31 protein-coding genes and 2 pseudogenes (1 of these 33 running past the window's edge) are annotated in these 57,671 nt (G+C 55.1%); 14 read left to right on the top strand and 19 right to left on the bottom strand.

Annotated features, from left to right (window positions below; translation table 11 throughout):
• The 4 genes from ftsH to GRX64_RS02520 form a co-directional block, all read right to left on the bottom strand.
• Positions 1-1,405, bottom strand: the 5' portion of a protein-coding gene (gene ftsH, locus GRX64_RS02535) for an ATP-dependent zinc metalloprotease FtsH (RefSeq protein ID WP_166263626.1). Its footprint begins 497 nt before the window's first position; the window shows 1,405 of its 1,902 coding nt (coding positions 1-1,405); it begins with the start codon at positions 1,403-1,405; its stop codon lies off the left edge, out of view.
• 280 nt (positions 1,406-1,685) lie between these two features.
• A complete protein-coding gene (mgtA, locus tag GRX64_RS02530; RefSeq protein WP_166263625.1) occupies positions 1,686-4,226 on the bottom strand; it encodes a magnesium-translocating P-type ATPase in 2,541 nt (846 codons plus the stop codon).
• Positions 4,227-4,291: 65 nt separating this feature from the next.
• Positions 4,292-5,266, bottom strand: coding sequence for a 1-phosphofructokinase family hexose kinase (locus GRX64_RS02525; RefSeq protein ID WP_282433922.1), 975 nt, complete (start codon positions 5,264-5,266; stop codon positions 4,292-4,294).
• Positions 5,267-5,323: 57 nt separating this feature from the next.
• Positions 5,324-6,340 (bottom strand): ferredoxin reductase domain-containing protein, encoded by a 1,017-nt coding sequence (locus GRX64_RS02520; protein ID WP_166263623.1) that lies wholly within the window; start codon positions 6,338-6,340, stop codon positions 5,324-5,326.
• Positions 6,341-6,900: 560 nt separating this feature from the next.
• Between GRX64_RS02520 and GRX64_RS02515 the strand changes: the two genes are divergently transcribed.
• Positions 6,901-7,524, top strand: coding sequence for an arginase family protein (locus GRX64_RS02515; RefSeq protein WP_166263622.1), 624 nt, complete (start codon positions 6,901-6,903; stop codon positions 7,522-7,524).
• Positions 7,525-7,540: 16 nt separating this feature from the next.
• Here GRX64_RS02515 and GRX64_RS02510 read toward each other — a convergent pair whose 3' ends face one another.
• Positions 7,541-8,848 carry a carboxylate--amine ligase gene (locus tag GRX64_RS02510; protein WP_166263621.1) on the bottom strand — a complete coding sequence of 436 codons (1,308 nt, stop codon included), beginning with the start codon at positions 8,846-8,848 and terminating at the stop codon, positions 7,541-7,543.
• Positions 8,849-9,507: 659 nt separating this feature from the next.
• Between GRX64_RS02510 and GRX64_RS02505 the strand changes: the two genes are divergently transcribed.
• The 3 genes from GRX64_RS02505 to GRX64_RS02495 all read left to right on the top strand — a co-directional run bounded on the left by GRX64_RS02505 (position 9,508) and on the right by GRX64_RS02495 (position 18,544).
• The gene (locus tag GRX64_RS02505; RefSeq protein WP_166263620.1) at positions 9,508-10,968 is read left to right on the top strand and encodes a malate:quinone oxidoreductase; all 1,461 of its coding nucleotides are present in this window, start codon (positions 9,508-9,510) and stop codon (positions 10,966-10,968) included.
• 40 nt (positions 10,969-11,008) lie between these two features.
• Positions 11,009-12,766, top strand: coding sequence for an isocitrate/isopropylmalate family dehydrogenase (locus GRX64_RS02500; RefSeq protein WP_166263619.1), 1,758 nt, complete (start codon positions 11,009-11,011; stop codon positions 12,764-12,766).
• 693 nt (positions 12,767-13,459) lie between these two features.
• Entirely contained in the window at positions 13,460-18,544 is a 5,085-nt protein-coding gene (locus GRX64_RS02495; RefSeq protein WP_166263618.1) for a thrombospondin type 3 repeat-containing protein, read from the top strand.
• A 194-nt stretch (positions 18,545-18,738) separates the two neighbouring features.
• On the opposite strand, the gene GRX64_RS19525 is transcribed toward GRX64_RS02495, so the two are convergent.
• The 3 genes and pseudogenes from GRX64_RS19525 to umuD form a co-directional block, all read right to left on the bottom strand.
• Entirely contained in the window at positions 18,739-18,894 is a 156-nt protein-coding gene (locus GRX64_RS19525; protein ID WP_235937501.1) for a DUF4113 domain-containing protein, read from the bottom strand.
• A 102-nt stretch (positions 18,895-18,996) separates the two neighbouring features.
• Positions 18,997-19,224, bottom strand: a pseudogene (locus tag GRX64_RS19520) (DinB/UmuC family translesion DNA polymerase); the annotation flags it as partial.
• 224 nt (positions 19,225-19,448) lie between these two features.
• Positions 19,449-20,453, bottom strand: a pseudogene (gene umuD / locus GRX64_RS19515) (translesion error-prone DNA polymerase V autoproteolytic subunit); the annotation flags it as partial.
• A gap of 243 nt (positions 20,454-20,696) precedes the next feature.
• Here umuD and GRX64_RS02480 point away from each other — a divergent pair.
• From GRX64_RS02480 to GRX64_RS02465, 4 genes are read left to right on the top strand one after another with little or no spacing between them, the layout of a single operon-like run.
• Positions 20,697-21,083, top strand: coding sequence for a DUF3775 domain-containing protein (locus tag GRX64_RS02480; protein WP_166263617.1), 387 nt, complete (start codon positions 20,697-20,699; stop codon positions 21,081-21,083).
• A 19-nt stretch (positions 21,084-21,102) separates the two neighbouring features.
• Complete coding sequence (locus tag GRX64_RS02475) at positions 21,103-22,200, top strand: CapA family protein (RefSeq protein WP_166263616.1); 1,098 nt, start codon at positions 21,103-21,105, stop codon at positions 22,198-22,200.
• A gap of 47 nt (positions 22,201-22,247) precedes the next feature.
• Positions 22,248-22,910: a dienelactone hydrolase family protein gene (locus GRX64_RS02470; RefSeq protein WP_166263615.1), complete on the top strand. Its 663-nt coding sequence runs from the start codon at positions 22,248-22,250 to the stop codon at positions 22,908-22,910.
• Between the two features lie 59 nt (positions 22,911-22,969).
• Entirely contained in the window at positions 22,970-23,962 is a 993-nt protein-coding gene (locus GRX64_RS02465; protein WP_207308708.1) for a ribose-phosphate diphosphokinase, read from the top strand.
• Here GRX64_RS02465 and GRX64_RS02460 read toward each other — a convergent pair.
• Together GRX64_RS02460 and GRX64_RS02455 are read right to left on the bottom strand one after the other, a co-directional pair.
• On the bottom strand, positions 23,922-24,935 hold the full coding sequence (locus GRX64_RS02460; RefSeq protein ID WP_166263614.1) for a hypothetical protein: 1,014 nt from the start codon (positions 24,933-24,935) through the stop codon (positions 23,922-23,924). The two genes, GRX64_RS02465 and GRX64_RS02460, sit on opposite strands and share 41 nt — an antisense overlap.
• A gap of 59 nt (positions 24,936-24,994) precedes the next feature.
• Positions 24,995-25,651 carry a phosphoribosyltransferase gene (locus GRX64_RS02455; RefSeq protein ID WP_166263613.1) on the bottom strand — a complete coding sequence of 219 codons (657 nt, stop codon included), beginning with the start codon at positions 25,649-25,651 and terminating at the stop codon, positions 24,995-24,997.
• 314 nt (positions 25,652-25,965) lie between these two features.
• Between GRX64_RS02455 and groL the strand changes: the two genes are divergently transcribed.
• Entirely contained in the window at positions 25,966-27,588 is a 1,623-nt protein-coding gene (gene groL, locus GRX64_RS02450) for a chaperonin GroEL (RefSeq protein ID WP_166263612.1), read from the top strand.
• 112 nt (positions 27,589-27,700) lie between these two features.
• Here groL and GRX64_RS02445 read toward each other — a convergent pair whose 3' ends face one another.
• The 7 genes from GRX64_RS02445 to GRX64_RS02415 are packed head-to-tail and all read right to left on the bottom strand — an operon-like array spanning position 27,701 to position 46,205.
• The gene (locus GRX64_RS02445) at positions 27,701-31,852 is read right to left on the bottom strand and encodes a hypothetical protein (protein WP_166263611.1); all 4,152 of its coding nucleotides are present in this window, start codon (positions 31,850-31,852) and stop codon (positions 27,701-27,703) included.
• A complete protein-coding gene (locus tag GRX64_RS02440) occupies positions 31,842-36,611 on the bottom strand; it encodes a hypothetical protein (RefSeq protein WP_166263610.1) in 4,770 nt (1,589 codons plus the stop codon). Before GRX64_RS02440 ends, GRX64_RS02445 begins: the two co-directional genes overlap by 11 nt.
• Before the next feature lie 7 nt (positions 36,612-36,618).
• The gene (locus GRX64_RS02435) at positions 36,619-37,458 is read right to left on the bottom strand and encodes a hypothetical protein (protein ID WP_166263609.1); all 840 of its coding nucleotides are present in this window, start codon (positions 37,456-37,458) and stop codon (positions 36,619-36,621) included.
• Between the two features lie 28 nt (positions 37,459-37,486).
• Positions 37,487-39,925 (bottom strand): hypothetical protein, encoded by a 2,439-nt coding sequence (locus GRX64_RS02430; RefSeq protein WP_166263608.1) that lies wholly within the window; start codon positions 39,923-39,925, stop codon positions 37,487-37,489.
• Complete coding sequence (locus tag GRX64_RS02425; RefSeq protein ID WP_166263607.1) at positions 39,922-43,158, bottom strand: poly-gamma-glutamate biosynthesis protein PgsC/CapC; 3,237 nt, start codon at positions 43,156-43,158, stop codon at positions 39,922-39,924. Before GRX64_RS02425 ends, GRX64_RS02430 begins: the two co-directional genes overlap by 4 nt.
• The gene (locus GRX64_RS02420; RefSeq protein ID WP_166263606.1) at positions 43,151-43,513 is read right to left on the bottom strand and encodes a response regulator; all 363 of its coding nucleotides are present in this window, start codon (positions 43,511-43,513) and stop codon (positions 43,151-43,153) included. Before GRX64_RS02420 ends, GRX64_RS02425 begins: the two co-directional genes overlap by 8 nt.
• Positions 43,514-43,520: 7 nt before the next feature.
• A complete protein-coding gene (locus tag GRX64_RS02415) occupies positions 43,521-46,205 on the bottom strand; it encodes a CHASE2 domain-containing protein (protein ID WP_166263605.1) in 2,685 nt (894 codons plus the stop codon).
• A 1,104-nt stretch (positions 46,206-47,309) separates the two neighbouring features.
• On the opposite strand from GRX64_RS02415, the gene GRX64_RS02410 reads away from it, so the two are divergent.
• The 5 genes from GRX64_RS02410 to GRX64_RS02390 all read left to right on the top strand — a co-directional run bounded on the left by GRX64_RS02410 (position 47,310) and on the right by GRX64_RS02390 (position 55,897).
• A complete protein-coding gene (locus tag GRX64_RS02410) occupies positions 47,310-49,025 on the top strand; it encodes a protein adenylyltransferase SelO (protein ID WP_166263604.1) in 1,716 nt (571 codons plus the stop codon).
• A 527-nt stretch (positions 49,026-49,552) separates the two neighbouring features.
• Positions 49,553-51,484, top strand: a complete 1,932-nt coding sequence (locus tag GRX64_RS02405; RefSeq protein ID WP_166263603.1) for an LVIVD repeat-containing protein — start codon at positions 49,553-49,555, stop codon at positions 51,482-51,484.
• A gap of 305 nt (positions 51,485-51,789) precedes the next feature.
• A complete protein-coding gene (locus tag GRX64_RS02400) occupies positions 51,790-53,196 on the top strand; it encodes an aminotransferase-like domain-containing protein (protein ID WP_166263602.1) in 1,407 nt (468 codons plus the stop codon).
• Positions 53,197-53,316: 120 nt separating this feature from the next.
• Positions 53,317-54,702, top strand: coding sequence for a cytochrome c oxidase accessory protein CcoG (gene ccoG, locus GRX64_RS02395; protein ID WP_166263601.1), 1,386 nt, complete (start codon positions 53,317-53,319; stop codon positions 54,700-54,702).
• Between the two features lie 370 nt (positions 54,703-55,072).
• Complete coding sequence (locus tag GRX64_RS02390) at positions 55,073-55,897, top strand: MipA/OmpV family protein (protein WP_166263600.1); 825 nt, start codon at positions 55,073-55,075, stop codon at positions 55,895-55,897.
• Between the two features lie 708 nt (positions 55,898-56,605).
• On the opposite strand, the gene GRX64_RS02385 is transcribed toward GRX64_RS02390, so the two are convergent.
• Together GRX64_RS02385 and GRX64_RS02380 are read right to left on the bottom strand one after the other, a co-directional pair.
• A complete protein-coding gene (locus tag GRX64_RS02385; protein ID WP_166263599.1) occupies positions 56,606-57,025 on the bottom strand; it encodes a helix-turn-helix transcriptional regulator in 420 nt (139 codons plus the stop codon).
• 70 nt (positions 57,026-57,095) lie between these two features.
• Positions 57,096-57,671: addiction module toxin RelE (locus GRX64_RS02380; protein ID WP_166263598.1), on the bottom strand; the 576-nt coding region annotated here is incomplete at its 5' end.

The following is a 57,671-nucleotide window of genomic DNA, read 5'->3' as shown; positions in this document are numbered from 1 at the left end:
TGGTCACCTTGGTGAGAGGGTCGGCTTTGGGCATGTAATAGGCCATGATCGCGTGCCCGCACTCGTGATAAGCCACTACTTCCCGTTCAGCGGGGGATAGTCGGGAGTCCCGCTCCTGTCCCAGAACGATGCGATCGTGAGCAACGTCGAAGCAATGAGCGTTGACGGAGTTGAGATTCTCCCGTGCGGCGGTGAGGGCCGCTTCGTTTACCAGGTTCTTCAGATCGGCACCGGACAAACCGATCGTGCGGCCCGCCAGCTGTGCGAGGTTGACATCGCCTGCCAGCGGCACTTTGCGGACATGTACGTTCAGAATGGCCTCGCGCGCGTCCCGGTGGGGACGGTCCAAAGTAATCGTGCGGTCAAAACGACCCGGACGGAGCAGAGCGCTGTCGAGCACATCGGGCCGGTTGGTGGCCGACAGCACCAGAACATTCTCATGGGCCTCAAAGCCATCCATCTCGGTCAGGATCTGATTCAGGGTCTGCTCCCGCTCATCGTGGCCGCCCCCCAGACCCGCTCCCCGGGATCGACCTACCGCATCCAGTTCGTCAATAAAAATCAGTGCCGGTGCTTCCTTGCGGGCCTCCAGAAAAAGGTCCCGAACCCGCGCAGCGCCGACACCGACAAACATCTCAATAAACTCCGACGCACTGATGCTGAAAAACGGGACTTCGGCTTCACCGGCAATGGCGCGGGCCAGCAAGGTTTTGCCGGTGCCGGGTGGACCCACCAATAGCACCCCTTTGGGCATCACGGCGCCCAGTGCCCGGTATTTATCCGGAGACTTGAGAAAATCGATGATTTCGGCAATATCGCGTTTGGCCGATTCGATGCCCGCGACATCTTCCAGTGTGGTAGTCGAGGTCTCTTTTCGCGCGCGCCTGGCTTTTGAGCGGCCAAAATCGAACAGGCCACCCGGGGCGATGCGTTTCTGTGCGGCGCCCCAGAACCAGAACATCAGAGCCAGTAGCAGTAGCCAGGGCAGAAAGCCTCTTATCAGCTCCTGCCACCAGGTCAGGCCCGTAGGCAATGCCCGGATAGTCACGCCGTGGTCTTCCAGCAGTGGCAGCAGAGAATCGTCGGCTATGGGTGGACGAACGGTGTGGAAGCCTTCGCTGTCCCTTTCCCCGGTGTCAGTGCGGAACGATGCCTTGCCTCGGTCGGTAAAACGACCCGTTATGTTGTCTTCTTTGAGAGTGATTTCAGCGATCTGCTCATTGACCACGGCGGATTTGAAATCCGAATACGCCAGCTCCTGCAAGTGAGGCTGTCGGTTTTCCTGCAACCAAAGCACCATCAGAAAGATGGCGGCACTGAGCCACAAAAACGAATATTGTTTTGGCACAGAGGCTTGAGGATTATCGGCTGGTGGCTGGCCCTGGTTGTTGCCGGGTGAAGTCATTTGAGTCTCCTGTCACGCGCCATTCCTGAGCAATGGGGCTCGTTCCGGTCATTTCATTTTTGACCAGTTTAAGTGGCTGCGGTTCGCTCTGCCCGCCACTTTCTCTGCCACTTGCCAGGACACTGTCTAAGAATTTCGCCTTGGTACTCGCCCTGGCAGTGGAACCGATTATTGATTGTGTCCGCTCTTTGAGTCTGCCGGACCGTCTGTTGCGCTTTTGCTCTACTCAACCGGCGCCGATCGGTTCGATTCCGGATTACGTTGATGCCAACAGCTCAATTCAAGCAAAGTAGCGTCGCTTGACGAGTTCAGTCGTGGCAATGTACCCGACGGTTATCCCCAACAACGACACCACCATGCCGAGTGGCAGTGATACAAACCCCAGCAGCCAGTTAAGTGCCGGCAGGTAAGGGACCATGAGTGCCACAATAAAAACGAGCAGGGTGGCGACAACAAGCAAGCGTGATGGACGGCTACGCCACATGGCATGGTGGGTTCGCAGTACCAGTACCACCGCCAGTTCCGTGATCAGTGAAGCTACAAACCAGGCGGTGTGAAAAGTCGCTTCTCCTGCTGTGAATACATGCAACAGGATAAAGAAGGTAATCAGGTCAAACACGGTACTGATTAGCCCGAAGGTCAGCATGTAGCGACGCAACGCCCGGACATCCCAGCGCTTCGGGTAGGCACGATCGTCAATGTCCACCTGATCCGTCGCAATGGCCAGGGACGGCAGATCGGAGAGAAAGTTGTTGAGCAGGATTTGCTTCGGTAACAATGGCAGAAACGGCAGTAGTGGCGTCATCAGGGACATGCTAACCATATTGCCGAAATTGGCACTGGTGGTGATGCCAATATACTTGAGCGTGTTCATAAAGGTACGCCGGCCTTCCATCACTCCGTCGCATAACACGTCCAGTGTCGGCTCCAGCAAAATAACACTGGCGCTCTCACGGGCCACGTCCACCGCGTCATCCACTGAGATGCCAACGTCCGCGCTGTGCAGTGCCGGAACGTCATTGATACCGTCGCCCAGATAGCCGACGGCGTGTCCGGCATGCTGTAATGCCCTGACAATGAGCTCCTTTTGTTGCGGATCGACTTCAACAAACAGATCCACATCCTCCACACACTCCCACAGCGTCTTGTCGCTCATACTCGCAAGCTCTGCGCCGGTGATCATGGCCTGTGGCGACAGTTTAAGGGATTCAGCAAGATGCGCGGTGACGAATCGGTTGTCTCCAGTGATGACCTTGATCCGGATTCCAAGGCGCGCCAGCGCCGCAATCGTATCGGCTACCCCGGCTTTGGGTGGATCGAAAAACAGAAGAAAGCCCTGCAGGGTCATTGTTTTCTCATCCTCCCAGGTGTACCCATTCCGGGCCGCGACGGAACGAGTAGCCACCGCCAGCACACGGCAGCCGTCTTTGCCTTGTGCCTCAAACCACGATGTCAAACGGGCGCGGTGTTCACTGTTGAGCGGAGTGTTAACGCCCCCGTCCGAGTGGCAGGTGCAAGCCTCGAGCACATTCGTAAAAGCGCCTTTGGTAATAATCAGATGACGCGACAGATCCGTGCTATCCGCAACGACGATGGTCAGCCGTCTACGAGAGAAATCATAAGGTATTTCGTCGACCTTCCGGGGCAGGACAAGCTTCGGCAAATCGTCCTGGCATGCCCTGATGACGGCAGCATCCAGAGGATTTTCAATGCCGGTCTCCAACAAGGAGTTAAACAACGCCAGGCGGCGAACGTCTGGCGAAAGCGTCCCTGCGCAATCGACGGCAGCGCTCAGAGTGATAACGCCTTCCGTGAGCGTGCCCGTTTTGTCGGTGCAGAGAACATCAATGCTGCCCAGATTCTCAATCGATTCCAGGTGACGCACAATCACGCCGCGGCGAGCCATTGCTCTCGCCCCGCTGGAAAGGGTCACACTGACAATGACGGGCAGAAGCTCAGGCGACATGCCGGCCGCTATGGCTATGGCGTACAGCATTGATTCGATCATCGGACGCTCCAGCAGATAATTCACTGCCATAACGAACACGACCAGTACAACCAGAACACGGAGCAGCAGGAAGCCAAATTGTCGCACGCCCCGGGAGAAGTCCGTTTCCGGCGGTTGCTCACCAAGGCGTTCGCTGATTTCCCCAAAGGCGGTATCGCGCCCGATTGTGACGACAAGCATCCGGGCAGTGCCGCTACGTGCCGAGCTGCCCAGATAGACGCAATTGGTACGCTGGCCCAGTGGAGTTGACGGTGTCACGACACCTGGCCGTTTTTCGACAGGAAACGATTCCCCGGTGAGGGCCGATTCGGTGACCAGGAAATCCCGGGCCTCCAGGATGATGCCGTCGGCGGGCACCAGATTGCCCGCTGACAGCAGCACCACATCCCCCGGAACGATGCGGTCTGCATCGATGGAAGCGGCCTTGCCATCCCGCAGCACCTGTAACGTCAAGGCCAGCCTGCGCCGCAGCGCTGCAAGCGATACCGAGGCCTGATATTCCTGATAAAATCCGAGCAGTGCGCTGCCCAGTACAAGAGCCAAAATGATGGTCGCATCGACCCAGTCTCGGACCACCATCGAAATCAGCGCACCAAACACCAGAATGAGCACCAGTGGGCTGCGAAATTGACGAATCAGAATCTTAACAGGCGAGGGCCCAGCCTTGCGTTGCAGTTGGCGCCGTTCAGCCGCACCACGTCGCCGTTCTACGGCCTCTGTCGAGAGTCCGTACTGGCTGGTCTCCAGTTGAGCAAGCAATTGCTCAGGCTGCTGACTCCAGTAGGCGTGTTGTCGTTTATTCTCTCCGACCATCACAGTGCATTATCCATGCTGCGAATCGATGGAAGCTGACTGAGGACAACGGCTGCGAACCAAACTCAGACAGCGAGGTCCTCAATCTGGCCGATTAACCGTTGCACCTGCGACATGTCCGCCAACTGGCTGCCTGGCGCGCTGATGGATGCGGCAGCGGCGGCAATGCCGTATCGGAATGCATCTTCGATCGTATTGCCGATGCATAGCTGATAGACCGCGGCGGATACAAATGCATCGCCGGCCCCGACGTGGCACACAATGTTGACGACAGGCGGTTTGGCCACCAGGCGCTGCCCGGTACTAGTGGCCAGAAAGGCACTTTTTGCCCCAATGGTAACGATCAGATTTTCCGCATATCCGGCGGCAACCATATCGCCCATGGCCGCAAGCTGAGGCCCTATCGCATCCGGACCGTCATAGCCCAGATCCAGAAATTCCTTTTTGTTGAGTTTCGCGAGATACACGCCCACCTCGAGCGCTGGACGCAAGGCTTTTGACGAAGTATCCAGCACCACTTTGATTTGCCGCTGCTTCGCTGACAGCGCCATGCGCTGAAAAAAGTCAGCCGGTACTCCGGGGGGCAAACTGCCACTGAGCACCAGATACTCGGGCATTGGGTCCAGCTGTTCGATGGCTTCCAGGCAGTCTTGCCATTCTGATTCCAATAATTCTGGCCCCGGGAACACCAGGTGGAAGAACTTCCCAGTCGCGGTTTCCGTCAAGGCCAGGTTCTTCCGGGTATCGCTTTCAATCGGTATCACCTGGCAGGGCATGCTGGTGGCAGTGAGGGCCTCATAAAGAACCTTGCCAGTGAGCCCTCCGGCGGGAAACACCGCCAACACATCCAGGCCCAATCGATGCAGGTTTTTGGCAACATTGACCCCACCGCCGCCGGGTTCGGTGTGGAGGCTCTGGATCCGGCTCTTGGCATCACCGTGCAAACGCTCGGTCTCGCCGAACAGATCCAGTGACGGGCTCATGGTGAGTGTGACGATCCTGCTTATAATTTCTCTCCCTGAAGACCATCCCGGACGCACACGTTGTACGGACTACATCATGCTTGTGCCGTATCGGGGACGGACACACTGCTCCGCTCAATGGCGGGAAAAGGTTTCCGTAAACTCGTAGCGCTGGGCGTTGTGTGTGACAAGATCCTGAATCAGTGCCAGCACAAGTGCCGTACCAAGCTCCACGGCCGTGTTGTGCTGGCCTATCTGTTCTTTCAGAGCATCCGCTGTGCCGTGGCAGATCAAGGGCGGGCGGTGCACCGGCTGGTGGGCCAGGAAAAGGCTGTTACGAACATCGTACAACTCAGCAAAACAATCAGCGGATTCGGGAATCTCGCCCAGCACCAATCGTGCCCGGTTCCGGGTAAGTGCGAGGTAGCTGGGGTCTCGGTGGTCCAGCAGCACTTCCAGTTGATACACCACCATCAGCACCGTTCGGGCACTGTATTCATGGCGCTGTTCTGCCACTTTAAGCAGGGTAAACAGCACCTTGTTGATATCGCTGATTGCAGTCGAGCGGTGACTGACCTCGCACTGATCGAGCCACTCCCAAATAATGGCAAAGGAATGAAAGTGAAGGCTGGGCGAGCCATTGGCCTTCGCGGTTGTCATGGCGCCGTAAAGCAATCGCGAATCGAAACTCTGGGCCTCATAGTGGCGTGCGCCTTCACCGACATACTTGGCATCCAGAATCTGGATAGAACCAGGCAAGGCAATGTTCGCGGCCATCACCAATTGCTGAATGAAGACCGTCGCCACCTGATACGTTTCGAGTTCATCCTGGCTGTGACGCTCGTTTCCAATGGTAATGGTCAGTTCCCCCGACACGGACACACTGGAGTCATCGATGTGTGAGGCCAAATGATTAGAAAAACTACCGGAGACTGTCTGGGCCTCCGTCATCATGTTCACCATGGATTCGGTATTTAACGATATGGTGTAGTGCTTGGCTTTACCGTTGATGCCGCTCTGAGCAACAAAAGGGCGATGGCGAAAATAGTCATCCAGCGATTCCCATAAAGAAATGATGCGGGCGGTATCTTTTTCGTTACCGAAGGGCAGGGCATTGCCGATGTTCAAAGTGATGGTTGCCGGGGATTTCATAGAACGCTCCAAAGAATCGGTCACGTTATCAATCACACTGCAGGTCCTGCGATGGGCCACAACTTGCTGTACTGCGGACTGGGGCTTTCTTTCTCTCAATATCCCACAAGCCACGAGTTTTTCTACAAAATCCGCTAACAAACTGTACAGAAAATGATCTGGGTCATGCCGGTGGTCGAGAGACTTGGAGCGACGTTCAGGCGGCCAGACGGGGTATCCCGTTTCCACTCTCAACGAGTCCTGCCCGAGCCTGAGCCCCTGCTCATGAATTGCGTCAGAATTCCGGTCGGTAGCTTGCTGGCAGTCAAATATGACGCTGAAGCGTTAGAGCGCGCGCCCAGGAATCGCACGATTGCAGGGCAAAGAATTGCCATTGAGGATTGCTCGGGCTTCAGGATGTTGAGGCTGACGACGCTCGCTGTCTCCGGGGTGAATCGTGCCCGCGCCTTCGCCACGCATTTCCATTCTTAGGTGACGGAAGGACTTTTCGAGCCTGATAAAACTGAAATGAAAGATTTACAGCGTTTGGCAGAAGAAGAACTCGCTCAGCCTGAAACCTCATGATCCCGACCTGTTTTTGCGAAAGCTACGTCGTGTCAACCCGCAGCAGAAGGTTGGAAAAACTGGGCGTTGTGGTCCAGATACTGACTGCACGGGGGCTGGCGAGGCTGACGGGTCCAGGTATTCTGGATATTGACCTTCTATATGCGCTCCACGATCCGAAATACGTCTGCGTTTTTCTTGATGGTGAAAAGCCGTTGGCCATGAGTCAGAACCTGCCATGGTCGGCATCGCTTCGCGCCACCGTGCTTACCATGCAGGCAGGTCAACTGAAAGCCACCACCATTGCGATGCAAACCGGGGTTGTCGCCAGTCTCGCCAATGGCTTCCACCATGCCAAATACGCAAAAGACGGTGGCTTTTGCACGTTCAATGGGCTTGCACGGATCGCGCAGGCGTCGCAGATAGCCTTTAAGATGGGCCACTCGATTTCTCATCTTGAAATTCAGAAGGAAGCGGATCGTGTGGTGGGTGATGAGGAAGCACGGCACAAAAGCTCAGAAAACCTGCCACTTGGTATTCCGTTGCAGTGGCCAAGGGCATTGAGCGCTGGTGCAAAAGACCGTCCACGATTCAGGCGCTACGTTGGCCAGAATCATGGACGTTACATCGGATTTAACTGACTTCTTCGACCAGGCTCTAGACGTAGAAATCCAGTTCTTCCTGAGCTTTCAGAAGGTCCCGCATTTTAATGGGATCGTCACCAAAGAAGAAAATTAATCCCCAATGTGTGCCGAACGCCGAGCGGTCAGGAACCGTCTCTTCTGCCGGCGCGACCAATTCGTGGGATTCAAAATAGGGATGCTCAATGGTTTCCTTGGGCATTTCCAGTTTGCTGACGACTCGACGCCTTGGATAGACACCGAAGCATCCTGCGTAGCCCTTCGCGTCGACTACTTCGCGGGGGAAGAAACTATCCACTTCCTCTTTCGTGCTTTTGGGATCAAATACCAACATTGATGCCTGGTAAGCACTGAATCCATAAGCTCGCTCGATGAGCTCGAAAGCCTTGAATCCTGGCGGACGGTAAGCCACTTCGCCAAAGTACATTTCGCCATCCGCAGTCACGAAGTACTCTGGATGGATCAAGCCGAACTGAATATCGAACGTCTTGATCAGCAGTTCGATCTGTTTGGTAATCGCGTTACGCCAGCTTTCAAGTTGCTCGGTCGCGGGTACGAATACCGAATAGCCCAGCGTGACGTATTCAGAAATGTTGAGGAATTTGATTTTGCCGTCGTGTATCCAGGCCTCAACCGCAAACTCCCAACCGTCCAGGTGACTTTCCATCAGTAGGGGATATTCTTCGGCCGGAATGGTGTCGATTTCCTCAATCTTGCGGATCATCCGGTGGCCCAGGCAGCCGGCCTTATCGAAGGCCTTGACGTGAATCGGGTCATCCGGGTCGCCATCAAGCTTGAGCAGCGTCTGGTTGACGCGCTTCATGAAGCGGACGATGTCTTCTTTCTCGTGCGCTTCCTCGAAGATCCCGACGCGAATGCCACCAAGTTGAGCACGGCGCTTCATCAGAGCTTTGTCACGAAACAGAATAGACTGCCCGAACATGCGAGGGTTATTAAGGAGGACAGAGTTAATGGCACCGGACCACTCGACGGTTTCTTCGAATAGCGGTATCGCGACATCGACGCCCTCCGCCTTCAGCCTTTCGGCAATCTCCAGGGATCGATCATTCAGGCGGATAAAATCCCATGGGATGAAAGGTATCTTGTTGGCTGTACAAAAATCCGCAGCCCAATCCGGAGCAACAACGATATAGCGGCGGTCAAACTTTTGCGCAGCCTTGATTGCATTGACGCTCCAGCCAAGCAGGGCAATGTAACCCTTGTTCGGATCTTTGGGAGTCTCGGTGCCTTTAACGGAGTCCATGGTCGGATCGATCCAGCCAGACACATCGCTGGAGGACTGTACTTCGGGTGTTATCGACATTGAGCGTTCTCCTTGCTGGTTAACTCAGAAAACTGCGCCGACACAGAGGCGCATGAGTTGAACTATGCATATCGGCAGTGTCGTTTATTGAGTATTCAGTGATCAGAGCGAGACCTGAAAATTGAATTCTTAAGCGTCTCACCGAGCGAATAAAACAGATAAGTATGTCTAAACCATCTACATCAATATAGCTGGCCTCGTTACAAATAGAAATGAAAGCCCGGGAATCCTTTGCTGCCTCAGCGTCACAAATAACGTCTTGTGTTGCAAAACAACTGCAGACTCCTTGACGAAAATCGCTCAGGGTTACCCGTGTTGGCTTTCCAGAGAGGTTAAAGGTTATGCACTTGAAATTGATTGGGTAGCACCCGGAAGGCCAAACGTCTTGGAGCGTAAAAACAATAAGTTACATTCCTGATGTTATACAAATAGCCAAGACCATAGGGCTGTTTGTACGCATCACGGTGCCTGTCCAACGACCCAACTACATTGGCCCCTGGGCCCTTTGGCCCGCCTGGATTGGAAAGGGCTAAATGGGGCTGTGTCTGGAAGGTAAGGTCTGCAATGGGTTTTCAGGGGATGCCGAAAGCATGGTACTTTCGAGCCAACAAGATTCTGTTGACTAACCTCAAAAAATTGACATTGGCGAGTAGACGTTTATGAACGTGATCATCATTGGCGCAGGGATTATGGGAACCACTTTTGCCACGTTAGCAAAAGAAATGGCACCGGATTTGGATATTACCATTTTGGAGAGACTGGACCGTGCGGGGGAGGGGAATTCGTGGGCATTTAACAACGCCGGCACCGGGCATGAAGCCAACTGTGAGCTCAACTACACGCCTGTGGATGAAGAGGTCATTTCAGTTGAAAAAGCATTGAAAATCCACGCCCAGTTTAATATTGCCAAACAGTTTTGGGCGTACTTGGTCAAAAAGGGCGCTATCAAAGACCCTAAAACGTTTATTAATCAAACCAAGCACTGCACCATTGTTTCCGAATCTGCCATTGAAGAACTGACATTGCGATTCAAGGAAATGTCGGCTCATCACTTTTTTGAACACATGCGTTACTCAGAAGACTTTGATGAAATCAAAAGCTGGATTCCTTACACCATGGAGGGGCGGCCGCGCCATGAAAAAATGGCGGCTACCGTCATTGAAACTGGCACGGATATCAACTTTGGCTCGTTAACGGAGCAGATGGCGGCGCATGCAGTACAAGAGCTTGGTGTAAAAATCGAGTACGGCACTCACGTCAAGCGCGTGCACAAAAGCCCCACCGGACGCTGGATCGTCGAAGCTGAAAACAAAGGGGCCAAAGTTCAGCACAGAGCGGACGTGCTCTTTGTGGGCGCGGGTGGGGGTGCATTCCCACTATTGAAAAGAAGTCATTTGCCGTTTCGGAGTCGATTTACCGGTTTTCCTGTGGGCGGGCGTTTTTTGCAGACTCCGATCAGTGAAGAAGAGGCCAGACATTACACAGCTAAAACCTATGGTAAGGCGAAAGTCGGCGCGCCCCCAATGTCAGTTCCGCATCTCGACTTGCGGGTGGTAGAGGGTAAGCACTACTTGTTATTTGGTCCTTTTGCGTCCTTTAAGCCGGTTCTCGAGAGAGGTCGTGGGTTTTTTGATTACCTCAGATCAATTCGTCTGCATGATATTCCCGGTTTGCTGAATGTCACCCTGGAGCATTTTCCCCTGGTGAAATATCTGGTTTCGGAAACCTTTAAGGGCGAAAAGAGCATGTTCGAGGAACTTGATAGCTTTGCTCCTGGCTTGAGCAAGAAGTTTGACTGGAAACCGGTTGAAGCCGGCCAGCGAGTGCAGATTATCAAAGACGGTGATTTACAGATGGGCACCGAAATCCTGGTGTCCAAAGACAAGACATACGGGACGTTACTGGGAGCATCGCCCGGGGCGTCGGTTTCGCCCGAGGTCATGTTGCGCTGTCTTGAGCAGTTGTTGCCGTCTATCGTTTCAAAAGAGAACGCCAGGAAAAAGAAGAGTGAGATATTTCCGGAGGATGATCTGGATACATTAATCAATCATCCTGATCGTTACCGTGAAATTCGTGATGCAGTCAACGAACAGTTGGGGATAACTCAGTCCAAGGTTTAACGAGATCGACCTATACTGCGAATACCGCCGGGAGAAATCTATGGACAGCAAAATCAACGTAGCGTCGCCTTTGGTCATCCTTCACGGCGACGAAATGGCCCAGGTTGCTTTCGAGAAAATTCTCGAAAAATTCGTGACTGCCCGTCTGAACATCCAGCTTGAGGAAATCGATTTGTCCGCGGAACACCGCCTGCTGACCAATGGCCAGGCAGTGATGGATGCCATCGACGCCCTTCAGCGTCATGGAGTGGGGGTGAAGAACGCTGGTATGACCGTCAACCGCCAGCAACTGGAAGAATTGCTCCGCAAGCACCCCGATGTGGATTCCGGCAATCTTCATCCTCTGGCCACCAAATCCCCCAACGGCGCCATCCGCAAAGGCATCAGCGGGAACATCACCCGTGAGGACATCCAGTTCCGCAACCTCAAGATCAGCCGGCCAGACTGGATTGGCCGCGACATCGAAGTGGACACCATGGAGTTCGGTGGCATCAAGAGCAGCTTTAACCAGCTCTCCCAGGCTACGGGCGTGGTCAAACTGATGTTTGTCGGCAGCAGCGGCGACCCTGTGGAATTGCACCGCCGAGAGGTCCGCAAGGGCGACCCCTGGCTGCTGGCCACCAACGATGTAGAGGATGTTAAAGCCTGGACTCACCGTTTCTTCCAGCGGGCCATTGATGAGAAACGGGATGTCTACCTGGGACTGAAAGACACTGTTATTCCCGGTTACGACGGTGCCATGCGTTCAGTGATTGAGGACATCTACCACAGCGACTACCAACAGCAGATTAAGGAACTCGGACTGAGCTACTACTACGAGCTCATCGACGCCCAGGCCGCGCGCATTGTCTCCAATCCACCCGAGCGCGCGTTATGGGGCGTGCCCGACAACACCACCGGGCGCAAGCTGTTCAAACTGGTAAACCACCTCCGGGAGTTCGGCATTCCCAGTCGTAGCGCCCACGTGTCTATTTCCCGCATGAGCGCCGGCGGCGGCGACCAGTACGGCAGCTTCAACATGCCGGCAGAGGAAGACGGCATTCTCAAGGTGATCGTTGACGGCGAGGAAAAACATGCCCGCCGGGTAAGGACAGGGGACCCCATACTGCTCATGTCCAATGACCGCGAGGCCATCAAGGACTGGGTAGCCCAGGTGTTCCGTGACGCATCCCGCAAGGACAAAGAGGTCTACTTTGGCTTGAAGCGCGAGTACATGGAATACGACGACGTCTTCAGTGACGTCATTACCGAAGTGCGCCGGGAACTGGCACGTGAGCACACGCCGCCGCCGTCGTTCATGATCATGCGCCCCTCAAGTCAGCTCAAAAAGATGATCACCGACCCCCCGAGAAACGCTCTCTATCCCTCCCAGAACCTGGACGGCGATATTTTCTCTGACATCTCGGCGGCTCTCGGCGGCAGCTTGGCCACTGCCAGTTCCATCATTGAGAGCAAGGACGGCACCATGCTCTTTGAGGCGCCCCATGGCACTGCCCATGACCTCTACCTGAAGTATCTGGAGAGTGACGGCCGAGATGCCCACTTTAACCCCTCTGCCTTGATCTTTGCGCTCGCTAACGCTCTGGAAAATTTGGGGGAGCGCGAGGCCAACGCGCCCCTGACCGAATACGCCGTCAACCTGAAGGCAGCATTGACCGACACTGTTGACAGAGGCATTGTCACCGCCGACCTCAAGGGTAAGACCGTCGATCCAAATTCAGAGCAGGTGGTGGACATGGTCGGCTTTTTAGACGCAGTGGAAGGCGCGCTCCAGTCGCTTCCGGAGGATGCCCGCTGAGGGATCGATCAAGAATCCGGCGAGACGCCTGTTGATAGACGGGTAAGCTCATAATCCGTGATGATCATGACCGCCTGTTGGAATACATGCCAACCCGTGAAATTGTTTTCAAACCAATTCATTCAGAATTGCAGGCCCAGTCAATGGCCAGCACGCGGGCGCTCGATTCATGGACCTACGAAGCAGGGTATAAATCGAGCCGGCTGTAATTTCTCAGATGTTTCTACCCAAATTGGATGGCGAGTAAAACCGCCTCAGTAGCGCCCCGTGTGTGGAAATTTCTGTTTAGCGTAGAAAATCGAACTCCCCAAGTCCCCATCGTTGTTGTTGCCTTAATTTAGGCAGATCGCGTTTCAGTCTCAAACTCCCTTGCCAATGAAACCGATTTCTTCAGTTCGCTGACCAACTCAATAGAGTGAAAACAGCCAGTGTCCCTGACAGGCAGCCGCCCAATTCCGGGACATTGACGCCGGTCTGGGCTCCGGACTGACCATAAAGCTGAAGATTGATCGGTGAAAATAGCCCATTTGGGCTACAGACTGTTACTAAAAATTAACCTACTCTCTTGAATCTGGCTTTCAATGTAACGCCTTGTATCTGCCTTGCCGCCTGATTTGCGGTCGGATTTTATTGTGATTGACAAATTTTCTGGTTCTTCGGGTGAGTGTTTACACATTATTGAGGTTAGGTGATATGAACACGAAAATTAAGGCGGGTCGGTGGTTACGATTAACGGCAGTGCTTCTGGCAACCATGTTCATGGTTGCGTGCGGCGGAGGCGACAGCGGCGATTCAGACGACGAACTGCAAACGTTGGCAGAACGGCTACCTGCGGTTAAGCGGGTGGAATCCCTGAGCCCCCATTACGTTGAGCTGACTTTTGAACAAAGTGCCGATCCAGAGCTTCTCACCAACCTCAAGCTTTACACCATCACCCTGTCGAATGGCAAAACAGCCGCCGTTACCGGCGCCTATCCTGCGCCTGATGGCGGTTCGGTCATCCTCGAGATTAAAACCGCCGCAGAAGATGAGCAACTGGTTCCCAATGGCACCCTGACCTTCGACGTTGCGGGCCTCGAGGATGAACCCATCATCTTCACCGGCGACGCCAGCCAGGAGCTGACCGTTGTGGACATCAAATCGCTGAGTGACACCGTGGTGTTTATTCAGTTCAGTCAGCCGGTCTCGGACAACGCCGGCTACCTGGAAAGCTATCGGATTCGGGCACCGGATGGCTCTTCTCTGGCAGTACAAGCGGCCACACTCGGCGCCAATGCTGATACGGTTGTTCTCAATACCAGCCCACAAGACGACGTCCAGTATACGGTCACAATGGCCGGCGTGGCGGCCCGGGCGAGTGAGATTCCGCTCTATGCCGATGGGGGCGAGGATGCTTTCGTAGGGCTCACGCGCCAAACGGAGATTGCCGAGCCACTGTCGGTGGTGAGCGCCAGGTCCGTGGACAACACCCACGTGGTGTTGGCCTTCAGTAAGCCGGTAAGCGATGGCGCGCTTGATGCGTCCAATTACGGCATTGTGCAGGCCAACGTGAATACCGAGGTCGGTTACCTGGAGGTGGTGGAAGTCCAGTTTACCTCTATCGATCATACCGCCGTTCGCCTGACGACGCGGTCCCAGAATGAACTGACTTACCTGGTGTCGGTGGTCAATGTTACCGACTTGTACGGCCGTCAGATTGAGGTTACACCGGGTATTTCGGAGGTATTAACCGCTAATAAGGCAGAGTTTGCGGGCACGCCGCCCGGCGGCGCCGAGCTGGTGGATACCGACGGTGACGGGCTGTACGACAACGAAGAGCAGGCCGGCTACACCGTGATCATCGAACTGGCAAACGGGGATATCATCACCCGGCAGGTGACCAGTGATCCGGATGTTGCCGATACGGACGGCGATGGCCTGAATGATGGGGTCGAATTGCAATACGGGATGAACCCCAGGGCCACCGATACGGATGGTGACGGTCTCGGGGATAACTTCGAACTTAATACGGTGTTCAGCAATCCGTTCTCTCAGGACACCGACCAGGATGGCCTGGCCGATGGCTTCGAACACTTCGATCTGAAAACCTCGCCATTGCTCGCCGACACCGATGGCGACCAGCTCTCCGACGATAGCGAACTGTTTGAGTTAAACCGGGACCCATTGCTTGCGGACTTGCCCAAACTGCGTATTGATGTGGGCAATGTCCGGCTGCAGATTGATGAGCGCTACAGCTACACCAATGAGGCGGGTGAAGTCATTTCTCAAGAGTCGAGTTCCAATACGACCCTGGCGACTGCTGAAAGTACGTCTTTCACGACTTCAACCAGCGACACCACCGAGTGGGGGGTCGAGGCATCGCTCAGAGCCGGCTTCGGAACCGGCAGCTTCTTCGGCGGCGGTGGTGATAACCCTAAGCCAGGCGGAGGGGCTGAGTTGACGGTCACCGGTGGTTATAGTGCGGCCAACACGGTGCTGACGGACGATACGTCGGCGCAGGAGAGCCAGCAAGTGTATGAGAATTCCTTGACCAAGGGGGCTGAGCTGTCCACCACCAATACCGTGGCCCGCGAAATCACGGGCGCCCGGATCGACGTGGATTTGTCGATCCTCAATCTCGGTAATGTTCCCTTCAATGTCAGCGACATTGAAATTACGGTATTGCAGCAGGTCGGCAGTCGGACCAACTTCCTGCCGGTGGCGACCCTGGTGTCGAACTCGGAGCTGATTTCCGGTACGCCGCTGAATGTCAGCCTTGGGGCGTTCAGTACCGAGCGCGGCCCCTTTCTGTTTACCAGCCGCGAAGTGTTCCCGAATCTTGTCGAGGACATCATGCGCAAGCCGGCCGGCCTGGTCTTCCGCGTCGCCAATTACCGGGTGACCGATGAGTTGGGTCGGACCTATACCTTTATCAACCAGGTGGCACGGGACCGAACCGCTCGCATCGCACTGGATTTCGGCGATGCCGAGGCGGCAACGGATTACCTGGTCGCGACCAGCGGAGTGCTGGATGACGGCGCGGTCGCCGGCGGTGGCTATCTGGGCGGTTTTGCCTCCAATGGCGACCCGATTGGTCTGCCGATCGGTTACGTGCTGGAGGCCATCATGGACATTCCACGACACGACACCACCCTGGACCGGATTGTTCCCGGGGGTAATGGCCTTCTGGACACCGACAGCCTGATGACGATAGGCGGCGACGACATCGTTACCCTGGTGGACGGCGAGCCGGTTGTTGCTGCCGGCCCGAACGGATGGCTGGACAGCCGGCCTGCCGGCGATGATTTTGTCACCAACCCCAAGATCGCCAATGGCATTGTCGCGGGTCTCAATAAACGTGCCGACAGCCTGGCGGAGGGGGACGATGTCCAGCTTGTGCCGAGGGATACCACCGGCCTGAGCCTGGGAACTCTGGTCATAGGGCCCGGAGCCAACGGCAGGCTGGACACGGGCCGTTTCGGTGATGATGCAGTCGAGTTTGTCGGTGGCTATGAAACCAGTCGCTCCTGCGCGGTTACCTCCAATAAAGCGGGCGATGTGTGCCGGGTAGACAGCGACTGCGCCTGCGCTGTCGGCGACTCCGACGTCCGCTGCCTGGCTCCGGTTGCGGAGCCGGTCAATGCCTGTAGTGGTCCGGAACAACTGGTGCGGATTAACACCCTGCGCAATGGTGACCTGAACCGTGGCTGGGTGGTGCTAACGTCTGAAAATCTGCCGGCAGCGGCAGATTTCAATGAAATTCTGGTTGAAGCGGGCAATGATCTGTTCCTGGCCTTTTTGCAGGACCTCGATGGCGACGGGCTGTTTGCCCGCAACGAGTTCCTGTCGGGGTCCACGGACAGCGGTACTGACAACTACGTCAACGCCGACTTCGGGGAAGACTTCGATCCGGATGTGGCCGCAGGGTGTCCACTGCCGGAGCCCTTCTGCGATGGTATCCCGGATTCCCGTGACACCGACCGGGACGGACTCGGCGACTTTGCGGAAATCAACGTCGGCTGGAAGGTCGCTGTGGATGGGGGCAACCTGACGCAAACCTTTTCATCACCCCGTTTCAGGGATACCGATGGTGACGGATTGCTGGACCCGGTGGAGCAGGACCTGCGCCGTTACTGTGAGCCGAATGACCCCCGAACCGACGCCTTGTGTGCCTTCCTGCAGCGGGAAGCGGTCGGTATTGATCAGGCGATTGGCATCATTGCCGGCAGAAACGGTGTAGCGGAGAGCCTGGCCAGCGATACCGACGAGCAACTGGTGCCGGTCGGCACCAACGTGGCGTATGGCACAGCGATAGTTGGTCCCGGCGCCGATAACATTTTGACCACCCCCCTGGCGGGCGACGATCTTTATGAGTCAATAAACAGCATCCCCCCGGCGACGGATCCGACCCAGCGGGACACCGACAGGGACGCCATCTCGGACTTTACGGAACTTGACGGCTTTGCTGCGGGACTGGCCATCGTGGATGGTAGCAATGGAATCGTCGAGTCCGTGAAGAATGGCGACGACATTCAACGCGCGCTTGTGGGTAATCCCGTGGGTGAAGGGAGTGTGATAATTCTTCCGGGTAGCAACCAGTTGATCGACAGCGTCGCCCTGGGTGACGACACGATTCGACTTGCCATAGAAAATCTGGTCACAGATCCGCTGCGGCGGGACACGGACAACGATACCTTCGTGGACGGTCTGGAACTGAGGTTGGGGTCGATCCCAACCCAGTTTGATGGCACCGACTTTATCGATTCCGATCTGGATGGTCTGTCGGACCGTGAGGAAACTGAGTTGGGGTGGCTGGTGAGCGCGAACGGGGCCATTGGCTACCCGGTCAAGTCGAGCCCGTCGCTGCCAGACACCGATTTTGACGGTTTGCCGGATGTAATTGAGCGGGACTTGCGAACCGATCCCAATAACCAGGATACGGACGGTGACGGACTGTCGGATTACGAGGAAGTGAATGACCTGAGAAAGTATTCCGAGCTTGCACAACTCTATCCGGTTCTGGATTTCCCGAGCTCGACCGGGGGCCTGGGGACCAGTCCGTTGCTTTCGGACAGTGATTCGGATGGTTTGTCGGATAAAGCAGAAACGCAGGAGGGATTTCTCCTGCTGATTCCTGGCCGCTCAACGGCAACGACTTTCTACACCAACCCATTGCTGGCTGATACTGATCTGGATGGCATAAGCGATGGTGACGAGGTGAATCGTAGTGGTGGGGTAAATCCCGGGCCGACGGACCCGACCGATCCTGACACCGATGACGACAATCGTACCGACGGTAAAGAACAGACAGCTGGCAGTAATCCGTTTGTTCCCGATGCGGTGGTTACCCTTCGCTACACTTATCTACAGCTGGATGGTGGCGAGAGTGGTTGGGCTTGGTATTTTTACGCCCAGGGTCCAGGCCAACGTTTTCCGGGCAGCCTGGTATTGGATAACGTTGAATTCACAAACAATTCATCTTACGAATCAAGCACGCTTGATGGTCTCTGCCCCTATGTCAACCTGCCGAACTTTGCGTTGCTCTATTTCGCCGGTAGTTATGCAGAGCAAGAGTTTGTCATGAAGGCAGGCGATGCCATTGTGCTGAGTGGAGAGGTTAAGGAACTGGATTCATGCACAGAATTTGCCACCAATGTCTCACAGCTCGCTACCATCGAAAAAGTTCTGACCTTTGAAGACATTGTTGGCAGTGCCGCAGGCCGAATCGGAACCATTAAGACGGTCTCGTTAATTGGTAGCGTGACTCCGACTGTTGGCTGGGAGGTGGTGGTCGAGTAGCGGATAGGCGCTCGGTATGAGGCTGGCCCACAGGGCCAGCCTCGTTTCCGTAGGGTTGTCTGTAGACGCGGGTGGGCTCACTAAAGAGTATTCGGACCTCTGCTTCCGGAAGACACCGATTCTGCCCTTAATAGAATGGCCTTATTCCATTACGGGACGAGTCCGTTATTGGTTAACCTCTACCATCAGCCGCCTTACCGCGCACGGGGTAAATCACTCCAGCGCGTGGTGAAGGCAGGCGACAGGTAGTCCCGTCGCATGGCCCATGGCTGCTGGCCCCATTGAGCCTGTCGGGCGAACGTTACGGTACCCGTGCCAGCCACTCGATTGATCCGATCCAGCGCCGTCATCAAAGCGCGGCTCCGCTCTGAATCACCTTTATTATCAAAAATATCCCCCTGACTGTTCACTGATTCCCTGAAGTCCATGAGCATAACGCCAGCCTTATTGAAGCGGAATCCATCTCGCCAGAGTTGGGTGATCAGCCGGGTAGTTGCCTCGACAAGAACACGGGTGTCGCTACTGGGATAGGGCAGGGTTTGATTGGCGGAATTGCTGTAACGCGGCCCCTCTGTGAAGCGGTTGGTCGAGAGGAATGCTGAAAGCTGCCCGGCCACCCGTTCTTCACCCCGAATTTTCTCTGCTGCCCGGGTTGCGAACCCGGTAACAGCCGCCAACATATCATCAAGATGGGCCACCGGTTGACCAAAGGATCGGCTACATACGATTTGCTGCTTGGCCGGGGGACTTCGTCGATTTCCTGACAAGCCACGCCGCGAAGCTCCCAGGCGGTTCGCTCAACAACCACGGAAAAGTGGCTCCGAACCCACGCCGGATCTGCCTTTGCCAGATCCAGGCCCGTGACGATTCCTAGAGGCTTCAGCCGTTTGGCCAGACGCCACCCGATGCCCCAAATTTCTTCAACCGGGGTAATGGCCAGCAATTTATGTTGTCGCTCAGAACTCGTCAGGTCCACCACACCCCCGGTTTTGGGGTATTGTTTTGCCCCGTGGTTTGCGAGTTTGGCCAGCGTCAGGGTGCTCGATATACCAACGCAGATGGGCAATCCTGTCCATTGCGCTACTCGGTTCTTGATCTGGTGGCCGAATTCTTTCAGCGACATCGCCGATTTGACTCCGGAAAGATCGAGAAAAGCCTCGTCAATGCTGTAAGGCATGACATTCGGCGACAGCTCTTCAAGGGTCTGCATGAATCGGTCAGACATATCCCCGTAAAGCGCGTAATTGGAGGAGCACACTACAACGTTATGTCGGCGCACGAGATCGCGGATCATGAAAAGCGGTGCGCCCATCTTGATGCCAATCCGTTTGGCTTCTGTGTTACGGGCCACAGTGCAACCGTCATTATTCGACAGCACGATGAGCGGTCGTCCCCGGTAAGCGGGCTGAAAGATCTGCTCGACGCTGGCGTAAAACGAGTTCGCATCACATAAGGCGTACACGGTCATTCTCAGGGTCCGATCAGCGAATGAATCACATACGTGACGACACCGAAGATTTCCAGCTCGGATTCGCCCGATAAAATGATGGGGGTGTAGGCGGGGTTTTTCCGCAATTAACCGAGGCGTGTCGCTTGTCAGGTGTAGTCGTTTACACAGGAAATCACCGTTCAGAGACGCAATCACTATGTGGTTGTGAAGGGCTTTGAGGCTCCGATCAACAATCAAAATATCACCATCGAAAATACCGGCGTTAATCATTGAGTCCCCCTCAGCCCGCACGAGGTAAGTCGCTGCGGGCCGGCGAATACAGAGTTCGTTGAGATCGAGTGCCTTGTCGAGGTAGTCGATGGCCGGGCTTGGGAAATCCGCCTGAACAGAATCCAGGAAAAACGGTAATGGTAATCCGGGCGTGTCACAGTCGGCCCGGGAAAAATATTTGATGAGCACAGGGGGTCCTCTTAAAAACTGTATTTATATACAGTATAGCGATAAAAAGAGACCGTGCCGAGGAACATGGCAAGTGATTTTGGGCAGGGTAGTTGCATTGGCCGAAAAAGGGGTGAACAAGTCGACTGGAAGCACTTGTGAGATCTTGACGTCAATCAAGTTGAGCAAGCGCTGATATGCTCAAAATATGAGCATCGGATGTCAGCGGGGGTGTCGGGTCCGTTTATCCAGAGGGGGCAGGATATGGACTTGAATCTTAATTCGGAAACAGTCTGCTTTTTGATTGCCAAAGCTCATGAATTCCATGCCAAGGAAGGGGTCACCATTGAGGAAAGCCCCACCAGCCCGTCGGATGACTGGGCCATGCAGGTCCTGGCCGACCACAGCGACGATGCGACTTACCAGGAAATGGCCTACGTCATCAATGACCTCGATCCGGATCAACAGATCGAACTGGTGGCCTTGATGTGGTTGGGGCGGGGAGATTTTTCCCTGGACGAGTGGGATCTGGCGCTGGAACAGGCCGCTGATGCAAATACCTCCCATACCGCCGAGTACCTGATCGCGACCCCACTGGTGTCCGATTACTGGCAGGAGGGCCTGGAACTGCACGGTTATAGCTGCGACTGATATACCAGGTAACGCACGAATGACAAATCACTTACGCCTACTATTATGCGGTGATGTGATGACCGGACGGGGCATCGACCAGATCATGCCCCGGTCGGTTGACCCCATTCTGTTTGAGTCCGTGGTGCAATCGGCGGTGGATTACATCGCCCTGGCGGAAAGGCGCCACGGGCCGATTCCCCGCAATGTCGAGCCCCATTACATCTGGGGGGAGGCGTTGCCATTGATGCAGGCGATGTCGCCCGATGTCAGGATCGCTAATTTGGAAACGGCGGTCACCACGAGTGGCGATCGCCAGCACAAGGGCATCAACTACCGTATGCATCCGGCCAACGTGGCGTGCTTGCAGGCCGCCCATCTGGATGTCTGTACCCTGGCAAACAACCATGTGCTGGATTGGGGCGAACGCGGGCTGCGGGAGACGCTGGAGGTGTTGCGTGATGCCGGGATCAAGACGGCAGGCGCGGGAATTGACCTCAACGATGCGATGGCACCGGCCGTGCAACCTGCAGGCGAGAGGCGTGTATTGATCTTTGCAGGCGGATACAGGAACAGTGGTATCGATCCCGGCTGGGCCGCTACCCCCCATGGCCCCGGTGTCCATTTACTTCCGGATTTCTCGTCACGGACCGCCGCTGGAATCGCGCAGGCTGTTCAGTCGCTGCGTCGGGACGATGATGTTGTCGTTTACTCCGTGCATTGGGGCAGTAACTGGGGCTACGACGTACCGGAACCGCATCGGGCATTTGCCCATACGCTGATCGATGAGGCGGGCGTGGACCTGGTGTTTGGTCACTCGTCCCACCACCCCAAGGGTATCGAGGTCTATCGCAATAAGTTGATCCTCTACGGTTGCGGGGACCTGATCAATGATTACGAGGGGATTGCCGGATACGAGGCGTTTCATCCCGACCTGCGGGTGATCTATTTTCCCCTGCTCGATCACTGCAGCGACCTCAAAGGCCTGGACATGGCGGTATTGGAGACGGGCGGCTTCGCACTGCACCGAGCCCCAGCAGAAAAGGTTGACTGGCTGGGCGGTTGTTTGGCGGCGGTTAGTCGGGAGTCGGGCGTTGGCATACGAAGCAGTGGGGATAACTTACTTGAGCTTTACTGACAAGGCGACGTACGCCGGCCTTTTTTCCCAGTGGAGGGGACGCTCCGATGGAAACAGAAATACGGGAACTTACCTTGAACACCACCGATGCGAATCTGGACGGCATCCTGGGCCTGCCCGCACATGCTTCATCGCTGGTTGTGTTCGTTCATGGCAGCGGCAGTAGCCGTTTCAGCTCGCGTAACCGGCAGGTCGCGTCCTACCTGAACTCCCTGGGATTGGCGACCCTGCTGTTCGATCTGTTGACCGAACGGGAGAACGAGACCGATCGTTATACCCGGCAATTCCGATTTGATATCCCGCTGTTGGGCAGACGTATCCAGGACACCGTGGATTGGCTTGCACAGGAGCCAGACTTTGCCTCAATGCGAATCGGCTTGTTTGGTGCCAGTACCGGCGCTGCCGCTGCCCTGATTTGTGCAGCGCGGCGGCCCAAAGCAATACGGGCGGTCGTGTCCCGGGGTGGTCGGCCCGACTTGGCCGGGGACGACCTGGACCGGGTGGAAGCGCCGACCCTGTTGTTGGTTGGAGGCGATGACGGGACGGTGATCCGGCTCAACGAGCAGGCCGCCAAGAGGCTGAACTGCCCGCATGAGCTGTCCATTATCCCCGGCGCCACGCACCTGTTCGAGGAGCCGGGCAAACTCGAACAGGTGAGCGAACTGGGCGGTGCCTGGTTCCGGTTGTATCTGGCGGCCCCTGAACACTGAGGACCCTGCTGCGCTGGCACATGGTGCGTTTATCGAAGTTGAGTACTGCGAGGTGGCAAATGGATATCACGGAACGACCGAGTTCAAGCGGCAAGATGATGCTGTTCAGTCTCGACAGTGGCAAACACCTGTTGCAACAGGTTTCTTCGCACCTGGGCGTTATCCCTGGCAGTCATGAGGAGCGCCACTTCGAGGGTGGGGAGCACAAGATTCGCGCCCTCGACACCGTCCGCGGCCAGGATGTGTACCTGGTGCAGTCACTTTATGGCGAACCCTCTGAAAGTGTTAACGACAAGCTCATCAAGCTGTTGTTTTTTATCGGCGGTCTGCGGGATGCTGGTGCAATGCGGGTGACCCTGTACGCACCCTATCTGTGCTACATGCGCAAGGACCGCCGCACCAAATTTCAGGACCCGCTCTCTTCCCGCTATAGCGCCCAATTGCTGGAAGCGGTGGGGCTCGACCGGCTGGTCGTGTTCGACGTCCACAACATTGCTGCGTTCGAAAATGCATTCCGCTGCCGGACGGTACACCTGAGCATCCAACCCCTGCTGGCAGACTATCTGGCGCCTTTGTTTGCCAACAGTGACATTGTAGTTGCTTCACCGGACATTGGCGGCGCCAAGCGGGTTGAGCTGTTCCGGGAACGGTTGGCCCAAACCCTGGGGCGACCCGTGGATTCAGCGTTCGTGGAGAAGTACCGCCGCGGTGGAGTGGTCAGCGGGGGGCGGGTTGTGGGGGACGTCGCCGGACGCACAGTGATCATTCTGGACGACCTGATCGCCGGTGGCACGACCATGCGGCGTGCTGCTGAAGCCATGGCATACGCCGGTGCAAGCGCCGTTTATGGGGCGGCCACCCACGGTCTTTTCACCGAAAACGCAGCGTCCAACCTGTCCACGGCCGCCCTCAGTCGGCTGATCACCAGCAACTCGGTGTCGGGCCCGGCGCTGCCCGGTTGGCGAGACCGGCACCAGGTGCTGGATATCTCACCGCTGATCGCCGAGTCAATCAACGCGTTGTCCAGCGAGTGTAATGCCGGGCCAGCCTGAGATACGTTGTCGCCTCGGCCAACCAGTTTCGCCGTTTCTGGTCGGGGTCATCGAGCAGATGCATGGCCGCAAGCCGCGCCCGGGTGCTGGCGCGGTATGCCAGATAAAACCAGGACAGGGGCAGAGAGGCGCAGTCGTGAGTCTGTTTCTGGTACTGCTCAAAGAAATAAAGTCCGACTTCCGGGGCCCTGGCCGCTTCGCATTCGATCCTGAAGTAGGCCAGTTCGTCCACCGGATCAAGCAGTCGCAAGGTGCGGTCAAATTCCAGGCAGTCAATAATGACCGGAGGGTCGGTCAGGCAGACATGTTCGGGGCGCAGGTCACCGTGGGCTTCGATAACCCGATTGTCAGCCAGCCGTTGTTGCAACAGATCGCTATATTCGCCGAGAAAGGTTTTCTGCGCCAACATGATGTGAGACACCTGTTCCGGATCCAGTCGATAACGGGGGTCGAGGAGACAGCGTTGGTTATTGGCGATGCCGTCTGAAAACCGCTTGATCCAGACGGCTTGAGACATGGCCACCGGTTGCGCTTCTAGATAGAAGTTGCAGAGTCTGGACAGTGCCGGAGACAGCTTATCGGGAGGGATGCGTCCCCGTCTCATCATTTCATTGAGCATCAAATCCCTGGGGAGCCGTCGCATATGCACAAGCCAGTCGACCGTCTCCCCATGATCCTCTATCCGCAGTTCCCCCGCCGAGTTCCGGACCAGGGGGACCACCCCCAGGTAAACACTCTCTGCCAAACGACGATTGAGCCTGCACTCTTCCAGACAGTTGTGGTGGCGTTTCTCCAGTTGGGAAAAATCGAGGCAATCCGTGGTGACTGGCTTTTTCAGTTTGTAAACGTGCTCCGGGGTGAGGAAAACCCAGGACCAGTGCGTCTCGATGGACTCAATCGACACAGCGTCAACAGGGTAGGCGCGAGGTCTTGATAGGGCGCTCACTTTTTCTTCAAGTGTGGGTTCGGGCACGGCGCATAACCCCGGTTGCTGTAGTGACTGACAACGCTGCCGGATTGACGCCAATTCTCTCAGGCAGCGTGGTCAGGGCCTTTTTGGTCCGCCGCAAGCAATCGTTGTACCTCCTCATCTTCTACCTGGTCGAAGTCTTCGTACCACTGGCCCACGGCATAGAGATTGGCGGGGATGTACAGGCAGACGGTTTCGTCGGAGACGGCGGCAATACGTTCCAGGGCTTCGGTCGACGCCACCGGAATCGCAGCGGTAATGCGTTTGGGACCCAATGAACGAAGAGCGGTCAGTGCCGCCGTCATGGTTGCGCCGGTTGCAAGGCCATCGTCGACCACAATGACGTGACGACCCGCCACGCGCAATCCGGGCCGATTGCCACGAAAGAGTCTTTCGCGTCGCTCAAGCTCGTTCTGCTCGGACTCGATCACCGACTGCAGCTGGCTAACGCTCAGGCCGCTGCTTTCGATCACATCGGAATTGAGAATGCGAGCACCGCCCGAGGCGATGGCGCCGGCGGCCAGTTCGCGGTGCCATGGCAAACCCAGTTTACGCACCAGCAGCACATCCAACTCGCCACCGAGGGCATTGGCGATTTCAGCGGCGACCGGCACGCCGCCACGGGGCAGTCCGATGACCAGCAAGTCGGTTTCATCGCGATACCGTGACAGTTTGCCGGCCAACTGATGGCCGGCATCGCTGCGATTTCTGAATCTCATGGCAATGTCTTCGTGACTGTCGTTTTCATCACGCCAGCCCTCGTCTCAGATGAGTGTTACTGCTCAGGATCAAGCACGGGACCGACGTCTATCGATCGCCGCCAAACCAGAGCATTACCAACCCATCGCTGTACCAAAAGAAAGCGAGCCTTCAGCTCACCCATCGTCAGGCGGAGCAATGGGCCAACGGAGCCAGCACATTGGTGTGAACACCGATAAGCCATTAAAGCACTCCAGTCGAACCGGAACTTGACTGGGATCAACATCGCGTACCGAATTAGTGGAATGCTGGATAGAAATGGGAGGGCTGATCAATGTCCTACAAGAAACTGCTGTTCCGGTCCGCTGCCAGAGAAAAAATTCTCAACGGAGTCAGTCAGTTAGCGGGCGCCATTGGCATAACCCTGGGTCCCAAATCCAAGTCGGTCCTGATCCAGCGTAAATGGGGGAACCCATTGGTCTGCAATGACGGCGTGACCATCGCCAAAGAGATGCAATTGGAGGACCCGGCCGAAAACCTGGGCGTGCAGATGCTGCGTCAGGCGGCCGTGCAAACCGGAGACGTGGTCGGTGATGGCACCAGTACCTCGGCCTTGCTGGCCTATGCTATTTACGCTGAGGGAGTGCGCAACGTGACGGCCGGCGCCAGCGCCATCGATATCAAACGCGGCCTTGACCGGGCCTTGGGCCTGGTCGTCAATGCCCTGCACGAATTGTCGAAACCCGTATCCACTGATCTCGAGAAGGAGCAGGTTGCTACCATCTCGGCCCACAATGATCCCCAGATTGGCGCCTTGGTCGCAGAAGCCATGAAACGGGTGGGTGAGGAAGGCGTCATAACGGTGGAGGAATCGAAAAGCACCGAGACGGAACTGGATGTAGTCGAGGGGATGCAGTTCGACCGAGGTTATATTTCACCGTATTTCGTGACCCAGTCGGATTCGATGGAAGCGATTCTGGAGGACTGCTTTGTTCTGCTTTGTGATCAGAAAATTCGCAGCATACAAGATCTGGTTCCGCTGCTGGAGCAGATGGCCAAGACCGGCAGGCCACTGCTGGTGATCGCCGAATCCATTGAAGGTGAAGCATTGGCCACCCTGGTGGTTAATCAGTTGCGGGGCATTCTCCGATGCGCTGCCGTCAAGGCACCCGGTTTCGGCGACCGACGCAAGGCCATGATGGAGGACATTGCCATCCTGTGTGGTGGCACCGTGATCGCCGAAGAAACCGGTACCGGATTGGGGGACATTCAACCGGATCAACTTGGCGAGGCGGAGCGTGTTGTCATCGACAAGGATACAACCACGCTGATTGGCGGTCGAGGTCAGCCAGAGCAGATCGCGGCTCGGGTCAAGCAATTGCGCCTTCAGGCCGATCAGGCCAGTTCCGATTACGACCGTGAGAAACTGCGAGAACGCCTTGCCAGGCTGAGTGGCGGGGTGGCCGTCATCCGCGTTGGTGCGCCCGCTGAAGCCGAGATGCAGGCCAGGAAAGATGCTCTGGACGACGCCATCAGCGCAACCAAGGCTGCAGTAGCCGAAGGCATTTTGCCTGGCGGTGGGTTGGCCCTCCTGCGCTGCAGCGGCCTACTTCTGAAAGATGAGGAGACGACATCAGGCGATGTGCGAACCGGCCTGCAGATCCTTCGCCAGGCGCTGGAGATACCGGCACGACAAATTGCTCAGAATTCCGCCGTGGACGACGGTGTCGTGGTCGCCAGGATGCTGGAGAGCAAAGGGAATATCGGTTTCGATGCGGCGCAAAAAACGTATGTCGACCTGATGAAATCGGGCATCATCGATCCCACCAAAGTGGTACGCATCGCCCTTGAAAACGCGGTCTCGGTCGCGGGCACTCTGTTGCTCAGCGAAGCCACCATGATCGAAATCGAGGAGCCGGGAAAGGCTCAGCCCGAGCCGATGCCAAACCAGTTTTAACGAGTAGAGCCGTATCGGGCACAGGGAAATGACCCGTCTGTGAGGAAACGCCTCGAGAGCAGGGCGAGAACGTGTATGCCAGCTCAATGCCGTCGCTCTGAAAACCGAGACACTAGAGATTCAAGCGTTCTTTTAGCCATCCACCTTTTTGCTCTTTGTTCAGTTTCTTTAATTCCAGCGCAGCCCGCTCATGACTAATACGCTGTGCCACCAAGTCCGCATAGATGCGGTTCGCGTGCTTCCTCCTCCGCACCGCTGCGCCTGGATCGAACAGTAGTTCGAGACCGTTGACCAGCTTTGTTGTAAAGGACGACTCACGGTTTGCAGTGTCTGCTACCTCTGAACGCTGACTTTTTCGTTGCTCGACTTTCGAACGGATAAGAGCGAGTTCGGCCTGAATGGGTTCAGACTGAGTGTTTGGCTGGTCCAGAGCCTGACTCAGAGCTTCCGTGACGTATTGAAAATCCAGTACACCAAATTCCTCGGAGCTGGCGAGGCCACGTGCCGCGGCAAGGGCCACAGACGTGTCGCCGTGTAATAGTTGCTGCAACAAAGCATGATGCTGGTCCCATGATTGCCAGCGGTACACAAAATCCAACCCTGTGCCTTTGATGTTCTGCATGCCAATGGTATGACTAAGCAGGCCAGGTGGCGTGCGCTGCACGATTGCTTCCACAACGTCATCGCCACTGGCGTAGAAATCCCAGATCACCTCGATGCGCTTCTTAAACCAAAGAGTTGTTTGGTCTCGTAGCCGCTTTGCGCCGGCCTCAGGCCCATTACGTAATTTCTCGGAAAGTTCAGTAACCTCCTGTAATTCCTGATAATCACGCGTGTACTGTGCCAAAAGTGAAGCGCTTTGATCGGTGGTTTTGTGGTCACCGTCGGGGTTCAGTCGGTCCCTGAGCTCAAGGATAGCGGGCAGCGGAGCGTCATCAGGTACCCTATGGTCCTGGGCGCCCACGCCGTTCAACATGGCATTCAACCTCGCCCGGATAACCAGCTCATCTGCTGGCACCCTGAGCTGGTCGCACAGGACACGCAATGCGTCTCCCATTTCATCAGGTGTCATAGACGCGAGCCCCATCAGATCCAGTCGATGGCCCCAGGACTCCTCGATATAGCTGTTTAATCCATCCAGATTGCTGCCAATCAGAAAATGCTGGTCCGCTCTCACCTCCGTAGCCAACATTTTGGCGAAGACTTGCGAGCGAGGAATGCGATCTGCGCGGTTGTTAATGACCGTCGCGATCCATTGGTCAGGATGCTCCGTCAACGTCAGTTGCGTGAGGCCAAGGCGCTCCCAGTTGGCAAGAGCCGCGTGACGTTCGTTTGCGGACATGCCATTGATAAACCGTATTTTCCTGCCTCTGACGGGCGCAATGGGATACACCTTGAGAACGCCGAGATCCGCAACAACCCGATCGGCCATTTCCTTCACGGCGAAATCCGTCGGGATGCCCATCTCTTCCGCCATCCGCATGACCAGGGCAATGTTTGTGGGGTGCTCCTCATACGGAAATCGGTCCAGCACGTCTGCCGGCAGAAGATCGCCCGCACTCTCATCCACTTTGATGATGGTGGTGCCTTTATCCCGAGCGCCTTCGCTGAGGAAAGGGTACATATTGTGCTCGGTGGTAATGAGCTTGCCCTTTTTGGGAATAAACCTCTGCATGACCTGAGGAATATCGATGCCCGCGGGCCCCTGAATGTCCTCATGATCCGGATAGCAGTTTGTAATGGTCGAAAGGTCATCCCGCATCCACTGTTCTTGCAAAATCTGAACGTAGCGTGGCGTCAACCCCATGCATTCCCAGAGAAAAACATCCACATTGAACTTTGCCGAAAGACGTACCAGGTCAACCTGTTCCCAGATGGACGCTTTGTCATACGGCCGGAAAAGAAACATCTCCCGCAGCGGCCGGTTTGCTGGGTTGAATAGGAACATGGCCTCGCAGCCGGTCGTCTTCGACAATACACTTAGGCCAAGCGCATTCAGAAGGGCGGCTTTCAAACGCTCGGTACCAGATTTGCCCCGGGTTCCCCAGCCACCGATAACCAGTGGCAGTTTGAGTCGGGCCTGTCGCATCAGACCGGATGTGATCAGGTGTCGACCAAAGAAGAGTGCCGCCAGGCCCCCAAGAAACAGCAACAGTTGATGCAGACTGTTCTCATAGACAGAGTAAAAATAACTTTTGAAATCAGTCCAGATGGCCGGTAGAGGAATTGCCGCCATACCAGGGAAAAACCGTCGTACCCGCTGATCGACCTGCTGACGCTCGCCAGCGTTTCCGTTGTCGGCGAGATAGCCCTCGATTTCAAAACGGAAGCCAAAGCGTTGGAGGGCGCCGAGGTAGGCTTCTGGCGGCAAGCCGCTGTGTTCTCGCCAGTTACGCGTTTCACTCAGCGCGGCAAAACGCAGGCTAATATTCAGCTTGGCCCATAGTCTGCGAAATAGCCCTTTGGGTGGGTATATTCTGGTGATGCCCTCTGTGGTGAAGAGGCTGAGCGGGCGGGTGGGCCAGCCCTGATCAAGGGAAGACAACACATGATCCAGCAGCGGCAAATACGGGCGCCAGTTTCCCTCCTCAGGGATGTGCAGCGGTTCACCGGGCACCTTGGTTTGGCTCAGTTCCGACAGGTTCCAGCCAGGCACTTGCAACAGCCCGTAGTAAATACGTCCCCGGGTGTGATTGTAATTCTGGCGTTTGTCCGTTGCACTGGTTCTCAACTCGTGGACGAAACGCCAGAGCCGGAATCGATAACCATGGCCCTTGGTGAATTTAATACGGCGACTTTTACGCTGAATGTCGAAACCAAACTGGCTTTCCGTCCTGGTCGCCAGAAAGCGTCCCAGGTCTTCGTCCGTGCAATCGGAGTCCAGGTGAATCCGGCCTTTTTTCTGCCAGTTCGTGGTGTCCATAATCTCTTCGGACACCGCCGGGATCAGTCCCGCTTGACTGGCGGCCCATAAATGTTCGCGACTTTGAGCTACCCAGCGGCGAACTTTGGTTTTGGGGTGGTGCTGGGTCAGACGGTCCAGCGCCCCGGTTAAAGCAGAGAGCTCGTCCGCGACGTCCGCACCTTCCCCACGGGCTTTGACGTACCAGGCTGGCAGAGCCCGAAGAGTTTCTCTCAGAACCAGATCGGTTTGTTCCGGTGCCAGATGTTTCAGAAGCACCTTGTGTGCGCCCAGCTTGTTGCCTTTGGCAAGAGGCATTTCGCAGATGATTCGGATCAGTAGGGCGCGCGCACCCGGTCGGATTTCATTTCGGTCCAGCATCTCGACAAGATGCCCGCAGGCGGTGTCAGGGATTTTTGGCAAGGACCTTATCAGGCACTGGCGGACATGCTCGCTCGGGTCGCTCGCGGCCAGCCAGAGTATTGATTCCACTGCCGGGTGATCTCCCAACGCGACGAGGTGGGCAACAGCGCGGCCGCGAAAGAAAAGGCTGTCACCGGGTTCCGCTTTTTCGAAGCGTTGCCTGAGCACCTCAAGTGCGGCGTCAGTGTCCAGAAGTAGGGCGATATTCAGGCCCTGGGTTCGCAACCAAACCGGCTGGGCAGGGTCGCTGAGTAGCCGATAGCAAAAGTGAACAAGCTGGGGGCCAAGCCATTGCTCCTGAGACCCGGAAGCGCTGAGAATGAACGTTTCAATCCAGCGCAGTGTCTCCAATACCACCCGGTAGTCACCGCGATAGGCAATCAGGTTTTCGATCAGATTCTCCCGTTCGACTCTTGCTGACAGGGCATTGGTGGTGGTCGATTGGCGGTAGTTTCCGAGAAAATGGCCGGTGTTGGCATTCAATCGTTCCAGAGCAAACGCCAGCAATCGCTCCTTTTCGGCCAGCAGTCTGGTGTAGCGGTCTTTCAGAGCGTATTCATCGAAAAACCGGGACATGGCCGCTCGGTCTCTGCGAAGACCCGACCGCGTCTGTCCGAGGAAGGCCGCACATGCCAGCAGGTGATGTTCCTTGTCGCGACGGGTAGCCGCTCGCTGAATGCGGCCCCAGTAACGCTGAAACTCGGCTTCAAGTTCGCCGATGGTACCGAGCAGGTGATCGCAGAAATAGACCAGGAAGAAACACATTTCCTGGGATAACCACTGGCCCTGTTGAACTCCGTCTGGCCGGTTTTCCTTGACGACCCAACGGTCAAACTCCTGACGGAGCTCAATACCCAAAGAACGGTAAACCTGGCGCCACAACGGGTCCTGCCCGAGCGCCAGAAGATGCTTCGCGTCTATCGTGAAATCATTCTTCATGTTCAATGTAATTCAGGTAGTTGTGTTGGACACGGTGGTTGGCCACTGCATGCTCGCGCGCACTGAAGGAGAGGGATTCAGGACGAAAATCACGAAGGCGCCTCGCTCCGGGTCGGTCCCACTCCAAAGAGACGGTAAACCGGAGTTCGTCTGTATCCACGTCATACCCGAAGCCGACTCCGGTCTCCCAGCGTTGGCCTCCGGCTTGCCATGTGAACCAGGATGCGTTGCCCTCGACCAATGTTTGAGACCGGGCCTGGCGGCGATCGTCGTCGGCTTGTAACCAGCGGGTTTCAATGCCAGCTTGCAGCCGGACCTGATGCCAGTATTGTTGCCAGCTGAGGCCGAGGCTGAATCGGTCAGGGTCCGATGGGTTCAGGTTTTCATTGCTTCGAGCGCTGAATATGGCACTGAGTTCAGCATCATTGTAAGGCGAGTAAACGAGACTCTCCTGCAAATCCAGCCCCCTGCGATGATCCTGTTTATAGCTGCTGAATACATCGCGGTCATACGCTGCATTGGTGCCCGTTTGCTGTTCGCTCAACCAATGGTGGAAAAAAGTCACACGGTGCCTGATATCCAAGGCGTCACCGATGTAAAAATGGCCCTGGGCGTAGGCGCTGACGTAGGCGCTGCTGCCGGAGGTACTGGTGTCGCTGTCGGTCTGCCAATGGCCGTTAAGCATGGCGCCCAACCGCCAGTGGCGACGATCAGGACGCCAGGTTAGCCAATGTCTGCTGCCAACGACCTGTATGGCTGTGTCCTCATGTAAGCGTGCAAAACCTTCACCTTGCCAATGCAGTCGCTGGTTTTCATAGAGCCTACGGTAGCGATAACCGGCTTCAAGGAACTTTTCTCGTTCCCTGTCCGCACTGTCAAAGTCGGGCCGCTGCCGGAATGCTGCGAAGGCACCGTGGGTGCCGCTATCGTCTGATTGCGCCGTAAACGCATCGTATACCAATGCCACGTCAGCATTGCTCACCTGCGGAACTTCAGGCGTGTTGTTCGTTGTCACGTCCGGCACATCGGCCTGGGGCACGCCAAGTAACTTGCGTTTTGGCTTGTGTCGAAGGGAATAGACTCTGACGTACTGGCCTTTCAAGACAGAGAGAGTGAATGATTTATATCCCGACTCAGGGCGGTAGAAGTACTGGCTGTGCCAGTTGTCGCCGTCGTAAGATTCAACGCGAAGCCACGCAGGTTGGTCCAGATACAAGGTCAGGGGATCTGCCCGGGTAACCAGGTGATAGTAGCGCTGGCCGCTTTCAAACGCCGTTGTCCAAGTGTTGGCATGCTCGCTGTCGCGCAATTCCAGGCGGGCAAAAACCCAGTGTCGGCTGGTGGCGTTATCGAGCTTCAGCGTTAGTTTGTGCACGCCTGGGTCAAGACTAAATGGGAGCGACCGTATAGGGTCGCTTGGCGACAGCTCGATGCGCCGAAGCCTGCGGTCGTTTTCGCTCACGATGACGGTAATCGGTGGAATTTTCTGATAGGCAGGCCTGTCGAGACGCAATTGCAACCGGTACTGGGTGGTTCTTTGGGGGTTAAGCTGGATACCACGACTGTTACGGCCAAACAACAGCCTTTCTCCATCGCCCGGGGGCTGACCAAGCAACGGATAACGGGTTTCCAGAAAATCACTCTCAGGTAACCAGCCATCGCTTTCAAACCCAACAAGCCCCGCGCTACGGGTGATCAGCTCTTCCTGCTCCCAGAACTGCCGTTCATTAATGTTGGCCAGCAGTTTCTCAACTCGGGGATTACCGGGAAGCAGCGCCCCCAGATTATTTGCCTCGGCAATCAGCTCAGGTTGCTCGTGGAAATCAGCAGTACCCAGAATCCCAGCCAGTCTCGATTCAATCAGAGTCTGGGATGAATACTCGGACACTGGTGTGTGTGTTTGCAGGGCAGCGGCGGGCTCAAGACTGAGTAACGTTCCTACAGAAACGCTGACAGGCTCCGAGCTGCTGTGCAGGCGGGCACAGAGACGGGCAATGGTTTCCGCAGCCGGGGCTACCTGTTGCCAGCCATTGGCAGTACTGGCAATGACGTCGCCATCACGGATTCCCACGCTCTGGTCATACTGTTCCTTGAAGGCGTTGCATTTGAGCGCGCTGGAGATTGCCCGGTCCGATGTCGTGTAGTCCGCCACCAGCCGCTCGACTCCGACTAGCGCCGGTTGCGAGCGCGTCTGGATCTCTAGCTCGTGGTGTCCTTCGGACAGTGCCAGGGTGATGAAATCCTGGCTGCCAACGTCGGTTTTCGGCGATCCCTCAAGCCTCAGCCTGCCGTGAACCTGACTGTCGAGTATTGGAATCCTGTGAACTTGACCGTTGTGGGTCAAATCCAGCCAGTCATCCATCGACTCCGCCCTGGATCGATGCAGCAAGTTGACCGACAAGCGCAGTTTGGCTGGGCCATTGACCGTCAGCATAAGGGGGATATCCGGCCCCGCCTGGTGACGGGTGAACAGCCGCTCAAGTTTCGGGTTCCATACCTGGCGCGTGATACGGCGAGAGGAAATAAGCTCACCGGCATTGACCCAGACTGGCGGCAGTGCCTGCTCATCGTGCGTTGCTGCGCTCGAGCCGCTGGTCAGAAAGTCAGTCACTGCCAGCCAGTCCGTGGCCCGGCCCGCTGAGCGGTTGAGATGGTGAAGCCGATCCCGGTATGTTGGTGTCAGGCGCTGTTGCTCGATGCCAAGGGACAATCGCAGGGACTCTTTCAAAAAGCCCTCGACATAAAGTTGCTCTACCAGTTGTATGGCGATTTCAGGGTCCCGGGTCGCCAGATATTGATTGGCCAGCAGAGTTTGCAGGCCGAACGAGGAAGCCGCTGACTTGTAGTTTTCCACCAGGAAGGCATAGGCGCGGTGTCTCAGCGCCTGCTCTTCAATACTCTGGGTTTGGCCCTCGTCGCTGGAGTAGACCAGTGCGCCCTTGGCGAGATTTGTCGCCAGCCCTTTTTCTCCCTGATCAATGAGTTTTTCCAGCTGAGCAAGCCGCATGGAGGCATTGGCAAGTTTGTACATAGGCGGTGAGAGGTCATCGGCGAAACTTGCCGATCGCCCCTGCAACCAATGCCGCAATAACGAGCTGTCCTGCCAATGCGAGGCGTCGACTGACGTGGGGCGGATGTCATTAATCCAGGATTCCGCAACGAAGGAGGGATCTTGGGATTTGGCATAGCCCACCAATTCGGTAGGCACCATTTGAGGCGTCGAACGCTCTTCCACCTGCAGACTGAGGCTGACGCCGGGTCGGTCGGCGGAAACCTCGATCAGGCCAGCGCCGGTCTGTAAGCCGAGCCGAGCCTCGCTGACCAGCAACGGATTAGCAGCCCGGCCGGTCGCAATGGCCAGGCTATCTTCGCGGTCCAGAGCCGTCAGGGGTTTCAGGCGCAGATCAGGCCGATAAAGCAGCGTGTGGCTGAGATCACCGGTGCGTATGGTAATCTGAGTGCCGGGTTCTGCCGAAACCAGCCGTACTTTTAGTTCGCCTTTCGGGGAGGTTCCGGGAACCGAGAAGGTGTGTAACCGATCGGCAGCGTCAAGCCGAACAAAAGTGTCGGCGTCCCTCAAAGGGCTGGACGGTGCCATTGGCGTAAGGTAGGTATCTAAATCCGTTTCTGGGGTGATGAATCGTGCTGTCATGAACTCGGCAGATTCGGCCTGCACAGCGTTGTCCGGCCAAAGGTCGCGAAAATAATGATAGCGGGGTCCGTCAATGACAGAGGGCTCTCCCCACAGAGTGAACTCATTCTTCATCGGCTCAGCATACGACTGTTCCGCGAGGAATTGGGCCACTCGATTCTGCTCTTGAGTCTGTCCGCTGATCAGGCTTTTCGCCAAATCTCGGTCACTTACCTGCCAGGGCATCGAGTCATCAAGAAGGACGTGATCCGCAATTCGACGTACCTTGAACCAACCCCGGAAACTGGGCATAAACTCGATTTCAACGCTTTCCTCTGGAATGTTCAGATATACCCGCTCAGAAAGACTGAGCGTGCTGTACTGATCACCATGTTCAAAGCGATGGTCTCTATCCGGCCGAAAATGCAGAGCATACCGTCGCGACTGGCTTTCCCCCAGTTTGACGTCGATGAAATCGCGCCTTGGCAGCGGCCCGTCGGTCAGGGACTGTCTTAATGTCAATTCGAGTACCTGCGGTCCCTCTAGTGAAAAACGAACACCAGATTCGGGCAATGCGTGGAATGGTTGCCAGTCCGCCTGAGGCGACTGGTATATCAATGTGGTTTCCAAGTGATCGGGCTTAAGGTCAGCCCAGCGCGGCAGGGGATTTGGTGCTGCCCGAGTTCCTTTCATCAAGATAGGGTTCACCGGAGTATCACTGTGGTTGTGAATCCAGATCAGGCGATCGGCCACCATTGGCCGTCGGGATATAAGCGACCTTCCGGAAACCGCCTGGACCATCGGCAGAGGGTAGTATAATCCCAGTGGGTCCGACTGCATGACCCGTAGATTTGCCGCCTCTGCCGGTGCCATCTGATCCAGCCGTAGCACCGCATTTTCATCCAGCAGGAACCAGACTCCGGAGCCTGGCTCAACAAGCACCTGGTTGGTGCCTGCCGCTTCGCCAGTCATGGGGCTGCTCTCAGGGGTTCTTTGCCACTCTGAGAGTGTTTCCCAGATCAGGGGTGCTTGTGCATAAGGTGCCCAGGCATCCCGCTTGGATGCTGCAAAACCTTCACCCGTCAGCGTTATCGTCAGCAGAATGACGGTCAGTCGTGTAGCGTTCATTCTGTGTTCAATCCTGTGGTGTGATGCATGCCGTAAATCTTGTCATGGTCTCAGGGTTGTTGATCAGTGCCTTGCGCACAGAGTGCGAGAGTTCCATGTGAACAAATATCGGTTTTCCCAAAGCATGCAAAAGCTGACCCTGTAGATTCCGAGTGCCACCCAGTTCACCGGTATCTTCCGGGAATCTGAGAACTCTCCAAGGTGTTTGCTGGCTCAGGCAATCAGCGATCCGCAACATTTCGGGCTGAGGCGCAGAGGCGCCACTGCTGATGATGATATCGGACGCTCTCGCCACTGCAGATTTTCGTTTTTCAGCGGAGTATCCGTGAAGCTGAATGATCGTGACTTTCCCGAGCCCCAACGCGACCGCGCGGGTCAGCGAATTAAATGGCGAATTGGGAATGTGGGCCAGGTCCGATGGTGGCGTGTCCTCCCGGCGATCTGTATATCGGTGGCTGCTGTTGAGCGCCAGGATTTTTCCGTGCACCTGCTCAAAAATGGCTCGTGCGATGGTGCCCGTATGCCGGTCGTAAAACTGATGAGGCGCCTGGATGACGAGTCCACCTGCGGATAGGGTCGCGAATCGATAATAGCCCCAGCCACGGGATTCACGGTCCACTAGGTGAATGTTTTGCTGGTCATCTCTGGACACTGTGAAGCCCAGAGATTCGGCCCGGCTGGTCAAGGTATGGTCACGGCTGTTGGGCTGCAGCAGGTCTGAGAATAACGATTCCAGGGACGTCAATTCATGATACGTCGGAGCGATGAAATGTTTCTGATTTCGCTGGTCTGCGAGTGGCTCCGGGATCTTATCCACTGCAATGCCCTGAGTTGAAATCAGCATCATTGTTGCTGCAAAAAGATACCATACTGTCTCATTCCTCACTCTGGGTCTCCATAAAAAAACGATAGGGTGCACGCTCACCTTCGAGGATCTGGTAAGCGGATACCAGCAGCGGCTCGGCCTGGTCCCCGTCAATGGTTATCTGATAGCGGCCGGGTGGCAGGTCTTTGCCTAGGGGAACCGCGACACGGACTGGCTCGCTCCAAAGGCTCTGCCGGGTGCCGAGACTGAGCGTCTGGTCGCCGGAAGGCGCCAGTGTGTATTCCCGATTCAGGAACGTGTAATCCGACATCATCGAGCTTGACTGGCGAGAGAGGCCTGATATCCGGACCCGAACGTTTGCCTTTTCAAGAGCAGGGGGAGCAAAAAACTGCAGCGTAACGACCTCCTCTCCGGTGGTTTTGTTCACATTGAAGCGTATGCCGTTCCCCGGAATTTCATAAGCCAGCCGGCGCCTGTAGCTGCCCCGCGCCAGGTTATGATTGATATACCAGGTGCCTTCTGCTTTGGTGGTGATTTTATGGTTGCCCGCGGTTAAAACAGGTAGCGAGAAGTGGCCCTGTTTCCCGGCAATTCCCCGTTCATACCAGGCCTGACCATTTTTGAAAAATTGAACTCGTGTTGGCGCTCCGTTTTGTCGGTGGAAGATAAGCTCCGGACTGAACGATACGCCCTGAATGCTGGAATCGAGTGTGAGAGTGAGCCCGCCCGACTTGGGCAGCAGACTGAATACGGAACTGCTTGCTCGGTCTCGCAGGGGCGTCCCGTATCCAATCGGGTAGAGCACCTGCCGCTGTGGCATCGGCGCAACGGTACTCAGCGGCTCCCACTCGAAGTGGCCTTCGGCAACCTCGGTATTGAGATCAATGGGTTGATGGAACCATTCAACCAAATGCCGGCGTTTCGATCGCATCAACTGATCTGCATTAACAGGTTGAGCCAGATACCAGTTCGGAACTCGGGCATCGGTGTCCTGCCAGGGCCGAAGTTGTTCGGGGAGTTTACGGGTAATGGCTTGGTTGAGGGGGCGATGGTACACGGCGACTAACGCTGCTCCGTCCGCTTCCAGGACCATTTTACGGGCTGCTGCCGGAGCGGCGAAATAAATTCCGGAGGGTTCTGAAAGGACCGAAAGCGCTGGGGCCGCTGCCAGCCGCTGAAAGCCAGTTGTGGTGTCGCTCAACGACAGCGAGCTTTGGCTGAGCACCTCTTCATTAGCATTCAGGAAACGAATAAAAAGCCGGCTTGCCGGTTGTCCGCCCTGCCCAGTGAACCGGCGGACATCAATCCTGACAGGTTGAAGCTGACCGGTCTTGTCATTGAGATGATAGTCAAGGGAGTTGAACGGCGAAGCCTGATAGGTCGGCAGCAACATTCGATCTGGGGTGATTTCCCGGTTCGAACCCACTTTGAACAGCCGTGCAACCACCGGCTGATTGGGACGAATCTGCAGCAATCCGGGCAGCAGTTCTTTCTGCCAGATTGCCGGTACGTCCTCGGCGGTGAACTTCATCGTGCGCTGCTCCAGAGTGTCATTGGCCTGGTACAGAAGCTCTGCCACAACGGGGCCAGTCTCCTCAGCAAGGTCCAATGGCATTATCTCCAGTCGGTACAGGGATGCGCCCGCATTCACAACAGGCATTGTAATCCAGTGATTTGCATCGGCGTAAAGACCCGGTGGCCGAAAGGTTGCCGGTGGTTCCGGCGGTTCCGGCGGAGCATCAAGCAGGTAAAGAAAATCCGTCTCGAAGGTTTCACCGTCGATACCTACCGGTCCAAGCGGGTTCCAGCGGTCAGACGTCCGGTTCAGAATCTCGGCGTTGGTCGCCAGATAATGTGGGAATATCAGGCCGTCGAGCATTTCCGCCTTCTGGCTGTCACTCAGCCGTTGCCAGGCCCTCGCTGCCCGGGGGGGATTAAGGGTTTCGAGGGTGGCAAGGCGGATGCCGATCCGACTGTCATCTGTGGGCGTGTCGACGGGCTGGAATCGAATGCTATTAACCTTTGTCAGCTTGCTCAAATCAATAAAAAGAGTCTGGTCCAGAGTGGCTTGATGGCTGAAGTCCGCGTAAAAACGGCGTTGAAATGTTCGCCCGTCGGCCAGCGTTGAGGTCCCGGGCAGTGCCGTTTTGTAGTGATAGGTTCGTTCACCCAGTGTGTTGCCTTCTTCGTCCATTAGCTGATACCGGAGAGAGAAAGGCGGGGCGTAATCGACCGGGTATTCACCGGACGGCAATTGAACGTGCGCGAGAACCCGAATCGGAGTCTGACTGGCATTTACAGAAAAGGACGTCCATTGGCTTTCCCTTAGCCAGAAGACCTTGGCGGGACGCACTTGCTCCGGAAGATTATCAACGGATTGCTCGTCGCTGAACCACACCGTCTCAACCCAATCTTTTACAGGCATGAGAAGCCAGACAAGCCCGGACAGGAAGACACAGAGCAGGATGATGCGGCCGATCACTCTCATTCTGACTGACTCCAGATCAGAAACGTTTGTCGGCTGCGGGCAAAAGAAGACGCCTGATCGGCGATCGCTTCAATGCCTTGCTTGCCATTGCTCAGGTCAAGGGTGCCTGCCTGCGCAGGCTGAAGGTTTGCAACCAACACCAGCCTTCCTTGTGGGTCGCTGATCAGAAGAAAGGCCTGCAATGTGTTCGGGTCAGTAATCCGCAACTGTCTGAGCCGCGGGAACATGGTCTTCGCAGTGCTCAGGAAGGTTACATTTTCGCTCTCGATATAGGCCTTTATCAGCGGCTTCAGTCGATCTGCGACGGAATTAATCTCCACCGGTGTCGGTTTCAACTCTGCTATCTGTGGACCAATGGGCGCTTCCATCGTTTCGATGCCAAGGCTCCGAAAACGAGCGGATTCCCGAATATCGACGGCGGTCGCCTGGAATTGTCGCCGCGCCTCAGGAGCAACCCACAGAGTCATCATCTGTTTGTTCGAGGCTATCGGTAAATAGAGCAACTGGGCATTGACAGGAACCTCGTAACCCCGGGTCTGGAGCTTGCCCTCTACCATCACGGTACTCACTCCCAGACTCTTGAGGGTGCTCAACACCGGGGTTGACCAAAAACCAACCGTGTCGGGGTAGTAGCCGGCCAGCATGGCATCGGCCGAGGTGCCCGCCAAGGTGTCCGCATCGCCAAAGCCCCGGATCTGGACGGCAGCCAGTGGTGATTCCCCGGCCTCACGAAAAAGCACCTGATAAACCAGATTAAACAGACTCTCTTTATTGGCCGAGGCGGTTAGATGGCTACTGCCATCTCCGTTGGCGTAGGTGTGTGCGCCTCCGATCATCAACACGCTTGCCTTCAACTCCTCAAAGAAAGTCGTGCCCAATTCAAATGTGTTCAACTCATTGAACGGGTGGGGAACCTGTATGATGAAAGGGGAGGCAGCACCCAGCCGGAACACGTAGGTCCCCCAGAAACGACGCTTTGTGATTCGAGACAGTGGCTCATGCAGAATCAGGTAATCACTCTGGCTTTGCGGGTGGTGATAGTGGATCAACTCGTAGTTGTAGGTCTGCGCAAGTAATGAGAGTCTGGTAAGTTCGGCGCGGAAGTTTCCCCGCCAGCCTTGAGAGAGGTTTTGCCGCGCGAGATAAGTCAGTGGCGAGACAATCAGTTCGTCAAAAAATATCAGCGCGCCAAGTTCCGGCGTCTGGTACTTGTTCGATCCACGCTCCGCGATCAGGGATTTGCTCTCGGTCAGCCAGGTTTGCAGATACCCATCGATGCGACGTTGATCGCTCACAGAAACCAATGAGTCTAGGTCGCGATATTCCGCCCATTGCTTTATAGCGAACGGGTTGATGAACAGTTCGGCAAAACCGCCTTGCACCGTGTCTCGCTGTCGATTTGGAAAAGGTGCCGGTTGCCAGGTCACCGTCAGCTCGTCAACACGCTCTCGCATCTGAGCAAGGTTCAGTCCTTCAGGAAGCTGTCGGGAAATCCAGAGCTGAGCGGGTGTATTGTCCAGTGACAGGATGGCGGGTGACCGCTTGCCTAGTAGCGCCCGGGTATTCGCTGACGTGTAGGTTCTCAGCTGAAACGTGTTTTCTCGTCCGAATATCTGATGAAAAATCTGAAAACTCGTTGCCGGATTGAGCAGCACATCACTGGCACCATCGCTATTCAGATAACGCCTGACGCCGGCAACCGCAAGTGTTTTGGGCGCGTTCTGAAGCAACATCCAGATCGCTGTTTCGGCGGCAATGGTTTCGTCCAGGGCGGCAGGAACTTCCAGGGCCAGAGGCGAATCAGAACGCAGGTTAATCACATACCAGCCCCAGCCGCGGGCAGAAGCTTGCTCACTCACCACCAGATACCGGCCGTTAATCAATTCAAGCTTCCAGCCCGCCGCACCCAATACGGATGTCGCTTGCTGAAGATCGTTGGCCGCGCGGGTGTTCAGGTAGCGCTTGAGGTGTTCAAACCCGATTCTGGTTTGATCCAGCTGCAGGGCAGTGGGTGGGACGTAATTGCGGCGACCATCCGATTCGAAGGATCTGGCCAGTTGACGATGGAAATACGTCAGGGGCTGCTGGCTGTATACGGGTTCAACCCTGGAATCCTCCGTCTGTTCTGGCAGGAGAAAACTGGGTTGTGGTAGCAGAGTCAGGCTGAAGCCAATCGCGGATGCTATCAAAACTGCGGTCAGAGACGTTTGAATGGACGCGCGGGTCAGCAGAACCGCGACATTTTTCTGGTACATCTTCAATGCCATCAAAGTGGCCAGAAGATACCCGAAACCGTAGTAATCCGTGATCTTTGATTCAGGTGACCAATCAAGCAACGCAAAACCAAGAATGATTTTATAGACGAAACTGATTGAGAAGAATAAAAGCAGTTGCCGCGCACCCTCGATATTGTGGTTTCGTAGCCATGGAAATCGCAGCAACGCTCTTGCTGCGAACAACACCACGAACGCTTCAACGAAGGTGGCCAGAAGCTTGCCCGGCTGATACCACTGCAATGCCAACAGTGAAGGTATCAGTATGCCGTTATACTCCCATCCGTATTTCAGGTTCATCCTCGATGCAATAAACGCCGATGTAAGAAGCAGGATGTATGCCTTTGGACTGGCCAGGATTGAGCTGGCCAGATCCTCGTACATGTAGCTCAGGGTATTAATATTGAAGTTGGTCAGTTCCATCAACACGAATCTGACGATGATGTAGGTGATCGACAAATAGAGGAAAATGGCGACTGTGCCCTGTCGAAAACCACCGTTCCAGAATTGATTCGCAATCAGTGCCACAATAATCAGACCAAAACTGTGCAGGTTGCTCTGGAAGTCGTAATCGATCCCAGCTCGCAAACTCAGAAAGTCTCCCAACTGAGGCAACAACGACGCGTCGAAGACGATTCGTACTAAAACACTGATAAGCACGAGGGCAAAAAAACGGTCCCGGCCAAACAACTCGCTCAGTCCGAAGCGTTTAGGCAAATACTCGGCCAGCAAGCGACCGAGGCAATAGGTCACCACGCCCTCGAGCAGAACAACGCCGGCACTGATGGGGCGGACCAGAAGTAGAGGAATGAGGTAACCTGGTACAACCAGTCCTGAAAGTGTTGTGCCGAATCGTAGATTCAGGAATGCGACAACACAGACTCCCACCCAGACGGTGGTGATGACTGAACTGGCCAGACCGCCCGGCGGAAAAATATTTAACGGAAGCCAGTCAGTCATTCACAAGCGCTTTCAGTCGGGTGGCAAGTTCTTCCAGGCGTTTACTGGATAACGGTTTAATAAAATGCTCCGCAACGCCGAGGCCCTCAAGTTTTTCTCTGAGGCTTGGGTCATCGGCCCCCGACAACGTTACAATTCGTGTTCCTGGCCGGTCTGCTTTGATCCACTCAATGAAACTGACACCGTCCATATTCGGCATAATGAGGTCGCATAGGACGACGTCAAACTCGACACCAATCGATTGCGCCTGCAGACCATCCTCTGCTTGAATTACCGTGAATCCCGCCGACTCCAAATGGGAGCCCAGAAGCACTCGGAGCAATTCGTCATCCTCAATTAAAAGAACCGTGGCCATTCACACCTCAGCGTTCTTCGTCGCTTTCCAAAAGCTTGACGCCCCGGAAACACAGAGAAATCCTGAAACCATTTCCTACCTCACTCTGAACGGTAAAAGTGCCGCCGTAATACTCGACCGTGCGCAGGATGCCAATACAGTGTTCTACCTGATCCGAGCTGCCAAGCAGCATGGAAGCGTCCCTGGCCAAGATCGCGTCCAGCGTACTTTGGGGCATTCCGTAGCCTTCATTATTGAAAAAAATACAGGTCTGCAATTTGCCATCCCGCGACTGCTCTTTAATCATGATCGTGATCTGACTGTCGGGGACTCCATCTTTTGCCAGCAGTTCAATGATGCTCAGGATGACTAGTTTGAGGCGTTCGCCATCCACCGAAATGAGGTTGGTGGAAATGGGAAACTGCTTTTTAAACGTCACACGGCTACGCTCTAGTAGCTTGCTGCAGGCTGTCTCGGCTTCCTGGAGAACGCGAATAGCGTTTACCGGCGCGGTCATTTTAAAATCACTGTCCTCGTTATCGTTGCGGTATTTCTTGCCGAGATTTTCCAACAACTGCACGCTCAGCGATACCGATTGATCCACTGTATCCACCAGCACCGGACGCTGGGGATCGGCGTCATTAAGCCTGGCGATTTGGGTAACGGCTAAAGTAATTCTGTTCAGTTGGTTTTTCAGTTCCCGGGCAAACTGTCCGTAGAGATCGTCCCTGAGGAACAGCAGTTGTTCTGTATGGGATACGTCCACCAGCTCAAAAAGGATGCCCACCAGTTCAAAAGGTTCCACTTCTCGGGCGTTCAGGTCCCCGACTTGGGTGTCGGCATCCGGCCTGATAGGGCGCATATTCAGCACGAACCGTTTGTCCGGAATCATACGCCGCACGGTCAGAGTGACCGGTAACTGTTTCAGGGTCACGTGGCGCAAGTGTCGCCGGGCAGCGTCCAGAGAAATTTCACAGAGGTGACTGAGCAGCTCAACAGCTGTTGTTTTGTAAAGTGTCAGTCCTGCCTGATTGGCAAGGGATTCCATCCTGTGGTTAACCAGCTTGATCTGACCGAAGAGGTTGAAGAGCACTGCCGCAGAGCTGAGCCCGGAGAAAACATCCTCCAGTTCATCAAGTCTCTTTTGCAGCAAGAAAAGTGCACCTTCCAACTCTGTATGAACCTGGCGACCACCCTGAAGCGTGAGGATGCTGTGACTTTTACTCTTGTTTCGTCGTTGATCTCGCTGCCATTGATCCCGATGGTAAACCAGTTCCGCAATTTGACGACTGAAGTTCGCGATGTTGTGCTCAAAAGCCTCCCGATTCCACTGGGCATCGGTTTTCACTGTTAACGCCCAAAACCCCAGGATCTGGTTGCCGAACATCAGAGGCGCGATGTACTCAAGTTCGCCCTCTGTCACGTCCTTGAAATAGGTTCCTGTCAATTGCAGCGGGCCCGCCAATTCTATCGCATCGCTGTATGGCTTCCGCTGGTAGTCTCGACGTTTCTCGGCGATATGGTCCAGAGAACAGTTCAGAGCTTGAATTTCTCTTACCCGGTGATCCTGGGGTACTTTCTCAAGCAGGATTGACCGGTTCAGGTTCAGCTGTTGGTTAATCAACACAATGATCTGCGACCAGGGATTTTCGGTCTGATGGAATTCCGTTGGCGTGAGTCTTTCAGCCAAGAGGCTTTGAGCCTCTGTCAGCATGGATTCCATGGCCTTATCGATGCGGCTCCACCTGATTTGCCGAATAAAAACGAGGCAGGCAATTTGAGAAAGGCCAAGCTCAGTAACGGGCAACACCTGAAACCGGGCTTTCAACAGGAAGGCTGCAAGCGTCAAAATCGCCGCGACCAGGATTGTGCTGACGGCGAGGGCTTGCCTGGTCGTCAGCGGCTGGAAAATCAGCAGATTGAAACAAGTGAGCAAGAAAACAGCCAATAGCGTCTGCCACATGGGCGTTGGTAAAACGGCGGCCTGGTTGACTTGGGTTTCCCAGATAAGCCCCTGTAACTGGAGGTAGGAGAGGGTTCCATCGGTGGTCGGGGTGCGGAAAGACGAAGCAAAATGCGGTTCAACGGCGCCGATCAACACGGTTTTTGCGGCCACCAGCTCCGGGATGAGTGCACCCGATCTGACCTGCTCCGCGCCAACCAACGGTAAACCTGCGTTTAGGTATAGAAAGTTGACCGATTGATGATCGGACAATATCGGAGATTCTGAGTAACCGACACATCCGTGATTGCTTAAGGGCGGAATGAAGCGGTGCGCGCCGTAAGCGAATCGAGGTACTACAGTTGCGAGCTGAGGCGTTTGTGGGTTCGTCGTCAATTGGCCTGCGTCTGAAACATCGCAGGATGAAGTATCCATCGCGCGAGTTACCTTGGTGCTCGGATGTTGCTCGGTAACACCGGGAAGTGGGGCTTGGCTGAGAGGAGGCAGCAGAATAATCTCCCGGGCGTTTAGAACACTAAGTTGGTCGACCAGAGTTTCCAGACCAGAAGCGAAGTCGGATTCCGTGTTCATTTTAACCAGCAGCGGCCGTTCTTTTGGAATTGCCTTTAAACCCAGGTCGCCAATCAAGATATCGTGCAACAACCAATTGGTTGGCTGGCCCAAAGATGACAGGCAAAAAACGGTTAAACTGGCAATCAGGATTATTATCCCAAACGGCGTTTTTAATATCGGATCTGCGGATACTGGCATTCGCTGCTCTACACATGTTTGGTCGATCGGTAGGGCGGCGTACGGGCGAATAACTTGCGCATGCGAACCCACTTACAGAAGCAGTGATGCTAGCCAGTAGCAGGGGAAATTGCCAGATTACTCTGCGAAATACTGAGGGTTAGGAGGGAAGACAAGGAAATAACCGACGATGCGGATGCGTCGTCGTAAGTCTAATTTTTAGAGGTCTGTTCTGTGTTTGCCGACCCGGCCCTATCAATTTTATCGGCAAAGCCTTGCTGGGAGAAGTCTTTTCATCACGAAGTCGTTTGTGGGTGTTTTCTATTACTTAGCACCTTTGAGTAACTCAAAAGTCAAAAAAACCAACGGATTTACCCTGAGACCCGACTACATCCGATGCTCACTCGGATTTTTTCAAGTCTGACTCAAGTCGCATTGCCCCGTAATGACCTCCATCAAATACTGAACGGAGTTGCCGTGAAAGCAGTGGATCTTTCCGGTCACACGCCAGGCGATCAGTGCCAACATCGGCTGGTTAATGGGTAAGCTCTTGCTGGAAGAGCACACAGAATATTTGAGATAGGATCCGAGCCTCCTTAGTGGTGCTCTACAACCGAACAAGCTGGAAGTGCAGGCCGCCCTTGAAGCACTTGAAGCTGCACAGGGCAGGATTCGAGAGCTGGAGTCTTATTTCCGGACGGTTGAGCAGGTTGTTGCAGTTCTATTGATGTCGCAAGATGGCATTATCGAAAGCGCAAACCACAGGTTCCCTGGCTTGCTCGGATAGGAGCGTCAGGACTTTATTGGCCAGCATCACCGGATTTTTTGCACCAGTGATTACGCCAAAAGCGAAGATTACATCAAATTCTCGTGGGACCTGGTGACCGGAAATGTGAAGCGGGGCGATTCAGTTCATGCCCGTGGACACAACGTCTTGTTGGATGCCCATTATTCGCCAGTCATGAGTGAACAGGGTGTGTCCAGGCGAGTTATCGCAATAGTTAGCGGTGCTCAGGAATCGGTAGTGGAGTTTTGATGACTAGTACAGCCGCAATTGGTTATCTTCCTGGAGGGTAATTTGAATTTTCCCGAAATACGCACCACATTTGGTCACGAGGAGTCCCTATGTTAAAACAACTGTCCCGGGAAACACCCACCAAAGTCACGACCCTCGACGATCTCGCCACGTTGGCAGACTATTCGCTCGTGGACACTCTCAACTGTGACCCTGAGGGGAATGCAAACGGAGCCGACCACGCACCGCGACAAGTCTTCTCGGGCCACTACGTTCCGGTCAAACCCACACCGATCGAAAACCCTGAATACGTCACCCACAGCCAAGACTTGTTTCATGAGCTGGGCTTCGCCGACAGCATGGCGCGGTCGAACGACTTTATGCGCGTGTTCTCCGCCGACCTATCGCACGTTCCGGAGCCAATGCGCAAGGTTGGGTGGGCGTGCGGTTATGCACTTTCCATCTTCGGCACCGAATACACCCAACAGTGCCCGTTTCAAACCGGCAACGGATACGGCGACGGTCGCGCAATTTCAGTGCTTGAGGCCGTCATTAACGGCCAGCGCTGGGAAATGCAGCTAAAAGGTGGCGGCCGGACACCCTACTGCCGCGGCGCGGACGGCCGGGCTGTTCTGCGGTCGAGTGTCCGGGAGTTCCTGGCACAGGAACACATGCACGCGCTTGGAGTGCCAACGTCACGGTCGCTCAGTTTGTACGTTTCAAAAACAGAGAAGGCCAGGCGGCCGTGGTACTCCGAAGGCTCACGCTCGACCAATCCAGACGTGTTGGTATTGGAGCCAGTCGCCATCTCGACGCGCGTCGCACCGTCATTTATTCGGGTCGGCCAACTCGAGCTCTTCAGCCGCCGAGCCCGCAAGAGGGAGCAGCCCCGGGCCATGGAGGAGCTCGAGAAAATTGTGTTGCACTTGATCGATCGTGAGTACGGTGACGTCATCGACCAAACACTGGCCACCGCCGAGAAAGCGGTGCAGATTGCGCGCGAATTCCGCAGCCGGCTCACATCGCTCGTGGCTAACTGGATCCGCGTTGGCTACTGTCAGGGCAACTTTAATAGTGATAACTGTGCAGCCGGCGGCTTCACGCTCGACTACGGTCCCTTCGGATTCTGTGATGTTTTTGATCCGCAGTACCAGCCGTGGACGGGTGGCGGACATCACTTCTCGTTCCTGAATCAACCGGTGGCAGCCGAGCGCAACTTCCAGATGTTTTGTTCGGCGCTAAAGCCATTGCTGGCCGAAGATCTGGACTATCTGCAACAGCTTGATGAGATTCAACAGGATTTTCCAAAAGTGATGCGGGCGCAACTGGAGAAAATGTGGGCTTCCAAACTTGGACTTGCCACTTTTGACGTGACCTTGTTGAGCGAGCTCAAATCCTTGATGGCTAACACGCCGGTTGATTACACCATTTTCTTTCGCGAACTCTCGAGTGTGCCTGATGACATCGGCCCGCTTAAAAACAGCTTCTACAGGCGTTCAACGTACGTTGCAGACCCGGAAAACATGGACAGGCTCTGGTCGCAGTGGCTCACAAAATGGAAATCGCTCACTGAACCTCACTCTCGTGAGGAGCTGTCCCGTCAGATGAAGCTCGTCAATCCAAAATACAGCCTGCGGGAGTGGCTTGTTGTGCCGGCGTATCAGCAAGCGGCAGCGGGGGACTATTCGTTGCTGCGAGAGTTGCAGGAAGTCATGACCCAGCCATACGCCGAGCAGTCGAAAGACGTGGAAGAAAAATATTACAGGCTGAAGCCGATGGAACTCTTTGGCGTCGGTGGGTCGTCGCACTATAGTTGCTCGTCGTGACCGGTAACTACAGTGGACACTGCTAAAAAGAGGCATTTTAGTGTCGTCTGCCGAACGGCCAACTAGTTAGTTTGGGAGGGGCGGGGCTTTCGTGCACCCGCTCACCGATGAACCGAATACGGGGTCAGGGTGAAGATGAACAATTCAGTTTATCTTTTTCCTGAGCAGCGAAGAAAAATCCAGCATCTCCAAAAACATTTGATGCTTATCCGGTTCCATAAGCTCAAATTTGCTATGCCAATTGGTTACATCTTCATCACTCAGACTGGCGGCTTTAGCGCCCTTCCATAAACGGCTCTACCCATGTCCCGCTGAGCCGATATGTACAATAAAACGTCAGAATACTTTACATATAACTCCCTCCACTGAACCGCTGGTGAGCGTAACTCTCTAAAATTAAGCCGATATTATTGCATGGCATGCATGTGGCTTGTTTTTCGTTGGTCTAAAAAACCACTCGACTCATGTCCGATGGAATTATGTAGTCGTCGAGACCACGATAAAAAATGAGCAAGGGGAAGGGAAGTATGAAGCAATTAAAAGGATTTAAGCTTGGTTTGGTAGTCATTTCAAGCTTTATGGCGTTCTCGGCTTTGGCGGCACCGCCACCGGTGGTTACCGACGAACCCCACGACGAACCCCACGACGAGCCTCAACATCTACTAAGCATTTCGGACGGCTTTGTCCGTGCGGATCCGAGCGCCCCCCTCATGGCACATGATGCTGCAGTAGCCAACATCATAAGTGATGCGCCGTTTGCCAAAGTTATCAAGAATCTGGCCGAATCCGGCCGCGGAGAACGGCTCTCTGCAAACTCCACAACCGATGTTTGGGCGCTAGGCAACTATGCGTATACCGGCACCTTTAACGGCCCTTGTGGCGGCGACCCGGACGCGGGCATCTGGATCTGGGATGTCCACAACAAAACCAACCCAGAGTTTGTCGGAGTCATTCCATCTCCAACCGGCAGCCGCACTAACGATGTCAGGGTCGCAACAATGGGCGCGGGGGATATCCTGGTGCATTCGAACGAATCATGCGCCGGAGGACCTGGCGGGTACGAGGTTTATAACGTCGACGATCCTTTAGATCCTGTCCACCTGGCGTCGGTCCGCATTGATGACCCAAACCCACTCACTCCATTCATCTTTGGGCCTGTGGAAGACGTCGGTGTGCACAACCTTTGGCTCTTCAGGCAGGCCGGAAATGATTATGTGGCAGTAACGACAGAAACAGCGTACGGCAACTTCCACATCTACGACATCACCGATCCAGCAAACCCTGTACGGGTGTCGTTCTGGGGTGCAGAAGAATTACTCGACCCAGGCGTTGTTGCCAGTGGCGATTTTTCCCGAAATCTGGACGCAGCAATCTGGCTCACAAGTGGATTTGGCGCTTCGCAAAACAAATTTTTGCATGACGTCACCATCACCGCCGACAGCACCAGAGCTTACCTTGCCAATTGGGATGCGGGCCTGGTTCTCCTGGACATCAGCGATCCGGCTAACCCTCAGGTCGTTTCGGTAGCCCTGGATCCAGCTAATGGCTCACTCGATGGCGAGGTCAACAGCCACTCAGTCTGGCCTAGTGAGGACGGCACGATCGTGGTCGAAGGTGAAGAGGACTTCAGCGCCTGGGAGGCCACGGTTGCCCCTGGCAATGTGACGTTCGGCAACGGCAACCCCATTCCGGGTGTGATGGCGGCAACCTCGACGGGCGATGCATTTGAAGCAAACCAGACAGGCAACGGCGGGTTCGTAACGGCATCCAGCGTGGAAGTCACCAGTGGGCCGCTGACCGGCTCGGTCTTCGGTGCCAATGAATTCAGCGGAAACAACTTCCCGCTTGGTGAAGGTTCGTACGCAGGTAACTTCGTCTGGATAGGGCAGGCTTGTAACGGCGATACGATTCTTAATCCGCTCGGAGCCGGTGATATTGCTGTCGTTCGCCGCGGTGCCTGCTCGTTTGCGGAGAAGTCCGTGAACGCGTCAAACGGAGGAGCTGGCGCAATCGTCGTGACCAACAACAATCCAAACTCTACACCTTGGAGCGGAATTCGTATCTGGAACTATTCCGACCCGGCCAATCCCGTACTGGCCTCGATTTTCGACACCGAGTGTTCGGCTTCGACCGCGCCTGGTGGCAATTGCGACGCTCGAGGAACCTATTCGAGCCATAATGTCCTGGTTGAGACCAGTGGGAATAGGGTGAAAGCGTATATTTCCTGGTATACCGATGGTGTCGTGGTAGTGGATGTCACCAATCCATATGCTCCTGTTGAAGTTGCTCGATACCATCGCGCCGGTGCCGAGTTCGAAGCTGAAAACGGCGGCATCCAGGATATCTGGGGAATTTACAAGGTTCCCAATGAGCCATGGATTTATGCATCTGACCGTAACGGAGGGCTCTATATCCTGAAGGAGTATGGTTCAGGTTCCGCCGAGAACGGTAAAGATTAACTGAAGGTGTGACTTTGTTTGCTGGAGGCGGTGCTCGGCACCGCCTCTTTTTTTTTAGGGTAAACGACCACAGAAAGCATTGAACGTGACTTTGCATTCGGATTCCATGGTATTGCTGAGATTGCTCATGTTTTTGACCTCAGTTCGCTCAATATTGATCGGTCAGGTTGTTTATCCAATTATTCTGAAGATTGAAGGATAGAATAGCGGGATGGTATCGGGGGATGAGTGTGCCCGGACTTGCATTATGAATAGGTGCAGGTGTATGAAATTGCCGATACATCAGGACAGGGTAAGGGCCATAAATGACTGACGAGTACCGCTATCAGCAACTGGAAGGCTGGTTATTGAAGGGAATCCTGGAGCAGCGTTGGCGGTTGGGAGAGCGTCTGCCTTCGATCCGAACACTGTGTGCCGAACAGAAATTGTCCAAGGCAACGGTTCAGCACGCCCTGCAGCGACTGGAGACCCAGGGCCTGATCGAGGCTCGCCCTAAAGCCGGTTATTTTGTTTCCTTGCAGTCAGACGGAGTGAAGACGCCGGTTAGTCGTGCTCGGATAGAAGCCCCACGCCCGGTCAATGTCAGCGATCTGCTGCTGGATATCATGGGCCGTAGTGCGGCGTTTGATTTACTGCCGGACCTTCACAGTGGCGACCTTCCGCCAGGAATCGTGACTCTGAACCGTTCGATAGGCCGGGCACTGAGGCGCCAGAAGGGCGAAGACTTCCAGTATTACGATAGGCCTGCAGGGTTTGTCGGCTTGCGGGAGCAGTTGGCGCTCCATCATGCCAGGCGAGGGTGGGCCGTCTCACCGGAACAACTTTGCATCACCTCAGGTTGCCAGCATGCGCTGTTTCTGGCGTTGATGGCATCCTGTGAGCGTGGGGATGTGGTCGCTGTCGAATCCCCGGGATTTTATGGTGCATTGCAACTTCTGGAACAGCTTGGCCTTAAAGTGGTGGAAGTGCCCACGTCCATGGAGACGGGCATGGATATGGATGGCCTTGAGGAAGTACTTGAACGGTGGAAGATAACAGCCTGTATTGTCTCTCCTTCATTTTCGACACCGGGAGGTGCGTTGATGCCGGAGCCAGACAAAAAACGCCTGCTTTCGTTGGCGGAACGACATGACCTCGCGGTGATCGAAGACGATATCTATGGAGACACTGCGCTTGGTCGTTCTCCTGATCCGTTGAAGGCCCTGGATGTTGAGGGCCGGGTGATCCTGTGCAGCTCTTTCTCCAAATCCCTGTCCCGGGATTTGCGGCTCGGCTGGATATCCGGTGCGCGTTGGCACGACAAGATCCTTCACCTGAAGCTGGTTACCCAGCTGGCCAGCAGCCAGTACCTCCAGCAGGGCGTGGCGGACTACATGGCCGATGGCAGTTTCACCTCCCACCTTCGCCGTCAGCGCCATGAACTGAGGGCTAACAGGGACGGGTTGATTGCGTCGCTCCATACCTGGCCCGGGGAGGTACGCGTCAGTACCCCGCAAGGTGGCCTGACCGTCTGGGTGGAGTTGCCGGAGACGGTCGACACTCTGGCGGCATACACGAATGCCCTGAAGCACGGCATCATCATCACGCCGGGCCCGCTGTTTTCGGTATCTGGCCAGTTCGAAAACTGCCTGAGAATAAGCTTCGCCCATCCCTGGAACGAATCCCGAATGAATGCTCTCCGGCAATTGCCCGGTTTACTGCACAACGAGTAGAAACGGCTGGCTGTGCCTCCATATCTGTACCTATCCACATTATATTAATTGCGCCTGTGCCCATTAGGCGCTGAGGATTACTCTCCCTGACAGTCCAATTATTGTCGGGGAGAGTATCCGTTGAGTAACGCCATTCCTGTCCGTAACCTAGCCGTAGGGCCTGATGACAACGGCAAAATCCACACCCGTAAGTTCCAGGGCTTTTTCAGACGCTTGAGAATTGCCGGCGGAACACTTCTGTTTACCCTGTTTTTCGGCACCGCGTGGTTGTCCTGGGGCGACCGCCAGGCGGTGTTGTGGGATTTGTCCGAAAAACAGTTTCATATCTTTGGCAGCACCTTCTGGCCCCAGGACCTGGTACTACTGTCCGCTATCCTGCTCATTTGCGCCTTCGGACTGTTCTTCATAACGGTCGTTGCCGGTCGAGTATGGTGTGGCTACACCTGTCCACAAAGTGTCTGGATGTGGGTATTCATGTGGGCCGAAAGGGTGGCAGAGGGTGACCGAAACCAACGCAAAATTCTGGATAAGGCGCCGTTGTCAGCGACGAAACTCTACAAGCGGGCGGTCAAGCACGGCTTATGGCTTGCCATCAGTCTGGCGACCGCTGTGACTTTCGTTGGCTATTTTGTCCCAATCCGGCAGCTGGTTACGGATCTGTTCACCCTGCAGGGCACTGGCATGGCCGCGTTCTGGGTGTTCTTCTTCACAACCGCCACTTACCTCAATGCGGGCTGGCTTCGCGAAAACGTCTGCCTGCACATGTGTCCTTACGGGCGCTTTCAGTCCTCCATGCTGGACAGGGATTCCCTGGTCATCAGCTACGATGCCCAGAGGGGAGAGAACCGGGGTGGCCGCAAAGCCGGCTCGGATTATAAGGCTGAAGGCCTCGGTGATTGCATCGATTGCCAGATGTGCATTCAGGTCTGCCCAACCGGCATCGATATCCGCGACGGCCTGCAGATGGAATGCATTGGATGCGCGGCCTGTATTGATGCCTGCGATTCCATCATGGACAAAATGGACTACGCTCCGGGCCTTATCCGTTATACCAGTGAGAGGGAGCTGGAAGGTGGACGACTGAGGATCCTCCGCCCAAGGTTACTGGGATACGGCGCTCTGCTGGTGTCGTTTATGGCCATCTTCTCCTGGGCGATGATGGCCAGACCCATGGTCGAGTTTGACGTGGTCAAAGACAGGGGACTGTTCCGGTTGGACGGAAAGGGAAATTTTGAGAACAGCTATATCCTGAAAGTGCTCAACAAAAGTCAGGATAGCCAGACCTTCCAGTTAAGTGTCAGTGGTATGGACGGACTGAGCCTGATCGGACATCAGAACATCGTCTTGGATGCGGGCGAATGGCGTGAAATGCCGGTATCGGTAACTGCGGTACCGGAGGCCCTTGATCGTGGTGTGACGGATATTGCGTTTCACCTGGACCCAGTAAACGACGGCGGCGAACGTCTGGTCGAAACCAACCGCTTTATCGGGCAGCCGAACCTGTAATCGGACACGATACGACCAGGCATCATCGGCGCCGTGATTGGTGTGGTTCTATAGGAAGGTTTACAGAACATCTTCAGCCGTGGTCGAACTCAGTTAGCTAGGTTCGACCACGAACGCCCAGGAGGTTGGTTACAGATGGGGCCTCGTTAGACTCGAATACGCCCGGCAACAACATGTCCAGGGGTATTTTTACGAAGCCCAACGCGATCTCGATAGTGGGTTTCGAGGCCCAAGGCGATTGAAAAAATTGACATTTATTCGACGGGGTCGCGGAACGATGATGACGAAAGCGCTGTAGTGCGAATCAAAAAAAATCACCTATAGTGATGAGTAAGTCGTACTACCATTCCTGCTTGATAGGAAAAAAACCATGAAAACAATAGTCCTTCAAGTCGCCACATTTCTTGGCATTCTTTCGTGTTTTGGGTCTGTAAATGCGACGGAGACGAAAACTCCTCTCGTTCCGCTTCCTTCTATCGTCGATTTTACAAATGGCGATGGTTGGGGTGTCGGGCTTGGACTGGGGGTTGAATATGAGTCTGCTTACGAGGGTTCGGACGAGTTCGAGCTTGAGATCGATCCGGCTGGGGGTGTTCAATGGCGAACTGGTGAACATATTTTTTTCTGGGCAGGTGAAGCAATTGGGTGGCGAACATTGGCCAGGGATGCTTGGTTGTTTCAAGCCTCTGTTGGCTATGAAGAAGGCCGTGAAGAGGGCGACTCAGAAGATGGCAAACTGGATGGGTTAGGTGAATCGAGTTCCGGGGTGACATTGCTGTTGGAAGTACGTCATGCCCTTGCAGAAGATTGGCGTTACTTTTTAGATGGCCGTGTATTAACAGGAGAGATCGGTACGCTCGGGATTTTCGGCGCAGGAACTTGTTTGGGTTGCCAACCTAACGGCACTGGCTGGGAAGTTGGCGCTGTTGTCACTTTCCACGATGGTAAGCTAGCCAACCGGGACTTTGGTGTGAACACACAACAATCCATAGATTCAGGTCTTCCAGAAACCGATGTTGATAGCGGGTATAGATCAACTGGGGTCAATGTTAACTATCGAAATTACTTGAACGAGAGCTGGCAGGTCTTCGGTGAAGCGCTTTACGAGGTCTACGGGAGTGACGTTTCAGATAGTCCAATATCTCGGAATGATTATGAAGCGGAGATCGGTGTTGGCTTCATTTATGTTTTTTGATGTCTCTTTGATGGCAACCACAGTCCGCTTTTTGCGGAACTCCAACTCAGGCTGTCTCTTTTCGGACAGGTAAGCCTGGATTATTAGCAGTCTGCTGACTCCATACATCACAAGACTTCAATGTTCGTTTTGCGACCAAACCCAACTTCGCTCTTCGGTCACCAAGGCATCTCCAATTGCTAGGCAACCCAAGTTTGGGAGTCCAGAGTCGTCATGAGTTGATCCAATGGCGGGCGGGGCAGCGATCGGTCCGGCGCTTTAAACAAGACTCAAGAATCGAATTGCATTTGGTGTTCAAGATTATTGATGTCCAAATTTATCAGTGCTTTTGGAAAACGCCCAGTGGCAATTGCCTTTCCCGGTTGTGCAACGGAAAAGCTAACGAAGCTGCGAAAGTAGCCCGGGTCTTCCTACATGATGTTCCAAATCATACTGGGCATTTTCTGTGGACGTTAGACGACCACAGAAAGTACTAAACCGGCTTAATAATAAATCAACTATTAGCGCCTGGTTTCCACCCAAAGTGTTAAACAAACTTAAAGTAAATTCTAGAATGGCGAGCTGATTTCAGTTTCCACACAAAGTACTGAATTCGCGGTCCAGCTTGGGGGCCGGATTTTTCCATTTCTGGACCTAATTCCTGGGTAGGGTCAGCAGCAAGCGCTAAAAAGAGGCCGGGCCCCTAAGTTGGCGCAGCCGGTTCAAAATCTATAAAATTTCAGAACGGTAAACATCGATGGTTCTGTGGTATTGGCTTGGAGATGCACCAATATGCCTGCGGAAAAAACGAGTGAAATGCCCCTGACCTGAGAAGCCCAGAGAATCCGAAAGATTGCCCAGCGTGCATGAGCGATTTGCTGAGAGCCACTGAAATGCCAGTTGCATCTTTCCAATATTGGCAAGCATTTGTGGTGTCATGCCTGTCGTCTTCTTAAACAGGGAGAAAAACTGTGCCCGGGACAACCCACACTGGCGTGCGATTGTCTCCATATCAAGGTCACCTTGGGGACTCTCCAGGATAAGTTCTTTAGCCTTTCGAATTCGGGCGTCATGGAAACAGCCTTCAGGATAGACTCTCAAACGGGACAAATGACGCCAATCTGAGTGCCCGTCTATGATGCTGATCATCAGATCGAAGAGTATATCCTCCAGTCTTTCAGGGGATATGGTCTCGAAGGATAAGCAGCAGCTTGCGGGGTCAGGTCTTGCGTTTTGCCTCCCGTAAAATCCGACTCACTCGGGAATAGTGGATCCCAAAGAAATCACCAATTTCCTTCAAGCCGTACCCGCCACTCGCATACGCTAAATGAATGGCCTCGTTTCGGGAGGGGGCAGAATCTTTGTAAAATTGCAGCGCCTTGGCCAAGGGGCGACGCTGACTCCTGGGTATTTCACTGAGACGTTCTGGCCGTTCAATTCGCTGTTGCATTTGGTCAACGAATTGATCGCTTCCGAGATAGACTTGGTTCTTGAGCTTTTCCCACGGAGATGGCTGATTCTTGCCGTCAGCCACAAAGGTCTCGTAGCTCTCCACGGCCTTGGCTCGTTTTTCACCAAAGGCAGACAGAATCCAATCGATATCGAGTGCCTTTAAACCCCTTTCATACCCCGCCGTTGCGCGGTAACTGCTCCAGGGCCATTCGACAGCCAATCGAACCATCGCGGCGCGAACAGGATTCAGCACGATGTAGCGGCATAGTTCCAACAGGTAGCTGTCCTTCTCAACCAAAATCGCTTTATAACGCCCCTGGAACACGTGCCCAACGCGGCCATG

The organism is Marinobacter caseinilyticus (assembly GCF_011074955.1).
Lineage (GTDB): Bacteria > Pseudomonadota > Gammaproteobacteria > Pseudomonadales > Oleiphilaceae > Marinobacter > Marinobacter caseinilyticus.
This window is presented reverse-complemented; position numbering and strand designations above follow the sequence as displayed.

Excerpts from the sequence above, each read along its gene's own strand:
- GRX64_RS02470 (WP_166263615.1), top strand. The coding sequence starts at position 22,248 with ATGGAAACAGAAATACGGGAACTTACCTTGAACACCACCGATGCGAAT.
- GRX64_RS02425 (WP_166263607.1), bottom strand. The coding sequence starts at position 43,158 with ATGACTGACTGGCTTCCGTTAAATATTTTTCCGCCGGGCGGTCTGGCC.
- GRX64_RS19525 (WP_235937501.1), bottom strand. The coding sequence starts at position 18,894 with ATGACGGCGCTGGATCGGATCAATCGAGTGGCTGGCACGGGTACCGTA.
- mgtA (WP_166263625.1), bottom strand. The coding sequence starts at position 4,226 with ATGGTCGGAGAGAATAAACGACAACACGCCTACTGGAGTCAGCAGCCT.
- GRX64_RS02500 (WP_166263619.1), top strand. The coding sequence starts at position 11,009 with ATGGACAGCAAAATCAACGTAGCGTCGCCTTTGGTCATCCTTCACGGC.
- GRX64_RS02455 (WP_166263613.1), bottom strand. The coding sequence starts at position 25,651 with ATGAGATTCAGAAATCGCAGCGATGCCGGCCATCAGTTGGCCGGCAAA.
- GRX64_RS02515 (WP_166263622.1), top strand. The coding sequence starts at position 6,901 with ATGATCCCGACCTGTTTTTGCGAAAGCTACGTCGTGTCAACCCGCAGC.
- GRX64_RS02415 (WP_166263605.1), bottom strand. The coding sequence starts at position 46,205 with ATGCCAGTATCCGCAGATCCGATATTAAAAACGCCGTTTGGGATAATA.
- GRX64_RS02390 (WP_166263600.1), top strand. The coding sequence starts at position 55,073 with ATGAAAACAATAGTCCTTCAAGTCGCCACATTTCTTGGCATTCTTTCG.
- GRX64_RS02410 (WP_166263604.1), top strand. The coding sequence starts at position 47,310 with ATGTTAAAACAACTGTCCCGGGAAACACCCACCAAAGTCACGACCCTC.
- GRX64_RS02385 (WP_166263599.1), bottom strand. The coding sequence starts at position 57,025 with ATGATCAGCATCATAGACGGGCACTCAGATTGGCGTCATTTGTCCCGT.
- GRX64_RS02430 (WP_166263608.1), bottom strand. The coding sequence starts at position 39,925 with ATGAGAGTGATCGGCCGCATCATCCTGCTCTGTGTCTTCCTGTCCGGG.
- GRX64_RS02510 (WP_166263621.1), bottom strand. The coding sequence starts at position 8,848 with ATGTCGATAACACCCGAAGTACAGTCCTCCAGCGATGTGTCTGGCTGG.
- GRX64_RS02440 (WP_166263610.1), bottom strand. The coding sequence starts at position 36,611 with ATGAACGCTACACGACTGACCGTCATTCTGCTGACGATAACGCTGACG.
- GRX64_RS02505 (WP_166263620.1), top strand. The coding sequence starts at position 9,508 with ATGAACGTGATCATCATTGGCGCAGGGATTATGGGAACCACTTTTGCC.
- GRX64_RS02435 (WP_166263609.1), bottom strand. The coding sequence starts at position 37,458 with ATGATGCTGATTTCAACTCAGGGCATTGCAGTGGATAAGATCCCGGAG.
- GRX64_RS02405 (WP_166263603.1), top strand. The coding sequence starts at position 49,553 with ATGAAGCAATTAAAAGGATTTAAGCTTGGTTTGGTAGTCATTTCAAGC.
- groL (WP_166263612.1), top strand. The coding sequence starts at position 25,966 with ATGTCCTACAAGAAACTGCTGTTCCGGTCCGCTGCCAGAGAAAAAATT.
- GRX64_RS02445 (WP_166263611.1), bottom strand. The coding sequence starts at position 31,852 with ATGAAGAATGATTTCACGATAGACGCGAAGCATCTTCTGGCGCTCGGG.
- GRX64_RS02480 (WP_166263617.1), top strand. The coding sequence starts at position 20,697 with ATGGACTTGAATCTTAATTCGGAAACAGTCTGCTTTTTGATTGCCAAA.
- GRX64_RS02400 (WP_166263602.1), top strand. The coding sequence starts at position 51,790 with ATGACTGACGAGTACCGCTATCAGCAACTGGAAGGCTGGTTATTGAAG.
- GRX64_RS02475 (WP_166263616.1), top strand. The coding sequence starts at position 21,103 with ATGACAAATCACTTACGCCTACTATTATGCGGTGATGTGATGACCGGA.
- GRX64_RS02420 (WP_166263606.1), bottom strand. The coding sequence starts at position 43,513 with ATGGCCACGGTTCTTTTAATTGAGGATGACGAATTGCTCCGAGTGCTT.
- GRX64_RS02520 (WP_166263623.1), bottom strand. The coding sequence starts at position 6,340 with ATGAAATCCCCGGCAACCATCACTTTGAACATCGGCAATGCCCTGCCC.
- GRX64_RS02465 (WP_207308708.1), top strand. The coding sequence starts at position 22,970 with ATGGATATCACGGAACGACCGAGTTCAAGCGGCAAGATGATGCTGTTC.
- GRX64_RS02495 (WP_166263618.1), top strand. The coding sequence starts at position 13,460 with ATGAACACGAAAATTAAGGCGGGTCGGTGGTTACGATTAACGGCAGTG.